Origin of the sequence: Nostoc cycadae WK-1 (assembly GCF_002897135.1) — a bacterium.
Lineage (GTDB): Bacteria > Cyanobacteriota > Cyanobacteriia > Cyanobacteriales > Nostocaceae > Nostoc_B.
Map to the genome: position 1 here is coordinate 244,401 of NZ_DF978428.1, position 57,671 is coordinate 302,071.

The window sequence follows — 57,671 nt, forward strand, 5'->3', positions numbered from 1 at the left end:
CTCTACCCCTTCATCCTATCCCAAACCCTTTAATTAGTAATTACTAGCTCTTAAATCGTCAATTACATCTTTACTAGCAGCGTTTTCGACATAGTGTTTTGCTTGTTCAATATTAACTTTGGCTCGATTACGCCAACCTACAGCAGAATGGTTATCTTCCTCTTTCTCTATATTCTTTTCTGCACTGCGTAAAAGTTTGTAAATACTGCGAAACTTATCTAAATGTTTCAATGAACTATCAATTGCTGGATAATTATTGATATCTTTACGATCTAGGACAGCAGCTTTGTCAAGTTCGGCGATCGCTGTATGAACTTTAGAATATGCAGCTTTCTCTTCTTGAAGAACATTAGATTCATCGGCTTTTTGCAGAAGTAATTCTGCTTGTCGGAGGTCGCTGCGAGCATGAATATAATATGGATGTTTACCAGGGATATCAGCCGAGGCTATACCATTACCTAAAGAAGCTGCAACTAATCCTAGCAACAAACTAACCGAAGTGATTCTATAAGTCATAACCTTGCTCACCTAAATTCAGAATGAACACTTATCCTCTGATTTAGACTGGTTTAATTCTGAAAAGTTTTGACAAATCTGTGTCAATGTTATGTCATTAATTCTTTTTAAATACGAGTGAAAAATGACATTCCGCCGAGTAAATTTTTAGCAACGGTCACATATTATTAACTACACTAAACCCGATCGCAGTGCAACTACAGCAGCTTGAACACGATCATCAACTGCTAATTTGTTCATAATCCCGCGTACATGGGTTTTGACGGTGTTGGGACTGAGATAAAGTCTTTCGGCGATTTCTGGGTTACTCAAACCGTCTACCATCAGTTTTAAAACTTCTAACTCTCTTGTGGATAAGTTAGCTGTGTTTCCGGGGGTTGTGGGGGGTTTGAGGTTGTCAATTACTCGTCTGGCGATTTGCGGATCTAAATAGGTCGCACCATCAACAGCAGCTGTGATCGCCTTTAATAATCTTTCTACACTCGCACCTTTGATACAATAAGCGTCTGCACCACTTGATAATGCAGCAATCACTTCAGTCTCGGTGGTGTGAGATGTCAGCATCACGACATGAGTTTCTGGTAATGCGGCTTTAATTTGCTGTGTGGCTGCAATTCCATCCAGACGCGGTAAACCAATATCCATAACTACCAAATCTGGCTTTAATTTTAAGGCGGCTTGCACGCCTAAATAACCATCTTCTGCTTGACCGACAATTTCTAACTGGGGTTGCGCCATTAATGACTGTTCTAGTCCCAGTTGCATCATTGGGTCATCTTCCACAATCAACACCCGCAAAACAGGTGTATCAGTCGGTAGATTCAAGGGATGGCTAGAATTGATAGACATTTTTTTATATAGTCAAGAGTCAAGGGTCAAGGGTCAAAAGTCAACAGTCCAATAACTTTTGACTTTTGACTTTTGACTCTTGACTAACTTCTCTATTCTTCCACGCGATAGCCAAACTCTGCCAAACTTAAGCGAGACTGTCGCCATTTTGGCTGGACTTTGACGAAAAGTTCCAGGTATACTTTGCCAGAGATGAGTTTTTGAATTTGTTCGCGGGCTGCACTACCAACGGCTTTGAGCATCGAGCCACCTTTACCAATTAAAATACCTTTTTGGGAATCACGCTCGACGTGAATGGTGGCGAGGACGCGGGTAATAGTTGCTGTTTCTTCTACTTTATCAATAGCGATCGCTACAGAATGTGGCACTTCTTCACGGGTTAATAACAAAATTTGTTCCCGAATTAATTCGCCCATAATAAACCGTTCTGGTTGGTCAGTTACCAAGTCAGGTGGATAATATAAAGGGCCAGTTTCTAAATTATCAATGAGTAATTCTTGCAGTTCAGGCAATCCTGTACCAGTCTTGGCGGAAATTTTGACTGTCGGCCATTGATTAGCTTCACCTAACTGCTGATAACTTTCATCGATAAACTGGGAATTCTCTGGTTGTTGATCGGTTTTATTCAGTCCCAAAATTACGGGTGTGTGGCTGTTAATCAGTAACTCAGCAATATAGCGATCGCCAGCACCACAAGCTGCTGTACTATCGACTACAAACAGCACCACATCTACTGATTCAATAGCCAGTTTGGCATTCCGTACTAATACTTCCCCCAATTGATGGTGGGGTTTATGAATTCCCGGTGTATCGACGAAAATTATCTGTGCTTCTGTTGTTGTTAAAATTCCGCGCAAACGGTTACGTGTCGTTTGTGCTACTGGTGATGTAATAGCAATTTTTTGACCTACTAATTGATTCATCAAAGTAGATTTACCGACATTTGGACGACCAATAATGCCGATAAACCCCGATTTGTATTCAGGAGGAGCTTGAGGAATTAATACTTCTCCTGAAAAAGAGAAGACGTGATTATCAATACTAGTCACCTTTTACTCCACCTTCATATTTTATAGATGAGATAAGTTAGTTCTGGGTTCAAACGCACAACAAACATATATTCACCCTGGAATTTTCGGGGTTTGTCATTGTTTCAGTTTAATCTACTACTAGAGATATTTGGCTACAAATATCTCAAAAATAGATGTTAAGAGCTAACAAACATCATGTTATCTCTCTTCTATACAGTTGTGTTACATTGAAGCAGAGACTGTTATTTTTATGACAATCTTCTTTTATTCTCAGTTGAAAACTAAATTTTTACCTTGCTGAAGATTTAAAACATCCTCTTATATTTTTTGATAATTTACCAAGAAGACATAAATTGCCAATCTTCAGAATCTGTCGCTGGAGGTTCTGCAAAATTTTCTATTTGCTCTAAATTTTCTGCTTGCATTAACTTGTCATATTCTCCAGAATCAACCCACTTCAACAATTCACAAGCTCGCATCACAGACCAAGGAAAGCGGTATTCCATAAAACTTAATATCTTCGTGATTTGATCCAAGTTATCAAGACTAATAGTCGAAAATTCTCGCGCTTGAGCTTGAAAATCAGCAATAGTCTCTGCATTTAAATATTCAGATGGTAAACCTGCTAATTTCATCAGTGCAGTGATGGCAATATTAATATCTTGACATGCTAATAAACCCACGCGATCGCCAGTGAATTTTGACATTATCATCCAATTAGCTAAAGCTATTTCTATTCCACCAGCCGCCAAGCCTCCCAAACCAAAAGTTGTACTGTTAATGACATTTTTTAACAGTGGCATAACATTTGCCATTTGCTGATAAGCAATATATTTACCTTTAATGCGGGCAATTTCACACCCAAAGGCAAACAATAATTCGTCGTGTGAATACCATTCCATCGCTTCCAAATTCGCACTGACCATTGGTTTTTCCACACCAACAGCATTGGTTTGAATATGTCCTGTACCACGAAATAAGTAAAGTTCTGGCTTTGGTGTTAGGTCAAGAATTTGGCAACTTTCTGTAAACGCATCATCTAATTTGGGAAAATTCTGCGGTGTTACACGAAATTCACCACCAATAATTTGCATTCTGAGTAAACGGTCAATGCCATACTCATTCACCTTTTTCAACAATAAAGGCAACCCTGGCATTTTATTCAAATTAGCTAAGGCTTTTTGATCAAAGGGATGCTGAAATTTAACTATGTTGACACCAGAAAATACTCTTCTTGTCATTATATTTTAATGAGTAATTCGTAATTCATAAAATTTATCCTTTTTGGATAAACTGCTTTAGAATCTCTCCTGGCTGTCTATCCCAGGTATCAATATGTTCATATATCAAATTATCTGAGTTAAATTTATATGTTGAATAACCATTAAAAAATATCTTGGCTTGCCAAGGTACACGCAATATACCTCTGACTGTCCATTTAGCTAAAATAGTATCTTCTGTTGATTGATAAACTTCATGTAAATCAAAGGCGATTTGGCTAAAAAATAATTGAGCGTGAAATCGCAATGTCCAAAAAATAATGCGATAGTTGAATTTATATTTAAATTTATTTACTGGGTCTTGAAAATAAATATCCTGTGTATATATGTTATATGAAATATCTTTTTCAAAGAGTGTAGGTAAATCTTGTTTGAGAATTTGAATTACCTGTTCTATCTGTAAGATATCAGCCACGCTCCCTGTCCTCTAAAAAAGATTTTTCCAGAATCTCTTGATTTTCTGCCAAAAAGATAAATAACGGCTATTACTGGGTTGCTGTAAATCAGCCAAAGTTGGAAACGCCGCAGGTTTAGAGTATGCACCATTTCGTAGAACTTGAGCAAGAGCATTGTTATTTTCTCGCAAACCTTCATAAAAAAACCAGACTTCGCCAGAAATTCCTAGTCGGCGGTTGTAGGCGATCGCCTGTACGAGATATTCTGGGCTGATGGAGTAACTACCAAGCTTGATCAAAATTCCTGGTGCTAATTTGGGCAGCGTTGCATCTGTAAATTGACAGCTGGTTATTTGGTTGGCGATCGCTTTATAACTATGAAAATCACGGCGATATATCTGCGGGTGAATTAGATCAACTATACCCAGCTTCAACCATGTAGCAGAGTCTTGCAGATACTCTCGCAATCCCCAATCATAAATGTTTGGTGCCATAGACACCAACAAGTTGGGGTTAACTCTTTTCACTTCACCATATAAACGTGCCAAAAAATCTGTCAGAATATCAGCACGCCACTGTAACCATTGTCTATCTTGATGGTTATGAGGTGGACTATAACCAAATTGCTGTTGATAGCGAGCAATAGTTAAGGGATCATAACCACCTGTTGATGGTAAAGCCGGAAAGCGATCGTCTCCTTGAATTCCATCCACATCATAATTTTTCACCACTTCCAAAACCAAGTTCAACATAAAATCTTGCACCTGGGGATGAAAAGCATTCATCCACTCAAAGCCATTTTTCTGCAATAAATTACCTTGATTGTCACGCGCCGCCCATTCTGGTTTTTGCTGTAACAGCATTCCCCCATTCAAGTTATAAGAACTCGCAAAGCCATATTCAAACCAAGGGATAACCTTCAACCCTACTCGTCGCGCCTCAGCTATCACCTCCGCTAAAGGGTCACGACCAACAGACATCGGGTCAATCTCCACCCCGAAAGTCTGCTGCATAGTTTTACTAGGGTACATAGTCACGGCTTTATTCCAAACCACAGGGAACACCACATTAAATCCCGTCTCCGCCAACAAATCCATTGCTTGTGCAATCCGTTGCTTTGACCGGAAAACTTTACTATCTGTAGTGGTCAGCCAGACACCGCGAATTTCTTTTGTTTTCATAGCTTTGAGAAAAGTATGAACTATAAATTTCATTCTTCATACTTCATACTTAATATGAAAATTCTCTGACATTACTACCACCTGCAAAACTGCCCTTTAATAGATGTTTGCTCTAGGCAGGTGGTACATAATTCTACAAAAGTTAGGTTATTTCTAGATCAAATCAAACAGATGTCGGAAATAAAAAATTCCTGGGAACACAAATATATAACGACTAATGGTGTCAAGCTACACTATGTCACCCAAGGAACAGGCCCTTTAATGTTGATGTTACATGGGTTTCCTGAATTTTGGTATTCTTGGCGGCATCAAATACCAGAATTTGCTGAAAATTTTCAAGTCGTGGCGCTGGATTTACGTGGCTATAACGATAGTGAAAAACCCAAAGAGCAATCAGCTTATGTTATGGATGAATTTATCAAAGATGTTGAGGGCGTAATTAAAGGTTTCGGTCACGAAAAGTGCATTTTATTGGGACATGATTGGGGCGGTGCGATCGCTTGGTGTTTTGCCTATGCCCACCCAGAAATGTTAGAGAAACTAATCGTACTTAACTTACCCCATCCCGCTAAATTCTCTCAAGGATTATCAACTCCTCAACAGTTACTACGTAGCTGGTATATGTTCTTATTTCAACTGCCAGTTATTCCAGAATTCTTGTTACAAGCCTTTGATTATCAACCAATTGCCCAGACTATTCAAGGCACAGCAGTTAATAAAAATGCGTTCACGGCATCTGACCTAGAAGCTTATAAAAAAGCTGCGGCTAAATCTGGTGCTTTAACAGCAATGCTCAACTACTACCGCAATATATTCTCCCACTTTTTACCCAGTAAGAATTGGGGAATTTTGAATGTACCGACACTATTGATTTGGGGTGAAAATGATACAGCCCTTGGCAAAGAGCTTACTTATGGAACGGATGCCTATGTTAGCAACTTGCAAATTCAGTATATTCCCAATTGCGGACATTGGGTACAGCAAGAACAGCCTCAGTTAGTTAATCGCTATATCAGTGAATTTACTGTAACTTGATCCACTTTTTTCGCAATTACTTAGTGTTAATTAGTCCGAGAAAAATTCTGGTTAAGAACTAATGACAAATCAAAATAAATACTTGAATTTCTTAAAAAGATTTAACAAGATAAAAATGGATCATTCTCTAGCGAGTTTTTCCCTACAAACAGCCCAAAACCAGCCTCAATACTCTTTTTTCGCTGTCTACCAAGATATTAATTATCACCTGCATTTTGTGAGTTAAATCAACATTGTCTAGAAATTTGGTGAGATAATAGAATCGTGAGGAAAAGAACGGATGTTACTTCAACAAAAAGGGGAAAAATTATGAAACTTAAGCTATTTGCAGCTGTAGCCTTAGCAGCAACTCCCCTCATTTTTGCAAGCTCTGTAAAAGCAGGGAATTCGCAAGATTTACAAAGACTTATATCTACTGGGGAATGTCAGCGGTGTAATCTAGTCGGAGTTGACCTCAGTGGCGCTCATTTAATTGGTGCAGATTTACGTGGTGCTAACCTTTCTCAAGCTAATCTTTCAGGCGCTAACTTAGAAGGAGCAGATTTCACCAACGCTAACCTGAAAGGAGCTAACCTAGCTTCAACTTTTGTTACCAACGTTAACTTCAAAAAAGCCAATCTTAACGGTGTTAATTTTAGCCGCGCTCAGATTATCGACTCAAATGTATATGGCGCATCAATGGATAATTTGAATATTACTGATGCGGAGATTTTCAACACTGGTATTGGTGTTGGTGGTGAAGAAGGCGCACAAATGCCAGATTGGGACTAGTTCCACAAGGCGGAAGTTAAAAAAAACAATCTTGTTTGAGTTTTGAGGCTCGTTATCAGGGTGTAGGGGTAGAGGGTGTATGTGAATAAAACCCTTGTACCCTTACACCCTCAAATAGACTTTATCTATTTTTAGATACAACTTGAGTGAGCCAAGTTGACCAAGCCTTTGCAAGGCTTAGTCAACTTTTAACAGAAAAGTATTAGACAAAAATTATTACTTCACTCCGTTAAACCACTCAACAATCCCCTCAGCTAAAACTTTGGCTAACTTTTGCTGTTCCTGGGGATTTGTGACCCATTCAAATTCATTCGGGTTACTCATAAAACCCAACTCCATCAATATTGATGGTGCAGCGGCCGGACGGGTGAGGGCGAGGTTATTCCAAAAGACACCGTAAGAAGGTCTATTGAGTTTTTTGACTAAATAGTTGTGCATGAATACCGCTAGATTATGAGCTTGGGGATGATACCAAAACATCCCAACTCCTTGGGTCTTTTCCGCATCGCCATCATCGGGTAAAGAGTTGTAATGAATGGAAAGTGCGATCGCCGGGTTTTCTTGACTGATAATTGCTTGACGCTCTGGTAAAGAAACATCTTTGTCAGAGTCTCTTGTCATCACAACTGTTGCTCCAAGTTCTAGCAAATTCTCGCGCAGCAACTTCGATACCGCCAAATTCACATCTTTTTCCAGATATCCCGTCGGCCCAGATGCACCAGATTCTTTACCTCCATGCCCCGGATCAAGTAGAATCTTGATACCAGATAAAGGCTTTCGTCTCCGATTTTCAATGGCAGGCGGATGGCGCAAAGCTAAAACCAGGGTCGTGCCTTCATATCTCAGCTGATATCCCCACTGTTGCGCTTTTTTGAGGTTAAAGGTGTATTGCACCTGTCCCGGAGTCAGCTGCTGCCAATCTAGGCGAGAAATTACCGGGTCATCATCCAAACGAATAATATCTGTTTGGGCAGTGGTATTGTAAAGTGTCAAAGTGAAAGTTTGATCACTTTGCTGCACACTTACAGGTACAGGAAACTGTAAGGGAAAAACCATCTCTGTTGCACCAGAAATCCGACGATATCCGACACTGCGAATAATTGTGCGTGGCGGAATTGCCCCTGGTAAGATACGAGTTTCCTTACTATTAATCCAAGCACCATAATCCAAACGCAACCACTCACCTTCTTTGCCTGTAACAGTAGCTTGTGTTCCTTTAGGTAGGGGGGTAAGCCGGGAATAATCAGTACTCGGCCCAGTGCGGGCCACACCTGCATCTACTATCACCTCGGCAACAGATAACTGTGCAGGCGAGAGAATTGCTATTTTGCCAGTTCCCAGTTGAGTAATTGTCTTACCATTCCGCGTCAGTTTAAACTGAGGTTGACCTAAATTTATCTCTTGATTAGCATCTGGGACAACAGCACCAGAAATGATGTTGTTACCGTAAATTAGGCTTGAAGATTGAGCATCAGGTTGTTGCACCGTAGTGCAACCCGCATACTTGCCAGCAATCGACTGGGCTGTAGGTTGGTTTCTGCCTGTCAAGGCTGCCAAATTACTTGGTAGTTGTACTTGTTGGGGTTGTGGTGCTAGGGCAACAGTTTGATTAGCGAGGTTTACGGACACGTTAGCATTGAGTGGAGCGATCGCACTGAAACAAATTAATTCCCCTGGTAGTCTGGCAATATCCACTGCTGGAGTCAGAGAACCTGGAGCAAATTCTAACCCCTGTGGAACAACAGGTATAGTCCCCAGCCTAGTTACTTTAATCTGAATGGTTTGATTTTTGTGACTTACTGTAAAAACATTTTCTCCCAACTGTAAAGGGAAACTAGGAGAAAAATGACCGGATGGACTGCGGTTAACTACCTTACCATTAATTAGTACTTGTCCATTAGTTGGTGCTGTACCCAGAAAAAATATTTTTTCCGTACTGGTTTGGTAGTTAGGTGGTGGAAAAACAACAATAAGAGATGAATCTGCCAATGCGACAGAGGAGGTAGCAATTAAACTAAAAACGACTAATCCGAAAATTCTTTTCACAGCAAATCACAGAAGATTTCATGACAGTGCCTGTGGCACAATTACGGGATGTATTTTGAGAAGGCGCAAGAGAGAAATACAAAATTACTATGACTAAATTTATCTTCGTCACTGGAGGTGTAGTTTCCAGTATCGGCAAAGGAATTGTAGCAGCAAGTCTGGGGCGTTTACTCAAATCACGCGATTATTCGGTGTCGATTTTAAAACTAGACCCCTATATTAATATTGACCCAGGTACAATGAGTCCCTTTCAGCATGGGGAAGTGTTTGTTACCCAAGATGGGGCTGAGACAGATTTAGATTTGGGTCATTACGAACGCTTCACCGATACCTTAATGTCACGCCTGAATAGTGTGACTACAGGCTCAATTTATCAAGCGGTGATCAATAGAGAACGACGCGGTGACTACAATGGTGGCACAGTCCAAGTCATTCCGCACATTACTAACGAAATTAAAGACAGAATTTTGTTAGTTGCCAAAGATACCAATCCTGATGTATTGATTACGGAAATTGGTGGTACGGTGGGAGATATTGAATCACTGCCGTTTATGGAAGCAATTCGCCAGTTACGTAAGCAAGTGGGACGGCAGAATGTTTTGTATATGCACGTCACTTTGTTGCCTTACATTGCTTCGGCTGGGGAAATGAAAACTAAGCCAACACAGCATTCTGTTAAGGAACTGAGATCTATTGGCATTCAACCAGATATTTTAGTTTGTCGGAGCGATCGCCCCATCCCCACAGGATTAAAACAGAAATTGTCTGAGTTCTGTGATGTACCAGAAAAGTGTGTAATTACTTCCCAAGATGCCCTGAGTATCTATGAAGTACCGCTGATTTTAGAACGGGAAGGGTTGGCAGAGCAAGCACTCGCCTTGCTGCAAATGGAACAACGCCCACCCAATTTAACGCAATGGCAAACAATGGTGGACAGGCTTTACAGTCCTAAGCGGACTTTGGAGATTGCCATTGTTGGTAAATATGTGCGCTTAAGTGATGCTTATTTATCAGTAGTGGAAGCATTACGTCATGCAGCAATTGCGACCCACGCTGATATGCGCTTGCGGTGGATAAATTCAGAAGTCTTGGAAACTGAAGCTGTCGAAAATTATCTCGAAGGCGTGGACGGTGTACTTGTACCCGGTGGTTTTGGGACACGGGGAGTAGATGGTAAAATTGCTGCTATCAAATATGCCCGTGATCGCCATATTCCCTTTTTGGGTTTATGCTTGGGAATGCAATGTGCTGTTATTGAATGGGCTAGAAACATCAGTGGTTTGTCAGATGCTAATAGTGCTGAATTTGACCCTGAGACGACCAATCCAGTCATTAACCTCTTGCCAGAACAGCAGGACGTAGTTGATTTAGGCGGAACAATGCGCTTGGGTGTATATCCTTGCCAAATTCTGCCCAATACTTTGGCCGCGAAGCTTTATCAAGATGAAATGATTTATGAACGGCATCGACATAGATATGAATTCAATAATACTTATCGTCAGCTATTGTTGGAATCTGGCTATGTCATCAGTGGTACTTCACCTGATGGCCGCTTAGTGGAAATTGTTGAATTTCCGCAACACCCGTTCTTTATCGCTTGCCAATTTCATCCAGAGTTTCAATCACGTCCTAGCAATCCCCATCCTTTATTTAAAGGATTTATGCAGGCTGCGATCGCTCTTAACTATCCCAATCCTAATCTACAAACACCTGTAGAAGTTTCTTAACTCATTCAAACTCAAACTGAGCTTGAAATTCACCCAAATCAACATTGACTTAGGACTGACATATTTTGTTATACAGGGTTAGCATCATTTTTCCACATTGGACTTAAGGAGATGTTGTGCCGTACTGGATGAAAATCTTTTACGAGAGGAAAGAATATGTGATTAATTTTGACCGTGTAAATGCTTTTTGCTATGAAAAAAACGGCAGAGTTACCTTTTGGTTGCCCGATAGTGCAATTCCAATTGTAATTAATCCTCAAAATAACTTAGAAGACTATCAAAAAGTTCTCAAATATCTCGAACAAGTGACTGATGTAGAACTAGACAGCGGTCACTGGGTGAAAATTATTGATGGCAAAAATGAATATGTCGTTAACCTCCATTGCATCAGTTCTTTTTGTCAAGAACCCAATGGGAGGATAACTTTTTGGTTGCCAGATGGCACTATCCCAATCATTATTAACTCCTCAAATAATCCAGATTCTTATCAAAAAGTCTTGCAGTTTGTCAAAAATACAACAGGATATTCTTTGTCGTAAGCTTACAGCAGGGAACAGGGAATAGGTAACAGGGTTGAAAACTAAAATAGTTATCTAGCATATTCTCTCTAGCCGATAAGTAAATATTGAGTTATCTACAAGTTAAGAAACTATTATGATATAAAATCAAAGATACCAGACTTCTTTAAGAAGTCTGGTATCTGAACTATCAAGGTAAGTTTTAATTAACTTTTGCTAATGTAATTTTCTTGATTTATTTCCATTGGTGTAACTTTCACACCATCCTCATGAGGAATTATTTTTTGAGTAAGTTCTCCGGCTCGCCAACTATCAGCAATATCTTTAATAAAACTGGCGATGGGAATAGCAATTAACAATCCTAAAACTCCGCCTAGTTTTGCACCGATGAGTAAAGAAATCACCACCCAAACAGGATTTAAACCAGTTAAATTTCCTAAAATTCTGGGTGCAACAATATTAGAGTTGATTTGGTCAAGAGCTACTGCTACACCTAAAACTTCCACGCCTAACCAGAAATTTTCTAAAGCAACTAATAAACTTACAATGGCAATTCCTATCCCTGTACCAAAGGGAAATAATGAGAAAAAGCCAATCGCAATCCCAAACAATAAAGCAAGGGGAATTCGGAGAGCGACAAATGCTAATGTCACCAACACAGCTAAAATAGCCCCCAATGTTGCCTGACCAATAAAATAATTTTGAAAATCTTCTCGGAGTAATTGCCTAACTTTTGTGCCGATATGTTCAGGAAACCATTGATAAATTCCATTCCACAAATTTTCACCATTTAAGATTAAGTAAATAGTCAAAACGGCGGCAATTAAAATATTAACGACAACACCGATAGTATCAAAGGCAAAACCGAGAATTCTGCCTGTGAAAGATTGAAATTGATTAGATAATCTCTCTAAAAGTTGGAGAGCTAAACCTCTTAAATTAACAGGAAGTTGTTGCGTTGCTGCCCAATTTTGAAAAGCTTCTAATTGTTGCAAGCCAGAATCTATCCAAGAAGGGAGAATATTAGCTAGTTCATTTAGCTGTTGCAAGATAACTGGCACTAAGGTGACACCAACACCCGCTAAAATCACCACAGCTAACAGCAAGACTCCAATAATCGCCAAGTTTCGGGGTACACCTCGTCTGTGAAAGAACTGGATGGGGTAGTTTAAGACAAATGCTAGTAGGATAGCGATCGCAACTACACTAACCAAGGGTTGAAAGTACTTGACAACCTGGATTAATAACCAACCGTTGAGAATGACTAGCGGAAACGCCAAGCCATAACTTAACCATCGTGGTAGTTTGTTTGCTGATTGCATGAGAATGACTTCACCACAATTCTTTAGTTTATTGTGGCATCAGATTAATTTCTTTCAAGGGGCTAGGGTTATAGGTTACAGGGTAAAGGTGACAGGTTACAAATAATTTTCTATCACCTGTCACTTGTCAGCACTTTGTTGATTGATAAAATCCAGCATAATTCTTTGGTGCATTGTTCCCAAAGGACGGATTTCGCCGGCTATTGCTGAGTAACAACTACCGCTGCTAATATCTTCTAGTGTTAAAAGTCCCATATCCCAGCCTTCATTCAGTTCCAGTTGATTTATATCCACCAACAAGGGAGCCTGGAAAACATAGCGGATGACTTTTTCGTCGGGATAACAGCCAAATTCGGCAAATGTCGGCAATTCATAACCAATTTCTTCGATAAGTTCGCGCTTGACTGCTACCTCTGGCGTTTCGCCTGGTTCGATGTGTCCGCCGAACAAACCCCAGCAACCAGCCGCCGCAATGGTGGGGATGTTGTCGCGCAGTTGCATGAGATACTTGTTGTCTTGGTAAAGAATGGCGATCGCTACTTCTGGTAGTTGGTTAGTCATAAAATTTAAACTTAAAAATTACTCTTCTGTTATATATACTTCACCAAAATCTTGCCCAGCGATCGGAATACTTTTATAGCTCACTTTACCCTTTAAAACTACTTGAGTTCCCTGCTGCAAATTTTTTTGATTGGTAATTACCCAGATTTTGCCAGTCGAATCATTAATTTGATATGCCCACTGCTTCATCAGCGGTACTTGTTTTTCTACCTTACCTTGGATATAAACCGTAGTTGGTTTGTCTGGTTTAGTAGGAATTTTTTCAATTGGTGTGACATTACTACCAAAGACAAAATTACCGCCTTTGAGTTCTGGAAGCCTCCAAGCAGAACAACTAGCAAGTACTGCTACTAGCAGACAATTGCAGATTATGCGGTAATAATTTGACGATTTGTGCATGAGTTTTATCGGGAATAGAAAATGGAGAACTAAAAAACTTGTCTACTGTTCTACTATTACCTGTTGACTTTTAACCCTTCCCTGTTCCCTGTCTTCTGTCACCTATCTCCTAATTTCATAGTTTTATCCGTAAGATTCGACAAGGGATCTGAGAAGATGAACAAGTATGGTCTTGTGGTAGGAGATATGCAACAGCAAATCAACAAACAAGAATTTTTCCCGCTGTTAACTTCACTACAGACAACTAAAATTTGGGATTAGAGGCGAATCTTCTGAGGATTCTCATGGAAACAACAACTGCCAAACTTCTTGATGGTAAAGCGTTAGCAGCAAAAATTCACCAACAACTACAAACACAAATTCACCAATTACAAGCCAAAGTAGGCCGTCCTCCCGGTTTAGCCGTGTTAATGGTCGGCGATAACCCCGCCTCAGCTGCTTATGTTCGCAATAAAGAAAAAGCCTGCGCTAAGGTAGGTATTGCCTCTTTTGGTAAGCATTTTCCTCAAGAAACTAGCCAACAAGAATTAGAGGCGGTTATTGCCGAACTTAACGAAGACGAAAGAGTTGATGGAATTTTGGTACAGCTACCCTTACCTGACCATTTAGATGCGGTGTCTTTGTTACATCAAATACATCCCGATAAAGATGCAGATGGACTACACCCAGTGAATTTAGGGCGACTGGTACGCGGTGAAAGCGGGTTACGTAGTTGCACTCCTGCGGGAGTAATGCACTTGCTGGCAGAATATAATATTCCTCTGCGGGGAAAAAATGCAGTGGTTATAGGACGCAGCATTTTAGTAGGGAAGCCAATGGCTTTGATGCTACTAGAAGCAGATGCTACTGTCACAGTTGCTCATTCGCGATCGCAAAATCTGGCTAACATCACCAAGAATGCCGATATTATCATCGCCGCAGTTGGTCGTCCAGGACTCATTAACGCTGACATGGTAAAACAGGGTGCGATCGTGGTAGATGTGGGGATGAACCGCGTCACTGATGCCAATGGCAATAGTCGCTTAGTCGGCGATGTCGATTTGCAATCAATTGCTGGTGTGGCAGAATATTTCACCCCCGTTCCCGGTGGTGTTGGCCCTATGACCGTTGCCATCTTGTTGCAAAACACATTTACCAGCTATTTACGCGCTACAAGCTAGTTAAAAGTTATGAGTTATGAATTTTTTACTCCCGATTCATCCTGCATAACTTTTCAGCGCCAAAGCCCCGTAAAATTGTGACGTATAAGACAAACAGCCAAAAGCCAAAAATTGAAGGAATTATAAGAATGGTAGCAGCTGATAACCTTCAGAAGATGCCAGAAACAGCAACCTTTAACCTTGTCGCCTATCTCAAAGAGCGCCAAAAGCTTTGTGATACTGCTCTGGATACATGTATGCCAGTCATATATCCAGAAACGATTTATGAATCAATGCGCTACTCTCTCTTAGCTGGAGGAAAGCGTGTACGTCCCATTCTCTGCCTTGCTACCTGTGAAATGATGGGCGGCACTGTCGAAATGGCTATGCCTACAGCTTGTGCTGTCGAAATGATTCACACAATGTCATTAATTCACGATGACCTGCCAGCAATGGACAATGATGATTATCGTCGTGGTAGATTGACGAATCACAAAGTCTATGGTGACGATATTGCCATTTTGGCTGGAGATGGGTTACTAGCCTTTGCTTTTGAACTGGTTGCCACTCAAACACCAGAAAATGTTCCCAGAGACAAAGTTTTACAGGTAATTGCCCGCTTAGGCAGAGCGCTAGGTGCAGCAGGTTTGGTAGGTGGGCAAGTAGTAGATTTGGAGTCAGAAGGTAAATCTGATATTTCTCTCGAAACCCTCAATTTTATTCACAACCATAAAACTGCTGCCCTGCTGGAAGCTTGTGTGGTTTGTGGCGGTATCTTGGCAGGCGCATCGACAGAAGATGTACAACGATTAACTCGCTACTCACAAAACATTGGTCTGGCATTCCAAATTATTGATGATATTTTGGATGTGACTGCGACTCAAGAACAACTAGGCAAAACAGCGGGTAAAGACCTCGTAGCAAAAAAAGTCACTTATCCTAGTCTGTGGGGAATTGAGCAATCACGCGCTAAAGCTCAACAGCTAATTGAGTCAGCTTGTGCAGAATTAGAGCCATTCGGCAACCTGGCACAACCACTCCAAGCAATAGCGCACTTTATTGTGAATCGTAATAATTAGGACATACCAATTTGGATTGTCAATTTTGGAGCCACTGTCTTGTGGTAAATCATTACTACAAGAGGGTGCGCCACCCTCAAGTGACTATTATGCAACAGTTAGATTCATAGTCTTGACTAACAGGCTACTCCAACAACCCCAAACAATATCAAGTTTGCCAATTTGGCATCAGTTCTTTTTGAGATTTGGAATTTTGGGTTGTGTCTAATTTTTACTTACAAAATAATTACTGCTAATTTTAACTAACTGAACCAAAACACCATGCAGGACATAACCGATATTTTAGACAACCGGGTGCTGGTGGTAGCGCTGGTAGCTTGTTTTATTGCTCAAGCATTGAAACTGGTTATTGAGGTAGTCAAAAATCAAAAACTGAATGTGCGTGTTTTAGTTACGACTGGAGGTATGCCCAGCGCTCATTCGGCTCTAGTCACAGCCCTAGCAGCTGGTATTGGACAAACTGTTGGCTGGGCATCGCCGGAATTTGCCTTAGCAACAGTATTTGCCATTATCGTGATGTATGATGCAGCCGGAGTTCGCCAAGCTGCGGGTAAACAGGCTCGAATACTCAATCAAATGATTGCTGAATTATTTGATGAAAAGCACGAGTTTAGCCAAGACCGCCTCAAGGAATTACTGGGACACACACCAGTACAAGTGATAGCTGGTTCAGCTTTGGGGATCACTATTTACTGGTTGGCAAGGGCAGCTTATTAGTCAAGAGTCAATGGTCATTGGTCAATTGTCGTTTGTTAAAGATACTGAGTAAGAATTTCTCTAATTCTTTTTCTGCCCCCTTTGCTTGCTTACCTCCCTTGTCTTCTAGCACTACTGTACTTTGACGGCTGAACGTAGTAACACTACTTTGCGACTATCGACGAGGATGGCGAAAAAGCCACGCTCGTTGAGTTTTTGCAATGTATTGTATGCCTGTTGTTGGTTGGTTGTATGAGTTGCTAACAAGTAAGGGCGCTGTCCATAAGAAGCAAAACCGACGTTACCTCCCACAACTTGTTGCACGCTATTAGCTAGTTCTGGACGGTTGTAGTAGTCTACTAGTACGGCGTAACCTTGTCCTAATGGTTGGGGATTATAACTAACAGTTGGTACTGTTGCTGGTTGTTGAGCCACTTCGGCAGGCTTTGTCGTAATGATGGCAGATAACCCGACAATATTATTGATGTATCTTGCCCAACGATTTGCATATTCAATAGTGTTAAAACCACCTATCCGCGTCACGGTGTCGGTGAGATATTGGCAGGTAGTAGTGGAAATTTCGTTTGGTAAAGCACTCCGCAATTGCCTTTGATATTCTGCTGTGGGAGTAATGACTAGTAATAAATATTCTCCAGGATTGGGCGGTTGGCAGACAGGAATTTTTTGTTGGGCGTTCACAGAAATTGTAGTATTGATTAAACCTGCGATCGCTATTACAAATGCACTAGATATAGTCTCAAATCTCTGCACAAAATTGGGACGCATAAGCTGGATTTCTTAAAAGATTTTATTTTAGTAATTTGTCAATAGTCTATTGTCAAATGTCAATGGTCAAGCAAAATAATCGAGTATTTTGATGAACAAAAACTATTGACGATTGACTATTGACGATTGACCTTTGACTAAGAAACACTAGTAAGAGATGCCAAAGGCTCTGGAATTGTTACTGAAGGTGCATTAAATTCCCCTGTAATTACGTACTCTAATCGTAGTTTCAGCCAGGTAATAAATTGGGGATTTGTAGATATAATCGCTGCTGCGGGTTTAGGACACTGAGCTTTAACTGCTTTCATTTCCGGCGCTTCTAAAAAGGCTGGTTGTTCAACTAACCAAAAATCGATTTGTTTTTCATTTTCATGATAGTGACGAGTGCGTTCTTTCAGCACTTCCTCTAGGGGTTCTTCTTGGACTAGAAAGCGCTGGCTGGCTAAAACGTAATAATATGTTTGCATTTTCATCCTTTGGTTAATAATGGGTTAAATCAGGATACAGAATTAACTCTGTACCCTAATTTAACTAACTCTTACGAAATTTTGAGAACCAAGAACTAAAGGGACAACTACTTCCTGTTGTTTCACTATTTGTTTGTTTGCCACCAGCTGTAAGTTTGTCTAAAAACAGCGTGTTGTCAAAATAGTGTTCTACGGAAATAATTTTTAAATCATCGGTGACACGAGCAACGCTCATACCGACAATTTCAATTGTCTCTCCAGTGGGTACATAGTCTTTGTATGCACCTCTAAAATGTCCCCAGTGCCGCCACTTGAATGTTACGTTTGGTGGCCCTGAAAACACTTCCAGCACTTCCCAAGGGAAACCTTGGGGAAATGTTGTGTGGAAGATTTTGGCTGATGATTCAAAACTTTCTTCTGACGCTTTGTAATGTTCAGAATCAGCCATAAACAAATTGTAAGTACCTTGGTTGCCTAACTCTGCGGCTGTGTAATCTTTTCCGCCATTGGTACTTACACGAAACTTGTCACTCACAACTGATAACCACTGCTGTGGGTTAGATTTGAATGATACCTCCATCTCGAAGGTTCTTACCAAATTCTGCACGATCGCTTCTAACGATCCTTCAACATGATGACATACACTTTCTTTAGCAAGATTTTCTTTGGAGCGCGAATAATCAGGAGGTGTTTGATAACGCCACTCAACATCTGTGCTGGCGGCGATAACTTTATCCCTATCCTGTACCCAAAGCGGTAGGTTGTGAGATTCTGTTGAGGTCATAAAAGTCTGAGTTGAGATTTGAATCAACAAAGTCTGAAAGCTGAAGCTCAAAAGCTGAAACATTCATTTCATACTTCATACTTCACACTTCATACTTTTTTCTGGATTTCGCAGTTACAACCCCTCTTGATAATAGTGCTGAGTGCTGAGTTAAAAGTGCTGAGTTAACAGACTACATCTAAAATTTGGCGGAATATTCACTCAGTGCAAAATTACGTAGTAATTTTTGCTTGACTCAGCACTCAGCACTCAGCACTCTAATGGCTTGTTTCATCTCTCGGACTGCTCTTTCTATGCCAACTAAAGCTGCCCGACTGATGATCGTATGACCGATGTTGAGTTCTTCCATTCCGGGAAGCGCGGCGACCGGAGAAACATTCCAGTAAGTGAGTCCATGACCAGCATTCACCCGCAGTCCGGCTTTAATTGCTTGTTCGCACCCTTGAGCTAATATTGCTAGTTCTCGCTGGCGAGTGGTTTCATTTTTGGCTTCAGCATACTGGCCAGTGTGCAATTCAATAAATTTTGCTTGTATCTTGACAGATGCTTCGATTTGTGAGGGTTCAGCATCGATAAATAGACTGACAGGAATAGCAGCGCTTTGCAATTTATCGACAATTTCTCCTATTCTAGCAATTTGCCCAACAATATCGAGTCCGCCTTCTGTGGTGACTTCTTCGCGTTTTTCTGGGACTAAAGTGACATAATCTGGTTTAATGTCAAGAGCGATCGCCAGCATTTCATCTGTAGCGGCCATTTCTAAATTAAGATGTGTTCTCACTGTTTGCCGTAACAAACGTACATCTCGGTCTTGAATATGCCGCCTGTCTTCTCGCAAATGTACTGTAATTCCATCTGCACCCCCTAATTCTGCCAGTACAGCCGCCGCCACGGGGTCTGGTTCCACTGTCCGTCGCGCTTGTCGGATGGTGGCGATATGGTCGATGTTAACTCCAAGTGTAGGCAACCCTAGTCTCCTGATTCACAGTCCTCCGAACTAGATTTTAGCGGAAATCGGGGTGGTAAAGTGAGGCAGGCGCGATCGCCTAAAATCTCTGTTCAATATTATGGACAAGCTATGAAATTACCCAACGGTGATCAAGCAAAGATACCGATGGAAAAGTTAATTGGGTACTGTCTTAACCCAGAACATCCTAGTGGAAAACATAAAGCCAGAGTTTTTACCTCGGTTTTAGGGATCACAGTTGAAAATGCTGAAATTTTATATGAAATGATAAAAACAGCAGCAATTGCAGGTGAGGTTATTCAGCAAAACAATACAGAATTTGGTCAACAGTTTAAGGTAGATTGGATAGTACCAGATACGGACAGAATCAAGCTGCGGACAATCTGGGAAATTACTGCTAAAAATCCCTATCCACGTTTAATCACAGCATTTCTTAAACTAAATGACTAAGCCTAAACTTTTAGATACTATTGCTACTCTTAACTCAATTCCAATTGAGCGATTAAGTCTAGTGGAATCGGATATGATTTCTATCGAAAGTTTACCAAATGGACAAGTGGGAACAATCGTAGAAGTGTATGAAGAAAAAGAAGATACTAAATATTTAGTTGAATTTGCTGATACTCAAGGTTGTGAGTATGCAATGGCTGTTTTAAAAATAAATGAAATTTTAGTTTTGCATTACGATTTGGCTACTGTTTAAAGTAAATAGCTTACAGTAAATCCCATAACCTTTATAAATCAAATAAGATTACTTATTACCGTTTATATTCGGCTGCATGGTGTTCGCACAGCCAAAGGTAATGTCCTTCTGGTGTTAATACTTTTTTGAGTCCACCCCAGTGTTGTTGGGGGTCTTTTTCTTCTAGCAGTTGACGCAAAGCACGTAAGGCTGCACCGTCGGCACGTTCGGGATCTAAATCTTCACCTCTGGCAATTTTATCTGCTAATTCTAAATCTGTGGCATCTTGAATTTCTGGTAATTTGTCTGCTAGTTCTTTAAATAATTCCAAATCATTCTTATAAATTGCTTCGTACTCTTTAGGGTCTACCACACCCAACCAAGGGCCAATTATAGGGGCGGCAAATCTTAAAACTTTAAATAATTTGCCAATATAAGGTGCAGTTGCTCTCAGCCATTTGGCAGGTTCATCGATTTCATATAAACCGCCTGCTTGGGTGGGATGCCAACAGCCTGGGGCTTGGCAATAAAGTTGTAAATCTATTTTTTGTCCGGCTAGGGCTTTTTGCCAAGATTTGCCACCACGGGGACGCAAAACAAAAATATTCGGACAATGAGAATCTATTTTTGCTTGTTCGCGGCGGAAGACATTAGTAAATTCTCGTTGGGAAAGTTCGCGCAGATTTTTGATTTCATTGAGAATAGTTGCTTGTTTATCAACAACCTTTGTTTCTAATTCATCGATGCGTTCTAAAACTGCATTTTGTGTATTGAAAGTTAAACCATACAAAAGTTCGGCAACTGATACATCTTCTATGGCTTCGGGACATTCAATTGTTGCTTTCTTTTTTTCCCAACGTTTGGATAATTGGTGATAGTCAAATTCGTGGGTGCAGGGTTCGCCATCATGACCAAGACAGGGGATAGTGCGTTGAATATCTAAGCCGGGAAACCTGGAGAGAGTTACTTCGATGCCATCTCGCAGTAAGACAAAGAAATTTAACGGGTTAGCACCGCGTACTGTTAGTTTAATATAGCGATCGCCTTTTGCAGCTTCCACCAAAGCTAAATGTTCTTGTTCATAAGTCAACAATGCACCGTTTCGCCAATGGGTGTTAGTTGTAAAGCGGTGTTGACGGGCAATAAACCAAGTCGGAATCCCCGCCGGAATGGTATTGAGTTTGAATTTCATGGAAATTTCATGGCAATTGGCTTTAGCTTTGATTTGCTGCCATTTGGGTTCATAATTCGGCGGGTCGAAAGGCAATCGTTCAACTACTAAACTGATATCTCGGTTTTCTAAAGTGCGGTAAGAAAGGTCAAAACGTTCCATCAGGCGGAGAAAATGGTCACGCATTGATGGGGCTAAATCTTGCCAGAGTTTATCCATTTCCTGGCGGGTGAAAATGCCAAACTTGTTAATTACTTCTTCGCTTTCCAGAACTTTGCTAATGTATTGAGTCACCCACTGCGGTGTAAGGATGACTGTATCGTTGAGTTCTTCATTGTCTTGGAAATAGAGAATTTCGCCTAATTCATGCAGCCATCGCGCCAGCACTTCTTGACTAATGTCGGCAACTCCAGACTCAGCCATGATTTTCCCCAACTGCTGCGGCGTGATGTATTTTTCTGGCTGGGAACGAATAGCATTGGCAGCATTTAACCAAGTCGTAGGCCAGAGTTCACCCATTAAGGGCAGTTTAGCAGCAGTTTCAGCAATTGCTTGGCGGAGTTCTTCAATGCCGAGGCTGGTTTTAGAACTAATTTTGCAGTGTTCGACAATTTGGGGGTACTTGTCGCGTAACTCTTTGAGGGGAAGGTCAGCGTCGCGTTCGTCGATGTGGGTGGCGATAAGTAAAATGGGTGATTCCGGTGCTAAGGCTTTGATAGTATCTAGCCAATAGTAGAGTTTACCTTGCTCAAATCCCAGTCGCGCATTCCAGGCGAGTAAGAACAGGGAACGGTTGGTGAGGAAGAATTGATTAGTAGCGCGATATATTCCCTGTCCGCCAAAGTCCCAGGTGTTCAGCTGCATGGTGACATCTGGTCTTGCGGGATGGGTTATGGCGAGGAATTTAATTTCAATACCGTGGGTGGTTGATTCTTGGGTGTCGAATTCTTCACCGCGCAACGCTCTTAATAAGGATGTTTTGCCCACGCCACCTTCACCGACGACTAGCAGTTTAGAAACCCATTGGCGTTGACTATCTTCTAACTTTTCTCGCAAATAGGTCAAAATTGCATGGGTTCCTTGCTCGACAATCTCAGGCGGAGGTGAGGTTAAGGGGTTGTTAGAGAGGTATAGCCTTGTCAAGTTGTCGAGTTGGCCGATTTCTGGCGGTAGGCTTCTCAATTGATTTTTATCGAGGGATAGCTCTGTCAAGTTGGCGAGTTGGCCGATTTCTGGCGGTAGGCAGCCCAGTTGATTATTCTCAAGGTATAACCCTGTCAAGTTGGCGAGTTGGCCGATTTCTGGCGGTAAGCTGCCCAGTTGATTGTTATCAAGGTATAACTCTGTCAAGTTGGCGAGTTGGCCGATTTCTGGCGGTAAGCTGCCCAGTTGATTGTTGTGGAGATATAGATCTGTCAAGTTGGCGAGCTGACCGATTTCTGGTGGTAGGCTGCCCAGTTGATTGCCACCAAGGGATAATGAAATTAAGTTGGAGATTTGACCGATTTCTGGTGGTAGGCTACTCAGTTGATTGTTATCGAGTCCTAGTAAAGTCAAGCCAGCCAGTTCGCAAATTTCTAATGGTAAGTTGCTTAGTTGATTGTTATGGATTAGTAGCCATGACAAATTGGAGAGTTGGCAGATTTCTGGTGGCAGGCTGCTCAGTTGATTGTTAGATAGGTCTAGCTCTGTTACCTTTTCCTTGGCAGCTTGTTCAATAATTTGCAACAGTTCTTCGTTTGTCACCTGCAAACCTCACCAACTCTGTAGCGATATTTACCAGAATAGTGTAGCAGTGTGGGAAGTGGGGAATAGGGAGGCTTGTTTGAGTTAATTTAAAATCTCAATGAGTATTCAAGACTTGTTAACCGAGTTCAAAGACTCATTCACGAGTATCTAAGACTCATTAAAGAAGTTCCAAGGCTCATTAATGAAGTGCCAATACTCATTAAAGGATTTCAAAGCCTCATTCACAAGTATCAAACACTCATTAATGAAGTTCCAAGGCTCATTCATGAATTTCCAAGACTCATTAAAGGAGTTCCGAGCTTCACTAATGAAGTTCAAATCCTCATTCACCAGTAAAGTTAGGTGTAGGTTGGATGGAGGAACGGAACCCAACATTATCGAGATTTTGTTCGGTTTCTTTATCGCTTAAACTAATCTACTATTCTCTATCTAACGCCGTACAACTTTCTATCAAACCTAACCCCCAACCCCTTCCCTACGAGGGAAGGGGAGCAAGATTCAAAGCCTCTCTCCGCTGTGGGGAGAGGTTTGGAGAGGGGTTATAAAAATAAGTTGCACATCGTGCTATCTACAATTTCATCAGCTTAAAATTACCAAAAAATTCGCCAAGCGATCGCTTTGTTTCCAAAAACGCTGCGGCTGCTTTCTTTGGATGCACAGCGAAAGCAGATGAATATCAACCCAGAAATCGACTTTCATTATGATGTGTTTGAAGTGCGATCGCACTCGCATTCTTTATAATAAGAATTAAACCCAAGTCAGAGGCGATATGCTTTTAAAACTGCAACAAATTATCGTCAAACCGGGACAACAAATGTTGCTGAAAGATATTAGTTGGCAGCAATTAGAAAATATTTTAGAAGAAATGGGAGATAAACGTGCCGCACGTATCTCTTATAGTAATGGTTGGTTAGAAATTATGGTTCCTCTCCCTGAGCATGAAAAAGATAAAGAGTTAATTGGTGATTTAGTCAAAATTTTATTAGACAAACTCCAGATTGATTTTGAACCATTTGGTTCTACAACACTTAAAAATGAGCAAATGCGGCAAGCAGTAGAACCAGATACCTCTTTTTATATTCAAAATCAAGCTGCTGTGATTGGTAAAAATAGAATTGATTTAAATATAGATCCACCACCAGATTTAGCAATTGAAGTTGATATTACCTCACGGACTCAATTTAATAACTATGAAATTTTAGGAGTTCCTGAACTTTGGCGATATACAAAACAAGGTTTAGAAATTTTTGTACTCCAAGATTGTAAATATATTCAATCTCAATCTAGCCCTAACTTTCCTAATATACCGATTATTGAATTAGTTAATGAGTATGTTCAGCAGTGTTTGACTAGCGGCAGAAGTCAAGCTATGCGTAATTTTAGAAAGTGGATGGAAAATAATTTGTCAAACAGATAATCTGTTCCCTATCTCCACAAATGAATTTAATTTTGTGCAATTACTTATCATTCCCGCACAGTTAAGGGTAGGCGGACAGTAAAAGTCGAGCCTACTCCTGGCTGACTTTTGACAAAAATCTCACCGCCCATCATCTGGCAAAAATGGCTGCTAATAGCTAAACCTAAGCCAGTACCACCATATTTCTTAGTAGTCGAGTTATCCCCTTGAGTGAAAGGTTGAAATAACTGTTGCTGTTGATGATGAGTCATTCCAATACCTGTATCAGCCACCATAAAAGAAATCATACCCAAGGGAGGGTCTGAAAGCGAATTGGGTTTTTCACTTTTAACAGTTAGTGTGACTTTGCCGTTAGTCGTAAATTTAGCAGCGTTACTCAATAAGTTTAAAAGTACTTGCCGCATTCTTGTCTGATCAGCATACATTGTTCCTAGCTGTTCGTCGTAGTCTATTTCTAAGATGTTGCCATTTTTCTCAATAGAAGGCTTAATAGTCAACACAAGATTATTAATCAGATTCCCAATTTCAAATGTCTCTGGATAAAGAGTCATTTTCCCCGCTTCAATTTTTGACAAGTCGAGGATGTCGTTAATTAATTCTAATAAGTGCCTACCAGCGGAATTAATGGTTTCTAAATCAGTAATAAAGTCTCCTGATAAATTTAAGTCTGTAGCGTCATCTTGCAGGAGTTGGCTAAGTCCAATGACAGCATTCAAGGGTGTACGTAATTCGTGACTGACGTTAGCTAAAAATACACTCTTGGCTTTGCTGGCGGCTTCGGCTAGTTCTTTGGCTTGTTCTAGTTGTTTGGTGCGTTCCGACACGCGCTCAATCAACCGATTGAGGGATTTTGCTAACAAGCCAATTTCATCTTCCGTGGTGACAGGGGCGCGTAAATCAAAATTAGATTTGCGGGCGACTTGTTCCGCAACTTGGGTGACAGTAATTACTGGTTCGGCGATCGCACGACTGGTGCGCCAGGCTATAATAGCGGCGATCGCTACTGACACCAGCATACTCACCATCACAATTAATCTCTCAACTCCTTTCGCCTGCTCTACGTCTATTTGTCTATCCTGTTCTTGATTTTCCGCAGTTTGCAAAATATTAGTTAACTTTTCGGAAAGATTATCTAACTGTATGGCAGTTTCACCACGCATTATTTTTAACAACTGCTCTCGAACTACAGCAATTTGTTGTGGTTGTAAAGGCTGCCGTTCGATTTCTTTTAAGACAGCTTCTATCTGGTCAACGTAGGATTTTAAATTAATCGTATAATCTTCTAATAAAGCCTGTAAATTAGCGCTTGTTGCTGCTAATTGCATAGGCTTTCTTTCGATAAAACTGTCAATTTTCTGCTCTAAATCTTGAGCCTTATTAACATTCTTTAAAAATTCTGTTTTTTTAGTTAGCAGTTGTTGAGAATCTTCTAATACTGCAACTAAATTAGAACTATGTAATTGCGCTCCAACTACTGCATTTTTATAGTTAGTTAGTAGTTGGCGTTGTTCTTGAGCTTGAGTAAATTGCCTAATTTCTCGTCCTCGATAATAGTTGGCAATCACCAAACCAGTAAGTGAGCCAAAAAAGCCAATACCTATAGCGACAAAGTAGCCATAGCCTATTTTCTGGTGTATCCGCCAAGAACTTGCCTTGAGTTTCCCACTGGAGGGAAATTCGATTGTTGGGAGTTCTTCGGTTGATGAATTTTCGGCTGGCACTTTTTTGCTTTCTGAATTACTGTCAATTGGGTTAGGCTTGTGAGTTTGCATTCCTCAAATCTCCTCGCCCTTCCGCAAAAATCGCCACATCAATTCCATCTTTAAAATTAAATTAACTGGTGATTAACACCTACACAATTTTTTGTAAGAAGCAGCGTAAATAATTATTCTTTAAATAATTGTCATGACTTTATTGGATTTGGGGGATTTTGATATGAATGTATACAAAAACACTAGATAATTATAAAACTCTGTGTTTATATATAATCAATACTTGTCTAGAGTAAAGCTTATTCTAGAATTTTATCCTTATCGTTACTGTTTATGAAACCTGGTTAATAGCAGTTATCTTTTAACTATTAGCTACACTACTACTTTATTTTACTGTTGCCGTGGATGATACAAATACTTAGATTCCAGACATATTAATTCATCTCGCATCTTAACATCAATTAGTAAGATTCTCCAACAAGTTTTTAATTCTCCCAGTTTTGAGTAATAAAAAACCTCTGTCTATTTACTACTTAAGCAATATCCAGACAGAGGAAATTTGATATATGAAGGGAGTATTCGCTGTTTTTTCCTCCCTAACCGACTAATACGGGAATTTTAATGCTACTAGAGTACTAGGCGATCGCAGTTGAACGCAACTTGTCAACAGCTTGCTTCAACAATTCTGCCTTATCGGTTTGTTCCCAAGGCAAATCTAAGTCATTCCGTCCCAAATGGCCGTAAGCCGCGACGTCCTGATAAAAACGTCCGCCTCTTTCACTTGGTAACTTACGTAAGTTGAAAGCATGAATAATTCCGGCTGGACGTAGTTCAAAGTTTTCTTTGACTAATTCCAACAAAATTTCATCATCCACTTTGCCAGTCCCAAAAGTTTCTAGGAGAATACTGACTGGTCTAGCTACACCGATCGCATAACTCAGTTGAACTTCACATTTTTCTGCCAACCCAGCAGCTACAATATTTTTGGCTACATAGCGAGCTGCATAAGCCGCAGAACGGTCTACTTTTGTGGGGTCTTTGCCAGAAAAAGCACCACCACCATGACGGGAATAACCGCCGTAGGTATCAACAATGATTTTTCTACCTGTTAAACCAGAGTCACCTTGCGGCCCACCAATTACGAATTTGCCTGTAGGATTGACTAAAAAGCGGGTTTCTTGATCAGGCTTGATATTAATATCGCTAAAAACAGGTTCGACCACTGCCTTCCAGAGGTCTTGTTTAATTTTAGCTTGCACTGCTGCCTCATCAGTGATTTCCCCAATGCTGGCTGTATGTTGGGTGGAAATCAGGATAGTATCAATGCCTACAGGTTTACCATCTTCGTAGACTACGGTTACTTGGGTTTTACCGTCGGGACGCAGGTATGACAACTCACCTGTTTTACGAACTGCTGCCAGTCGGCGAGCAATACGGTGTGCCAAACTGATAGGTAAAGGCATCAGTTCAGGGGTTTCGTTGCAAGCAAAGCCAAACATGATACCTTGGTCGCCTGCGCCGATTGTATCGAATAGTTCATCACTATCCTGTTGGCGAGTTTCTTGAGCGACGTTTACACCTTGGGCAATATCTGGCGATTGTTCATCTAAAGCAACGATGATGCTGGTACTGTTGGCAGAAAAGCCATTATCTGCATCAACGTAGCCAATTTCAGCAATTTTTTTGCGAGCCAGATTCACATAATTGACGTTAGCTTTGGTGGTGATTTCACCAGTAATTAGCACTAAGCCTGTGTTAACTACTACTTCCGCTGCTACACGACTGCTGGGATCTTGTGTCAATAAGGTATCCAGGATTGTATCTGAGATTTGATCGCAGATTTTATCTGGATGACCTTCAGTGACTGACTCGGAGGTAAATAAATAACGTCGAGACAAAGAGATTTCCTCCTGTAATAGTATAATCACTAACTAAATATTAACTATTTAGTTCAACTAATTATTTCTAGAATCATACCAGTCTTGACACATTCGGTAGTAAGTGTAGTGCGATATTTTAAAAACACATAATCCAGTTGCGATATTTGTAAAGGAAGTAATAGTTAAATAGTTAGGAGAGCCAACAGTCAATGGTTTTTCTTGGGACTACTCTCTATTCCCCTAAATAAAAAGGGGGTACCCCCGGAAGCACCCCCAAAAAATTTGACACAAACACTGCTGTTTAGTTTTAGACTTGAACTGCTAGTTTTGCTTCCTTTGATGTTAAACGCTCGTAGGTAGCACGCATTTTTAGACCTGTCAGTACTTGGAACAAACCAGTTCCATTATTGGAACCAGGATACTCACGGTGTTGGAGTAACAAGTGAGTCATTTCACCTTCGTACTTGGTGGAGGTGTTGCTGAGGTGGTTTTCGATGTAGATGATTTCTTCTAGGTTGTCAAATTGACCATCTACTTCTAGAACGGAGACGTAGCGGCCATAATAAACATCGGAACCATAGTACAGTTGCATACCTGGATAGGAACAGGTAAGCTTACGTCCACAAGGAGTCCAGTTAATAGTTGAACCTTCATCAAACAGGTAAACTGGAGTAAAGCCTTCTTTACCTTCGCGCTGCAACATCCGTACCCGCAAAACTTTACGCTCTGTGTCGTTTTTAATGAGGTTTGTGGGCAATACTTGGAGAACTACATCAGCGAATTCTCTTTGGGGTTCGATATATTTTGTAAAGTCAGGTTTGCGGGAGTTGATAGCAGCTAAGACATCTTCGTAGCGATGACCTCTTTCTGCCATATCGCGTTGAATTTTCCAGGCAATTTTTACTTCATCGCTGATGTCAAAATAAACGCTGAAATCTAGCAGCGATCGCACCCGTTCATCATATAAAGGATGTAGACCTTCAACCACGATAATATGATTTGGTTCTACTATTTCTGGCGGATCAATCAGGCCGGTTTCGTGGTTATAAATCGGCTTATTAATGGCTTGACCTTCTTTGAGCGCTTTAATTTGCTCATACATCAAGTCAAAATTATTTGCCCTGGGGTCAAGTGCAGTTATCCCAGTTTCCTTACGTTGTTTGCGATCTAGGCAATGATAGTCATCTAAACAGATAACTGTCATAAACTCTTCACCAAACAAGTCGATCAAACGACGCAAAAAAGTAGATTTGCCACACCCAGAGTCTCCGGCTACTCCAATTAGTACCACGCGTTCCGGCTTATTTGTCATAAATCTCCTCTAAATACTAAATGTGTCATTCAATAATTTTTCACACAGCAGATTTTTGAAGCCAGGAGTCTACCCCATTGGTTTTTCCTGTGTTCTTGCTACTCAGCCACATAACGATTATCAGACGGGCCGACAACCAAATTAACGGTTGTTACTCGTCTGAGATTGCTTTATTTTGCAGCTAGTAAGTATTTAATCCTAGTGGTATACTTAATTTTAACAGAAGGGGTTATCCTATACAAGATTTAATATCAGCAAGAATCTTGTGGTGCTACTGTCGGATTGATGATTTAATGGCAAGTTTTCTAGACACAGCACAAATTTTGTTTTTCACCTATCTTCCCCGTGATATAACCAGACTCTAAAGTCTTATTGGGCGTAATTTTGCTTAAAAAGGCGATATTTGCGTGTTGGTGCTGATTTATTGGTAGTTCTCAACACTTTCTACATTCATTGTGAAAATCTACCTAAAGAATGAGCAGATATTTGATGTTCATTATCATGAACTGAGCAGTCATTTTTGAAAAAGATTTCTAACACCAATATCAACCTTATGGCAAACTTTTTATCACTGTTGACAGCAATTTCACGGCAGGTGAACTTGATTGTCATGGTTGATATTAGCTTGAAATTTCCATCATAGTGATAGATGTATTAATTTTACAATGTATCATGAGCTAAGAATAAATCATTAATTGAAATACCAGATAATCCTGAGTCAAAGTTGCCTTCATTCAGCATTAGTTGTATGTGCTAATAGCATTTGCATCTAGTTTTTTTAAGCTTGTCAGCAGCGATTTATCTGCCAGAGTATTCACGAAAAAAAGATTAAATTGACGCATGGTTAACATTCTGCCAGCGACTTATCCTCTATTTTAGAGGATGAACAGGTGTGTTTATTGCAATACCTGCTTGTCTGAAGGTGAGTGTACTTAGCAAGGTATCATTTTGTGATGCCTCTTTCCCAACGCGCTAGTTTTGGTACCCAAAAATCCGATACACTAAAATCTGGCTAGTGATGGGAAATAGTTTTTTTGAAAAACGGTTAAGTAAATATCGGAGTGATAGAACGAATGTACAATCAAGGTGCTGTTGAGGGTGCTGCCAACACAGAATTAGGTAGCCGCATCTTCGTTTACGAAGTGGTGGGTCTGCGTCAGAACGGAGAGACTGATCAAACGAACTACCCAATTCGTAAAAGTGGCAGTGTGTTCATCAGAGTGCCTTACAACCGCATGAATCAAGAAATGCGACGTATCACTCGCCTAGGCGGCACAATTGTTAGCATTCAACCTGCAAGTGTTCTAGAGCAACTCAATGGTCAAGCCCCAGTTGTGAATATTGCACCTGTGGAGACCGCTAACAATAAGGGAAATGGTCAAGCCACACCTGTGAAAGTGAAAAGTGAAGCGAAAGGCTTTGCTAAATCACCAGCTGAAGAACAGCCAAAGAATAAGGATAACCAAGGCAACACCATGACTCAAGCGAAAGCCAAAAAAGCCCACGCTGACGTTCCTGTAAACACTTATCGTCCCAATGCTCCATTTATCGGTAAGTGTATATCTAATGATCCGTTAGTGGGAGAAGGCGGGATTGGTATTGTTCAGCATATTAAATTTGACCTTTCTGGTAGTGATTTAAAGTATATCGAAGGTCAAAGTATTGGGATTATTCCTCCTGGTTTGGACAAGAACGGCAAACCAGAAAAACTCAGACTATACTCTATTGCTTCTACTCGTCATGGTGATGATGTAGATGACAAAACAGTTTCGTTGTGCGTTCGCCAGTTGGAATATAAGCACCCAGAAAGTGGCGAAACAGTTTATGGTGTTTGCTCTACACACCTGTGTTTCCTCGAACCAGGCGCAGAAGTCAAAATCACCGGGCCAGTGGGTAAAGAAATGTTATTACCCGATGACCCTGAAGCTAACGTCATTATGATGGCAACTGGTACAGGTATTGCCCCTATGCGTGCTTATCTGTGGCGGATGTTTAAGGATGCAGAAAGAGCCGCTAACCCAGAATATCAATTTAAAGGATTCTCTTGGCTAATCTTTGGCGTACCAACCTCTCCCAATATTCTGTATAAAGCAGAATTGGAAGAAATGCAGCAAAAGTATCCTGATAACTTCCGCTTGACTTATGCTATCAGCCGCGAACAGCAGAATCCTCAAGGCGGTAGAATGTACATTCAAGACCGCGTAGCAGAACACGCTGATGAACTGTGGCAGTTGATTAAAAACGAAAAAACCCATACATACATCTGCGGTTTACGCGGTATGGAAGATGGGATTGATGCGGCTTTAACTGCTGCTGCTGGTAAGGAAGGCGTAACCTGGAGTGATTACCAGAAGGAACTCAAGAAAGCTGGACGCTGGCACGTAGAAACTTATTAAGTTGGTCATTAGTCAATGGTCATTAGTCATTAGTTAATAGATTAAGACAACTGACAAAAGACAACTAAAACAAGATAATCTGTAGGGTGGGCGATGCTCACCCTACAATTGTTTTGTATGTATACTTGCTGAGAACAGAGTTCTGGTAGTTAAAGTGTAACTACTCAGCACTCAGCACTCAGCACTCAGCACTAAGATGGGTGAAAAGTTTGTGGGTGTAAAGCTAGGAATACTAGGATTAGGTACAGTAGGTACGGGTACGGTGCAACTACTACAAGATGCTGTTGGCCGTCATCCACTGTTAGAAGAAGTAGAAATATATCGGGTGGGTGTACGATCGCCCGACAAACCCCGTGCTGTAGAATTACCACAGTCAGCAATAACTACCGATTTAGCGGCAATTGTGAATGATCCGGCGGTGGATATTGTAGTTGAGGTGATGGGGGGATTGGAACCGGCGCGATCGCTCATTCTCCAAGCTATTAAAAATGGTAAACACGTAGTTACAGCGAATAAAGCGGCGATCTCACGATTTGGGGCAGAAATTTTCAACGCCGCTAATGAAGCTGGTGTTTATGTAATGCTCGAAGCCGCTGTGGGCGGGGGAATTCCGGTAATTCAACCCTTAAAGCAAGCTTTAAGTGTCAACCGCATTCATACTGTTATTGGTATTGTTAACGGTACGACTAACTATATCCTCACCCGGATGCAAACTGAAGGTAGCGACTTTAGTGATGTTTTAGCTGATGCTCAACGCTTAGGCTATGCTGAAGCTGACCCCACAGCCGATGTCGATGGCTTAGATGCAGCCGATAAAATTGCGATTTTAGCATCCTTGGGTTTTGGGGGACGCATTAATTTACAAGATGTTTACTGTGAAGGAATTCGGCAAGTCAGCAAGACAGATATTAACTATGCCGAAAAATTGGGCTTTGTGATTAAATTATTAGCGATCGCTAAATACCAAAACAAAGCTAACTCTCAGTTATCTGTGAGAGTTCATCCCACCTTTGTACCCAAAGCTCACCCATTAGCCAGTATTAACGGTGTTTATAACGCCATTCTTGTAGAAGGCGAACCCATCGGCCAAGTAATGTTTTTTGGGCCAGGTGCAGGTGCAGGTGCAACAGCCAGTGCTGTCACCTCAGATATTTTAAATTTAGTAGCAGCCCTCAAGAGTAATTCTGCTGTACCAAATCCCCTACTTAGCTGTAGACACGAAGATTACTGTCAAGTTACCCCTATTGCTGAATTAGTCACCCGTTTTTACGCCCGTTTCCTCACCAAAGACCACCCTGGTGTGATTGGCAAATTAGGAACTTGCTTTGGTAATCATGGTGTGAGCTTAGAATCAGTTGTGCAAACGGGTTTTCAAGGCGCATTAGCAGAAATTGTGGTTGTTACCCACGATGTGAAAGAAGGCGACTTCCGCCAAGCTTTGGATGAAATTCGGAATCTAGAGGCGATTGATAGTATTGCCAGTATCTTAAGAGTGCTTTAAAAAGTATGAAGTAAATGTGTGTAGAGGATGTATAAAAATTAAGTTGTTAAACCCGCCTACGCGGGTTTTGTTTGTATAATTACGACTTTAGTCACCCATACTTCCTCATTTTTTAGGTTAATTTCTCAGAATAAACTTGATTGCTTCCAGGGAAACACGATGACCAATCTACCGCCTTCCGATCCTAAGTCATCTGACAAAACAGCCCTTGGCTTTGATGAATTTATTGCCATTTTGGTTGCCTTTGTGGCGATCGGGGGAATTCTGTTGTGGTCATTTTCTCGACGGGATAATAACTGGAACTTCAATATAGTTTTGTCGCCATCACCAAATTCAACAAACAAACCTCAACCAAGTCCCGCCATTACTTCTCCCACTCCACAGGTGCAACCAAAGGCAGATCCTCAACTTGAGGTTGTACCGTTACCACCCAAGGATGTAGTTCCTGAACCCAGCCCTCCTTCTCCTTTGATACTTCCAGCCGTTCCAGTAACTCCACTAAATTCATCACCTAAATCTGAACCTTTTTCTACATCTAGAAACTCAGACTTATCAATTCAATCATCGCCTTTACCTTTAGTTACCCCAACTGAACAAAAATCGATTATTCCACCCCCTATTGCCTTTAACGATGTACCCACTGATTTTTGGGCAACTCGGTTTATTAACGCTCTTTCGGCGCGTGGCATTATTAAGGGTTTTCCAGATTATACGTTTAGGCCAACTCAGCCTGTTAACCGCGCTGAATTCGCGGCTATTCTCCAGCAAGCTTTTGACACAGAACTGAGTAAAAATTCTGTCCCTTTTAAAGATGTATCAACCAAATATTGGGCAACACCAGCAATCGATCGCGCTGTAGGTGCAGGATTTTTAAAAGGTTTTCCTGACAAAACTTTTAAACCAAGTCAAAAGATTACCCGTGTGCAAGTTTTAGTAGCTCTTGTGAGTGGGTTGAATCTTAAACAATCAGCTAAACCATCACAGGTGTTAAGTATTTATCAAGATACTAAAAATATTCCTAAATATGCTGTGGACAAGGTAGCGATCGCCACAGCTAATGGCTTGGTAATTAGTGATGGTAATCCGCAATTTTTGGTTCCTAATCAAGCTGCTACCCGTGCGGAAGTAGCGGCAATGGTTCATCAGGCGTTAGTCAAATTGGGCAGGCTAGATAAAATTTTTTCTGAGAATATTGTGCGATCGCCTGGACAAAGTTCATTATCCACAGGTAAATTCACTAACGAATTATCATCACAGTAAGTCAGCCGCTAGATTAAAGTCTTTAAGAAGCGAGGGCAGTACAAACCACTGCCCTCACCTCTGTGTTTTAAATTAAATTGCAGCGAGAGTTGTTATTATGCGCCAGGAGCGTTTCTGCCAACCACTTGTGATTTAAGAGTTGTAATTTCGTTAGTTAGCTCTTTCCTGGTTGAAGCTTTGAGTAAATAGCGATAAATAAACCAAGCAGAGTAACCAATACCAATCAACTCAAAGGTAGGTGCTACCAAAGGAATGTCATTCAAAGAATCTAATATTGCCAAAAGTACCTTAACTGCGACAAGTGCTGTCAAAATTAAGCCAACACTAACCAAGGGCTGCTTGTATTTATTGAAAAAGCTACCAAGGTACTCAGGCAGGGTTCCTAAAAAGCCAGAAATCTGTTCTCCGTATTTTATCCATTCCTCTTGGGGTTGAGCAGGAGGCTGGAGTTTAGTAATGGTTCCTGTTTGGCTGTTGATATCTGCCACTGCTGCTTCTGTGGATTTTGTTTCTGCGAATTCCGGTTCTTGCATTTTAACTTCCATAAATTTGACAGTTGGGTTTTTTAATCCGGACAATTACAACCAAAAGGCTGTGATTAGACAAGGCACAAGTTTATCAGACTTGACTGGGTAACACATTGTATTCCCTATAACCATAAATGCCTCTAATCTCTACTGCATCAACTCCAAGGTAGACAGTCAGTAAAAAGACAGAAGCTAGAAAACGGTAGGATGCGTTAGCCCAATCTATCTGAGTTTTAGGTTTGTCCATCAACTGCAACCTCTAGGATGAGATTATCCTAAGCTGTATCAGTTGCTGATAATCGTACTCATTCAAGTACAAATCATGCAAAAATCAGATCACCTCTCATTTATACAAGGATAATCGCCGATTTTAACTGAATATTAAAGCTATCTTCAGCCGGATTCGTCAATGAATCTATTGCTCATTGATGTTAATACTTAATAAAAATTCTTCTCTATTCATGTATCTAGCTTTTATAGATATTTTGTGCTATGCGTTTGTCTTTACTTCTTTAACTCTCTGTGTTCCTCTGGGTCAATCTTGGCGCTATTTTGCGTTTAGAGAAGCTGACTACGCTGCCCACCATGCAAAATTGGCATCGTAAACAAACCCCAAGCCAAACCAGTCATTAACCCAAAGGGCGTAACTAAATAATTATTAAAATCCCACAAGCCAAAAATTTGTGCTGCTAATTCTAATGGGTAAGCCATCATCAAAACACTAGCTAAAGCAGCACCATTCCAACCATATTGGCTTAACCAATAAAAACCTTTACCACCAGTCACAGCATACAGTAGACGGGTCATTAACAGCCCTGTGACAGTACCATAACACCGCATACACACAGCCATGATAAATGGGGGTGCTAAATCTAAGCCCATATCTGGTTGCGGACATACATGATTCCCCATGAAATAAATGATGTTCGCAATACCCCCAAGTAACCATACACCAGACGCAGCAAGAAAGGGGGCGACTGGCGGGCCAAAAACCATCCCCGCCAGCAGAAAATCAGCAATGAAACTGACCCAATTAACTTGTAACTCTCTTGTGAAAGCGACTCTAGCCATTTCCTTTCTTTGCACGAAACCTTTCTTAACCTACCACTGCACGATAAGGACTTGTCAACTTATCAAGCTGTTGAATCAACAAACTGAGGAATAAACCCACATCTGTAACTACACCCACTGATTCAACCGAACCGCGATCGCTCAATTTAGTCACTACAGCCGGGTTAATATCCACACAAACCATTTTCACACCCGCTGGGGTCATATTCCCCACACCAATGGAGTGCAGCATGGATGACAGCATCAAAATCATCTCCGCACCTTCGAGATGTTTGGCATATTCTTCCTGGGCTTTAATCAAATCCATTTGGGTATCAGGTAAAGGCCCGTCATCTCGAATGGAACCAGCTAGGACAAACGGCACATTATTGCGGACACATTCATACATTACGCCGCTTTTGATTACCCCCGCCTCTACAGCTTTAGCTATACTGCCATGACGACGGATGCTATTAATTACCTTGAGGTGATGGCGATGTCCACCCCGCACGGCGACACCCCGTTTCATGTCTACACCGAGGGATGTTCCCATCAGATTTTGCTCGATGTCGTGGACTGCGATCGCATTTCCTCCCAGTAAGGCTTGTACATAACCTTCCCGAATTAGCTGTGAGAGGTGTTCGCCGCCACCAGTGTGAATTACCACAGGCCCTGCTGTGACAACTACTTTACCGCCAGCATCTCGGATTTTACGTAGTTCCCAAGCAACTTGTTCTACAACTAACTCCACGCGGCGTTCGCTGGAAACACCCGCCGACATAAAGCTGAATTCTTGGGAGTTGCGTTGTTCCCGCGATTCTGTTTTGCGGATGGTGCGGATACCAAGTACATCGACAACTACTTGTTCGCCAACTTCCAAATCACGGAGAATTTTACACCGTGCCACTATACCATTAGAGCCTTGAGTAATGGCGATCGCACCATCCATCCGCTGATTTTCTACCTTCACCCATTCCCCGTTTATCCGCACTTCCGTCGGATAAATTGTGCTGACGTAGAAATCATCAGGTGCAACACCCGCCAAAGTTACAGGTTCCAGTTTGGCATCCCGTTCATCTTGGGGTAAGTCTACCGCACCCAAATCAATTAACAAGGAGATGATTTCTTCCATCACCTCGTGAGATGGTGCTGATACCTTCACTTCAGCCGCCGAAGTACTTTGGCGCTGTTCTCCCAAGTTGAAATTCAACACTTGGAAACTTCCGCCTGTATCGACAATCAAATCTAAGGCGCGGTTAATTAAACCAGAGTCCAGCAAATGTCCTTCTAGACGAATAATCCGACTTTCTACAGACACATTTGCATGAACTTCTTCACGGACTGGTTCTGTTACACGCAAGGTGAGACACTTAGCTGCACCACCAGCCTTGAGAAATTCAGTTAACTGTGTTTCCAGGACTTGAAAACCAACTTCCGCCAAACGAGATTTTAAAGCATCGCTGGCTTTATTCATAATTACGATACTGTCAACATTCACCGCATTACAAGCGAAATTGACTGCATCAGCTTCGGCTATGGCTATGCGCTTTTCTGCGGCGACACGCATTTCAATTAAGCGGTTGGAGTAAGAATCAAACGCGCCGGGATAGTAAAGTAAATAGCCGTTAGCTAAAGGACAAAAGCAAGTATCTAAATGATAGAAACGCTCATCAATTAAACGCAGAGATAACACTTCAATATCCAGCCATTTGGCAAGATAGGGGTGAGAATCTAACTCAGAACGGAAACCATAACCCGCCCATAACCAACGCCCTTCTCTATCTAGAAGTGCATCACCTGCGCCTTCAAAGGGTAAATCTTTTGGCAGTTCATAGACTGTATAACCGTTTTCTTCAAACCATTGTTTAAAGTGTGGTTCTTCTCCCTGCCGTTCTTTATGTAAAAAACGACTCAGTACAACATTGTCACCGAGAACTAAACCCGCGTTGGCAGTAAAAACTAAATCAGGCCAACCTTTCTGGGGTGTGACTAAATTTACAATGGCGTGTTCTTTGAGAATTTGATATAAACCTTGCCACTGTTCGACGGCGCGATCGCGTGAGGATTTGTGAATATTCCCTTCCATCCAAGGATTAATCACATAGTCCACATCATAGTGGTCAGGAGGACACATTAAAAAGCGAATCCGGGAATTCATAAAAATCTTACTAGCGTTATAGATGCTACAGGCCTAATCTGGATATAATTTCAAATCCGCTACAAAACCTCTACCTTGAGATAGTTGAAGGATTTATAGAAGCTTCGCTCCTATTTTATGGGAAAGACAACTTTGTGACCGTGGGATTCCGTGATATTTTAGCGCCATTTAGTGCAAATGACTAAGATGACACATCTAAAAATTACAGTAGATGATCAACCTGATGCAAAAGATATTCATACTGTCATCAGCCATCTGGTGGAATACAACAATAGTCAAACACAGCCAGATGTCAACAAGCCTCTAGCTATTTGGGTACGGGATACTGATAGTACCATTGTTGCGGGGTTAATTGGCAAAACAAATTGGGAATGGCTGTATATTTCCCATCTGTGGGTATCTGAGACACTGCGCGGCCAAGGATATGGTAGCAAAATGATACTAGAGGCTGAGAAAGTAGCGAAACAACGCGGCTGTGGACACGCATATCTAGATACCTTTAGTTTTCAAGCCTTGGGTTTTTACCAACGTCTCGGCTATCAAATCTTTGGCGTTTTAGAAGACTTTCCCCCCGGACATCAGCGATATTTTTTATCGAAAAAGTTGTTGTAATATCATGTCCGGCTAATTAGTGATAATTCCCAAATCTATGCACAAAACCCAAAAACTCTTCCTCTGCGGTCTTAATGATAATTTGACCGGACACAATATTACAACTTCCTCCCACCGCCAACTGTAGATAAACCCAAGGGGCCGCGTGTTACACCTAATTGATTTTGTAACTTCAATTCTCGCCAAAGTTGAGAACCAGAAATTTCGCCTTGGAGTAGCTGACGGTAACGCTGTATTGTTTTAGTCACTTGTTCTGGTGTTTCATTGACAAATTCAATGCGGAAATGGCGTAAACCCAGTTCTATCAAACGCTGTACGTATTCTGCTCCGGTTTGGGCTGTGCCATTAAATACTGTGTTACGACAACCTGCATCAGCTTGCAGAACATGTTCACTACCCACACGGTCGCGTAACTTTACTTCATGTTTTTCGCAGGGTCTACCACAGTTGGTATAGTCTATGCCTTCTGAAAGAAAGGCGCAAAAAACACAATGTTCCATGTGAAACATAGGGATATGCTGATGAATTGTCACTTCAAACCATTGGGGTGGACAACTGCTAAGTAAGTCTTCAAGTTGAGCAATATTTAAGTCATAGGATGGAGTTAGCCTTTCTAAACCAAAGTGCTGCTGAAAGTAATCTGCGGTTAAAGCATTAGCAACGTTAAGTGAGAAATCACCTACGCATTTGTCTGCACCAAAAAATTGTAACTGATCATAATTCCGCACTAAATAGCCGTCAGCATTTGCAGTCTGTACTTGCTGTAAAATCCAGTTTTCTCCAGGTTTGGTAATGCGGGGAGGTGCAACCCAGATTTGAGGTAGGGGCGAACGGCCATTCGCCCTCACTAGTTGTACGGCTTGGCGGTAGGCGCGGGGGTCTTCAAATTCGCAGTAGAGAGTTTCTACACCAGTATTCAGGGCGGCTTGGAGTTGCTTGAGGTTGCGGACTAGAACTATGAGTGAAGGAGATGCGGGAGATGAAGAAGATTTAGCCGGAAGTAGGTCTTGCAAAGAAATATTAGAACGCAGTTCCCAGCGTTTGGGTTGAGTGCGTAACGCTTCTAACTGCGCGACGATTTCTCGACGCATCCGATTTAACTCACTCACGGGAACCATTACAGCACCATTGAGATGATTAGTTAAAGTTCCTAAACAAAAGGGAGTGTTCCCCAAACGACCGAACTGTTCTTGCAAACGGTCTGTATCTAAAGGTTTAGTGTGCGCTTCGGCTAGTGCGATCGCCGATTCTACTTGTACGATATTACCAAGTTCATCGCGGGCGATCGCCATCAACAATTCCCCAACTTCCCCATAAATTTCCAAAGCTATCGGACGTTGAAATTGGGGGTTCTCTCCAGCAAAACTCTGACGCAGCTGTTTATCTAATTCTGGGTCACTGGTTTTCCAAACTTTATCACCGATATGCACTCGCTGAAAATTCAAGTTATCTTTACCAAAAGTGAGTACAACTTCCTGACCTTTCTGCGTCACCGTATAAACTCGACCGCCTTCTTCCTTTCCCTCTGGATGACCGCAGTCAAAAACAATTCCATCTCCTGGTTTCACAGGTGCTTCTAACTTCATCGTCACCTGTTCGTTACGAATGCGGGTAACTTCGCCCAAATAAACCCCGCGTTTCTTCCCAAACCGTGCATGAACTAATTCTTGATTATTAATCCCATTAAACCAGCCAGTATATAATCCACGAGAAAACGCCATTTCTAAGTTGTATTGTTCTTGACCTTTCCCCCAACCCCTTTCCGAAGCGGAGAGGGGAGTTCTACTTCCCCCTTCCCTGCGCGGTAAGGGGGTTAGGGGGTTAGGTCTCTCTAACTCCGCCATCACCTTATCCAAAGCTTCTCGGTAAACACGAGTAACATTCGCAACATATTCCGGCGCTTTCAACCGCCCTTCAATTTTCAAACTAGTTACCCCAGCCTTCACCAAATCAGGTAATACTTCTAACCCTGCTAAATCTTGCGGACTCAATAAATATTTGCGTTCCGGTAAATCGACAATTTCACCATCAACGATTAAATCATAAGGCATCCGACAAGCTTGGGCGCACTCACCCCGGTTAGCCGAACGTCCACCCAAAGCTTCACTCGTCAAACACTGACCAGAATAAGCGACACACAAAGCACCGTGAACAAAAACTTCTAATGGTAAAGTTGTGGCTTGCTGAATTTTCTGAATCTCTTTAATAGAACATTCCCGCGCCAGTACTACCAACTGACAACCGAGAGATTTAGCAAATTCTACTCCAGCCGCGCTGGTGATAGTCATCTGAGTGGACGCATGGATAGGAAAATCTGGTGAAAGGTGACGAATGAGACGACAAATACCAACATCTTGCACAATTACCGCATCTACCCCAGCCGCAATAATGGTGCGGAGATATTGCTGTGCATCTGTTAATTCTTTAGGAAATATCAGTGTATTAACTGTGACATAGCCTTTGACACCCCGCAGGTGTAAAAACTGCATCAATTGTGGTAAATCAGCTTCTGTAAAATTTTGCGCCCGCATTCTGGCGTTAAATCTATCCAACCCAAAATAAATCGCATCAGCCCCATTTTCGACAGCAGCTTTAGCACATTCCCAGTTACCTGCGGGCGCAAGTAGTTCAGGACGTTGAAAACAGGTTTGTAGGTTTTGTGTGCGATCGCTTTTCATCAGGCTGAGATAGATTTAAATATCACCATAGCGATTCTATCAATAAAAACTTGCAGCGATAGATTCCCAGATTGTACGGTATTTGGAGGGTTAACCAGTTTTTATCCTGTGGCACAATCTCGCAGTAGCGATGATAAAGTCAAATATATGTGGAAGTGGGAATTATGACTCAAACCCTACCCAAATTAGCAACTTTTGAACAATTTATTGATTGGTATCCCTCGAATGGGGTGCAATATGAGCTACATCAAGGAGTTATTGTTGAAATGCCGCCCCCAACTGGTGAACACGAAAATGTTGTTGGATTTTTGGCAGCACAGATTACTTTTCAGTTTTTACAAATGGGACTTCCGTTTCGCATTCCCAAAACTGCCTTGATCAAAATTGAGGGCAATAACTCAACCTATTCTCCCGACATTTTAGTATTAAATCACGACCATCTTGTTAATGAACCACTGTGGAGCAAGCAATCGACTGTTATTCAAGCTGCGTCTATACCAATTACCATTGAAGTCGTTAGCACCAATTGGCGAGATGACTACTACGACAAATTCAGGGACTATGAAGAAATGGGAATTCCTGAGTATTGGATTGTAGACTATGCTGCACTCGGTGGCAAAAGATTTACTGGTAATCCTAAACAACAAACCATTACCATTTGTAATTTAGTTGATGGAGATTATCAAATGACTGTGTTTAGGGGAGATGATGCGATTACATCACCTTTATTTCCCCAACTAGAATTGACAGCACAACAAATTTTTGATTCGGCTTTGTAAGCTGGCGCATCATGCAGGCTAATTATATTGTCACGCAAATTGCTCAATTTCTAGTTACAGTCGCATCCTTGTGACTAGCAGAAGGACGGCGATTCGAGTATTTTTTCATTAGTTCTTTGACTTGGGTGGCTACTAATGGATGTGTATCTTGTTGTAATTTTGGTAATAGCTCTAAAAGCACACGATGAGAAACTGCATTTAAATATGCGATCGCTGCTTCTCGTACAAAGCCTGTAGGATGACGCAAGGCTAGTAAAATCTCTTTACTAGTTAAGCGAATGCGGCTAACTTGCGCCAGATGAAAACAGCAGGCTAAACACCAATCAGACAGGAAATTATCCAAACTCAGCATTTTCTGTAGTCGCTCACTGACTGGCATTGGTTCATATTCTACTAATTCAGCTTCTACTAAATAATGCAGTTTTTCTTGGTGCGATCGCTTGTCTAAAATATTCAACAACAGAGATTTTACAGGCAGAGTAACTGTATGCTCTAAAATTTCTAAACCTCTGGCGATGTTTGTTCCAGAGGGCGATCGCAAGTTAAAGGCTGCTGCTTGCATTTTTTCGGGTGAATACAGCAGCTTCAATAGTAAAAGTAACCGTTCTCGTCCATCTATTTCTAGTTCTAGCAGCGATCGTTGCAACAATTCGCAGACAACCGCTGCTCTTTGGGATGTGGAATAATTGTCCAGAGTTGGTGGTTTTTGCAAGTCAATGTAAGCAGAGTAAATTTCTCCTAAAAACTTTAACTCTTGCTCAATTAAACTTTCTACCCTAGTTTGATGGAAGCGGTCTACTCGATTGCTGGTTTCTGGTTGTTTCTGCACTTTGAGTAAACTACGCAAAATTTGATATCTAGTTGCACCCCAAGATTTTTCTAAGTGTAGCCAGAGGGCTTCAATCGCTTCTAAGGTAGGAATGTGCGCAATTGTTCGCCACGCATACATCCGCACTATTTCTGGCTTATAAGTATTGGTAGCCAACCGCAACAGCATATCTAAAGCTTCATTCTCCAGTTTGGCTAAGGCACGCATAGCCGTGCTGCGAGTTGATTTATAGTAAAGTGCAGCAATCAAGGCTGAATAGTAATCTTCTAAGCGAGTCGCTGCAATCATTTCCAAAACAGCACAGCGCACACGCAAAGATTCATCCTGCAATAAATTGGGGATATGAATTCGCAGAGCTTGAAGATAAACTGTTTCTCTTAAGGCTTTGACTCCATTGATGCGTTCTCGTTCTTGTTGATGAGTCAACATCCTTTGCAGAGTTTTGGTAGCTGCTACTTTTTGTATCGGCGTTCCCTGACGCAAAATCAAAGCGGCGGCGGTGGCGCGAATTAAGGAATGGTGTCGCGCGTGCAAATATTCTTCTAATTGACTCAAATTAGGATTTTCCTCAGCCAGCCAAACATAGCGCAACGCCAAAGCCAAAACTTCTGGATCAATTTTTTCTGGGAGTTGTTCAATTAACAGGCGCACATCCGAAATATAAGCAGGATTCGCCCCACCCATAAACATAACTTCCAAACTTTGGCGCTGTAATTCTGGCGGTAACTTCAACAGTAGGGGTGCTAAAACTTCGGCTGCTCCTTGGGGATCAATTTGGGCTAAAAGTTCAATACAAGAGTGTTTATCTGTGGTACTACCTTTTTCACCTAAAGCTTTGACTACCCCCTGTTTAAAGACACGCAAGCCGACGTTAGAAGCACTTAATTCGCCCCGTTCTGCGCTTAAAACTAACAAATCAACATAACGCGATCGCAATACCCAAACAACTCTTAAACAGGTAGCAGCCGCTAATACAGTTTCACCAACAAATACCCACTCTTGTAATACAGTGGGAACAACTCGGTTACAAACAAACAAAGTCGCCAAAATTAGTAATCCAGATCCACCTGTGGCGATCGCTTCGGCTGTTCCGCCAGATAATGCCTGCATGTGGCTGCGTAGCCGTTCGGGAATGGGTTGATAAAGTACTGGCCCACTGCTAACAACAAAGGTGTAGCGCAGTAATTCATCACAAAATTTTAAACTGACTAATCCCCAAAAAATGCCATAAGAATGCAAAGCGGGGAATAAATTTAATAAAGCGATCGCAGTTGGGACAACAAAGCCAACACTAATCGGTAACAGTGCGGCGGTGAAAAATACACCAATCCGTTCGATCAGGCGGCTGGAAACAAACCATTGAGTTCCTAACTCACATAGCCCGACAATCCCCCCGAATATACCTAAAAAACTAGCAAGGTCGCGATCGCCTAAATTAGATTTTAATTCCCGGAGATATTGAAAATCGACTAATAGTCCAATAACTTGTAAAAGACCAACAAACGCAAATAACTGCCATGTATAGCGGCGCAGTGGTGCTTGAATCCGTCGATATCGAGAAGCTTGTTCATGGGGAACTTGACGTTGTGGCGCATCAGGAAAGGCGGCTCGATATTGATTACTTAAATAAGCTAAAATTGCTGACCCTAAAACAATCAATAAACAAGCAATTAAAATGACTTTTTCTAGTTTGACAAATTGCAAAATCCACGGCAAACTAAAGCCACTAATGACATCTGCTACTAATAATCCACTACTAACTAATGGGTAAGTGCGTTTAATTTCCCGGATGTTAAATATTTGGTTAGCAACAATTGAAGTGTTGAGGTCGTTAACTACATAAAGTCCATCTACCCACAGTCGCAGGATGAATACCAAAATTACTGCTAGGTACGAAAGATGTAATCCCTCACGCAATAATACCAAGAATATCAGCGGCACAACCATACAAGGCGCGATCGCCACCACTACCCAACGCAAAGGAAAAATCTTTTGCAGCCAAGAATAAACAAAAACCAACCCTGCACCCGTTGCTGCACTAGCAATGTACATCCAAGGCAACGGACCAGCCCCATATTCATCTAAAAACAGTGCTACTGTACTATCCTCTGCCCAGCGTAATCCAATAGATACAGTTGTGTAAAAGGCAAACATAATCCATGTACGTTCACCTTCCTCTGGTCGCAGATTTACCCACTGTAGCAGTCGTGAGAGAACACCTTTATTGACAACCAACGAGTAATTTTTCAGTTCCATGCAGTTTAACTTTCTGATATCACCCTGCAACAGTTCGAGCAAACATCGCACTCAGCACTTAAAAAGCAAGAGTCCTGAGCAACTGAGTATTATGTTTCCCACTCAGCTCTCAGGACTATCAGTTTTTGATAAACTTCTGCGATTTATGGTCGCTATGCTATTTCTAGCTGTAAACTATGCGTTGTGTTCAGAAAAGTTAAAGCTTATTTCTTCGGCGAAATCAACATCATCATATTTCTTCCCTCTTTTTTCGGTGCTTGTTGCACTTCTCCAAAAGGTTCAAGATCTGTCGCCATACGCTTGAGTAAATCTTCTGCTAAGTCACTGTGTTGAATTTCTCGACCCCGAAACATAACAGTAGCTTTGACTTTATCACCATCTTTCAAGAAGCGCTCTGCTTGTTTCACACGCACGTTGTAATCGTGTTCTTCGATTTTGTAGCGCATCTTTACTTCCTTGACATCAGCCGTGTGCTGCTTTTTCCGGGCTTCCCGCGCCTTCTTCTCCTGTTCAAATTTGTATTTCCCGTAGTCCATAATTCGGCAAACTGGCGGGTCAGCCTTATCACTCAGCAGCACCAAATCTAGCTCTTTTTCTTCTGCTAGTTGTAATGCTTCCTGAGGAGTGATAATTCCTAGTTGGGAGCCATCAGTATCAATGACTCTAATTTTCGGGAAGCGGATTCTCTCGTTGATTTGGGGCAGATCGCGAGTTCTTTTTTTCTCAATCACAGGCATTATGATTTATGGAAGCTCTCTTTTTAGAATATAGTTTGGTTTTGCTCGGTATGCCTCAGAAGTACAATACTTAAAATAACTGAGGACTTAACAATCAGTCTTTGATTCTAGAGTAACTAATCTATAGTCTAGTTACTAACGGCTGTATTTGTCATTCTACTCATAATGACAAAAATTTCTCTGCAATAGTTAACTTAAATTACACAAGCAAAGGCAAAATTATTTATTGTAACAATTATTTTATTTACTGTTGACAAATACACGAAAATATATATTAGGGTTCGGGAGTAGGGGAATCAGAATATTTTCCTTAGTCAGTCGTGAGTTTTCCCATAACTGGCTGTCTAAAAATTTCAGACTTCAATAGACAGCTTTTATATTGGATGTATATAGTATGCACATCTTCCAGCATCGGAGGTAAGCTTGACCACAGCGGTACACTGGCAACAGCGAGTTGGCAATCAAAGAGACTGGGTTTGGCGGGGCTGGCAAACTCGTTATACTTACATCCGCCCTAGCGCCAATTACAATAACTCAACGCCCTTAATTTTGCTACATGGGTTTGGTGCTTCTATTGGACATTGGCGGCATAATTTAGAAGTTTTGGGTGAATATCATACAGTTTATGCTTTAGATATGCTGGGTTTTGGCGCTTCGGAAAAAGCTCCAGCAAATTACAGCATAGAATTATGGGTTGAGCAGGTATACGAATTCTGGCGAGCATTTATCCGCCAACCTGTTGTATTGGTAGGAAATTCTAATGGTTCATTGATTTCCTTAGCAGCAGCAGCGGCTCACCCTGATATGGTGCAAGGCATTGTCATGATGAGTTTACCTGACCCATCATTAGAACAAGAAGCGATACCTGCTGTTTTGCGACCAATTGTGAAAACTATCAAAAATATTGTTGCTTCCCCGTTAGTATTGCAGCCAGTATTTCAGTTTGTGCGTCAACCCAGCGTCTTACGGCGCTGGGCGAGTTTGGCTTATGCAAATCCCGAAGCTATTACCGATGAACTTATAGAAATTTTGGCTGGGCCTCCCCAAGACAGAGGTTCGGCGCGGGCTTTTAGTGCTTTATTTAAAGCGGCGATCGGTGTTAATTTTAGTCCTAGTGTCAAAGCTGTATTGCCCAAATTAACAATTCCTATGCTGTTAATTTGGGGACAAAAAGACCGCTTTGTTCCACCTGTATTGGCTACTCGATTTGCTCAATACAACAACAAATTAGAACTACTCAACCTAGAGAATGTAGGACATTGCCCTCATGATGAGTGTCCAGAACAAATTAACCAAGCAATTTTAGATTGGATGACTCGATGTTTTGGCGATCGCCAGTGTTGAAGAAGAATTCACAAGTTAGAATTCAGGAGTCAGAATCAATCATTAAGCAATTTTGACCCGCGACTAACTAATTGAAGACCACACTTCAAAAAGCTCCTTAACCACCAAATTGAAAATTTGGTGGGAGCCTTAAACTCCGTTATTCTGACGCTCGCGGACTCGCTCTAAGCGAAGCTATGTCGTTGGTAAAGCCTCTCGTTCGCGTTAGCGTTTCTGAAAGAGAAGAGAAGGCTTTACGCCACACTATCCGCCAGTCGTACAGAATTCATTCACGCAGATCTAGCCTATTTGGACTTGTGCTGTATCAACTTCTGTAGCACCATTGACAGCGCGGGCTACAGAAACCATCTTGTTGAGAATCTCCTGGCTAGGAACTTTACCTTTGAGAACTACAGTTCCACCAGTCTGAGCAACCCAAAGTGTGTCTATGTCATCAAGCTGCTGATCTTGATCAAATGCTAATGCTACCCGCTTGGCCAATCCACTTTGGTCATATTCGCCATTCAATCCGATCCGTTCTGGTGGCATAGATTGAGTTGCTGTAGGCGCAGCAGTAGCAGCTTGGGGTACTGCTTGCGGAGCCGGATTGACTTGTGCATTTTGTGGTTTTTCCAAACCGAATAATCTTTTTAACCAACCCATAAATGCTGCTCTCCTATGAACATTCCATAACATTTTGAAGATAATGGTTCTTTGTCATTATTTTCATCTGTCAAGGAAAAGATCTACACTTCAGAAGGTTTCTACTTTCAGTATGATTTGTCGAGAACTTCTATCTAGAAAGTGTAATGAGTGCAGGTATAAGTTTAAAATAGAAAATCACACTTATCAAAAAATTTAGTTTAACAGTACGTGTAAGGTAGCCATTAGCTAGTGTTTGCGTTAGTAATATGCTACCTGAGCCTGTGTTGGCAAAGATGAAACATACCCTTTCTGTTCTAGTAGAAGACGAAGCGGGTGTTCTTTCCCGCATTTCTAGTTTGTTTGCCCGCCGTGGCTATAACATAGAAAGCCTTGCTGTTGGCCAAGCGGAGCAGGGAGGAGTTTCCCGCATTACGATGGTTGTGGCTGGTGACGATCGCATAATCGAACAAATCACCAAACAACTATACAAGCTGGTTAATGTGCTTAAAGTTCAAGATATTACAGAAACTCCCTGTGTAGAGCGAGAGTTAATGCTTTTGAAAGTGAATGCTAATAGCACTCACCGTTCTGAAGTTATTGAACTGGCTCAGATTTTCCGAGCGCGGGTTGTCGATGTAGCGGAAGATTCTCTTACTTTGGAAGTAGTGGGAGACCCCGGAAAGATGGTAGCGATTGTACAGGTGCTACAAAAATTTGGTCTTAGGGAAATAGCCCGGACTGGTAAAATAGCCCTGACTCGTGAGTCTGGTGTGAATACTGAGTTGCTCAAATCTTTGGAAGCAAAGGTCTAGTCAAAGCAATCTCCTGGCTGTATTTTTGATAACTAATCCAGTGAAATCACTCCGAAATTGTCGCAGCTATTACCCCGAAGACTTTACGGGGTTTTTTCATGGTCTTTTCCTACCTGTTCACTGAATTTTATCGTAAACATAGAAGTGTTTATTTTAACAATTTAATCAAAATTTTACAGAGAAATGTATATTTAAATCAAGAGTTTAGAGTATTAATACTTAAAAATATTGAAAAATACTGCATAAAATTAACGCAATAAATATAAATTTACGGTAGTCATAGATGAAGATTTCACCAAGTTAGGTTTGTCAGGACTGTGATGACGAATGAGTTGAAAGCCGTTAAACTGTTTGCCTAGAGATTAGAGATTAGGTAAAGAGCTGAAGTTGTAAGATATCAGCTTTTCACATAAGGTTAGAGTTCAGTAATATACCTAGAAAACCGTAGCAGTTCCCCTACGGTTTTTTTATGATGCTAAATATTACGTAAAAAGACTTATGTTAGCTAATTTTAAATGTAACAAAAAAGTCTATTTATTAACTAAAATCAGCGCAATTTTTCATAAAACTAGATTTGGATTCTTAAATTTTCCAGTGATTTTACCGCACCAAAAATCAAGTAAATATGAATACAAAAGAATATATAGTTCGACACATTTAAATAAAGCGTATGTTTTTAAAGAGCTTTAGTAGCGTTGTAGTAGCAGTGACATTGTTAGTAGGTAATACAGCTATAGCTCAAACTACTAATAACCAATTAGCATTTCATATACAAGTAGGTGCTGATCATGATGGTAATCCAATTATTTTAGATGCAGGCTCGGTGCAAGGAAGTAAGTATACTATCTTGCAAAAACAGGGTAATGGTCTCACAAAAACTACTTTTCGTGCTTCATGTACTGAAGGTCGTTTATTTTCTGAAACATCTTCTATCTACAGTGCAGATGGTCAGTTAGTTACTGAAAAACAAACCAAGCAAGAAATTACCCCTCAACCTGGAACCCCTGAAGCTAATTCTATGGAGATTGTTTGTCAAACAGCCAGCAACGACGGTAATCAGTAAAAAATGTTGATTAGTGAAAATTCTGTGTTCTGCTTAGTCAGTTAATCCGTATACAAGTAAAATGCGTAGACATTGTTGGCGAAACTTTTGCGAGATTTCATCAGTCTGAGTTTTCAAATTCTGTAAAAAAAATATCAATGTCTTCTTCTAATCAAGGTATTCCTGGATTACCTGATCTGACACATCCAATAGAACTGATTCAGTTTGGCAACCAACTACTCAAGGCTTCTATTTTATTAGTATTTTTAGTTATAGCCTTGGGTGTAGCGATCGCACTTATAAGTTTTGCCTTGCGTCGCCATCAAGAAGACAACATGATTTTTCTTGGTGAGTGGGTTGTGCGTTACTCCCAACTTTTACGGGGATTACAGCACCTGACTCTGATATTAGTTCTGTTGGTAGTCGGATTTTTTCTTACTTCTACTTTAGGCAATCGCTATCATCATTGGGAACAGGCAAAGGTTGTACAAATTGCCCAAACAGTTGCTGGCGATAAATTAGAGCAGACAGCACCGCAAGTCCGCTATGTGATTCAAGAGCCGTTCACTTATAACAACCAAGTCAACGGCAAAATAGTTAAAGTCAACGATACACGTGAAGTTACTCGTTTTCTGTCCTTGGCAGGATCGCAGATTCAGGTCAAACTTGAGCAAAACACGGATGTTCAAGGTCGTAGTGCCGTTTATCGCATAGATTACAGTGCAGATTATAAAGTCGTCAATCGACTCCAAAATGTTCAAAGTTTTTTCTTTGAAGCACCACCACCCGATGGCTACTCACTGCTGTCTAACTACAAAGTCGAGCGTTCCGGAACTCGACTCGAACTTGTGAACCCTGGAGACTATGGGTTTCCCTTCAGTTTGCAACCAGGAGAAACAGCTAACTTTCGCGTTACTTATCAAGCTCAAGGAGGGCCGCGCTGGGTTTACAATGCTGCGGGACAAATCCTCAGCAACTTTCGTCTGACAGCAACCGCTAACTTTACTCCTGTTGAGTTTGCTAGTGGTATTGTACCGAAGGAAATTAAAGCTGATCGCCGTAGCACTCAGTATACTTGGATATTTAATGACAATGTTTCTGTAAAAAATCCTTTTGGAGTTTTTACCAACACCACACCTATCCGTAATACGGGGATCATGCCTCGGTTGTTATTATTATCACCAGTATTATTTCTCTGGTGGATATTGCTGTTGTATTTGTCAGTACCAATGAGTTTGCAAAATGTGGCGATCGCATCTGGTATGTTCTTTGCATGTATTTTGACTTTGACTTACCTGGCTCGCTTCATAAATCCTGAATTAGCCTGGACAATGATTTCCCTCATCTTTCTCACATTAAGTTGGGGATTAGGTGCCAATCGCAGCGCTTCTATTGCTGTAATTATCTGTTCTATTGCTGGAGCAGTGCTACCAGTGTGTGGATTATTAGTTCCATTTAGTGGTCTGACTTTAAGTGGAGCCAGTTTACTTTCGGCGGTTTGGTTAGCAGTCCGTCACTGGTATACCTGGTACAGTTTTTCTCCAGCAGACCGTGTTAAGTAACTACCACCATTTGCTATAACCATTCTTAGCAACGAACTGTATCCTCACATCTAGTCAATCGCATCTGAATTTCTTTCCTAAAATTTACTATCAAAGTACTTGACACTAACCCACCAAGGACTGCTATATTAACAGAGGTGAAGCGATGGGGCGTAGCCAAGTGGTAAGGCAGCGGGTTTTGGTCCCGCCATCCCTAGGTTCGAATCCTAGCGCCCCAGTATAAAAAAAGGTAGAAAACTCTACCTTTTTTTAATTTGTATATAACTCTCTCCTCATGACATCTCACTACAAAAATCCAGTCGCAGATACATATACTTGCTGGATAAGTTTTTAATAAGCTCAATATCAAGCAACATACAAATTATGCTAGTCGAACCATCAATTAGGACTATATTGACGGCTCAATGCTTTAAAAATACGGAGTTTATACTCATCACTCAGCGATTTTAGGACTTAATCAAAAATCCTCTCACACTCTTATTCATCTATGGGTAGATTTTTTTAGCCCGTGCGGAAGTACTAACTTTGCTATGATGCTAAATCCGTTATAAGTTAATCCACTAGATAAATTTTTTTCCGGCCACAATATTACACAGAGCTAGGAAGTTAAAAATTTCTTGCAGTTTAATTAAAAATTTCGTATAGCTAAAAAGGAATATTCGGTAGGGCGAACAAAATTAGCCTACGCAATGTTACTGTATTTGTATTGCGTTACCCTTTACTAAGCTGTATTTGTAAAACTGTAACCACAATGATAAGTGTATGAACTAAGTTTTTCATAATACCTGCATACTGAAAATTGTCTAACGGATTGGTTAGTTAGTCAATTCACTTAATTGCCAGGGCATAGCAACAGACAAGGTAACTTACAAGCATTCTAAGCATCTACGCCAAAATTCAGATCGCGGTTTTTGCTGCATCAAACCCCAGTCGTTTAATTTACAAACACTATGCTGAAGTCAGAAAAACACCCTTACCTGTCACAAGCTAAATCTGCTCAGTTCAACAACAATGATGACGATGAATTGCATGTAGGGCAGATTTTCGCCATTCTGCGTCGTCGATTATTGCTAATTTCTGGGATCACTGCTTTAGTAGCTACAGTAGCGGTGTTAAAGGCAGAAACCGATCCTCCTGTATATCTGGGTTCGTTTGATATTTTAACCAGACAGGTAACTGGAGAGACAAAGGTGATAGCTAGTGTACCTCAGACAATTTCTGATGAAGATGCCACCCCTAGGGTGGTAGCTTCCTCAAATAAAGGCGATGGCGGTGGTAATACAACTATTCAAGTACTACGTAGTCCGCGAGTACTCGATCCGATTGTGGAAAAGCTAAGGACTAAATATCCATATATTACTTATAATTCTCTAGCTTCTGGCTTAAGCATCGGTTCACAATCCCCAGATATTTTAACTGTCCAATATACACACCCAGACCCCAAATTAGTTAGTGATGTTTCTAAGCTACTAGCTGATGCTTATTTAGCGTATAGTTTACAAGAACGTCAGTTAGATGTTGATCAAGCGATTGAGTTCGTTGATAAACAAAGAAAACCAATAGAAGCACGGGTAAAATATTGGCAAAATCAACTCAGAAATTTACAAGTAGAAAATAACTTAATTGATCCAACTCAAAGAGCGCAAGAATTAGCTGGTCAATTAGCTGGATTGCGACAACAGCGGATAGAGAATCGGTTACAACTAGAGCAATTAGTCGCAAGATATCAGGATTTGCAAAGAGAATTAGCTCAAAGTCGTGGCGAACGAGCAGGTAATTCTTTGCTGAGTGAAAATGGGCGTTATCAAAGGATACTGGATCAAATCCAAGCGGTTGATATTGAAATCGCTCAAAAATCAGCCATATATAGTGAAGAAAATCCAGCAATGCAAACGCTTAGAGAAAGAAAAGCTTATTTACTTCCTTTGCTGGCTGGAGAGGAAATGCGTCTGCAAAAAGAATTGCAAAGCCAAATTCGTTCTGTTTCAGCACGCGATCAGTTTTTATATGACAAAATCAAAAATCTCAATAACGACGTAAGATATTTAGCTACTCTGAGTCGTGATTACAGCAATATTCAACAACAATTAGGAATTGCCAACGGTAGTCTGACTCAATTTACGACTAAACAACAAGCTCTAGAAATTGAAAAAGCCCAAAAACAACAACCTTGGCGGTTACTTGATCCGAAATTAGCTACAGTTAATAAACCAAGTGCGATTTCTAACAATGCCAAGCTGAACTTAGCAATTGGTGGTGTTTTAGGATTAGTTTTGGGGATAGGAGCAGCTTTAATTGTCGATAAACTCAGCAATATTTTCTACACTGTTCAAGAGTTGAAGAACAGTACAAAGCTACCATTACTAGGAATTGTACCTCTGAGAAAAGAATTAGAAGCAGCACCCCAATCCAATTTATCCAGAGGTTTGCAACAAACTAATCGAGCTTCTTTCTTTGAAATTTTCCGATCGCTTTACACCAATATTATGTTGTTGGGTTCGGACGATCCAATCCGGTCTTTGGTAATTAGTTCCGCCGGACAAGGAGATGGTAAATCTACTGTGGCGGTAAATTTAGCACAAGCCGCTGCCGCAATGGGGCAGCGAGTGTTGCTAGTAGATTCTAACCTCCGTTGTCCGACTTTACACCAGCGACTTGGCATTTTGAACGTTCAAGGTTTGACTGATGTAATTGCCCAAGATTTGGATTGGGAAAATGTCATTGAGCGATCGCCCATTGAAGACAATCTGTTTGTGATGACTGCGGGGCCAACACCTCCCGACTCAGTGCGGTTACTGGCTTCTAAGAAAATGCAAGATTTAATGGACGAACTGCAAAGCAGTTTCGATTTAGTGATTTATGACACGCCACCCCTACTAGGATTTGCGGACGCTTATCTTTTAGCATCCAACACCAATGGTATTGTGATGGTAGCTGGCTTAGGTCATTTAAAACGTACTGCCCTACAGCAAGTTTTGGAAGAAATTCAGATATCTGGTACACCCCTGTTAGGGATGATTGCCAACAAGTCAAAAGATTCAACACCTGTTTCTCATAACTACTATCAGCAATACTACAAAAACAGTGGTAGTGCTGAAATCGTGGAAGTAGAAACAGAAAATAGCGACGACCAAGCTAACTCTGTTTTTAGAGGCATCAGAAGACGCTAAATCATCTTCCAGAAGTCAGAATTTAAAATTCTGACTTCTCAAGTTTTAAGTTTCAGGGGATTTTAAAGCCTGATCCAAAACTTGCCGAGCCTGTTCTGCTTTAGTTCGCGCTTCTTGGTAACGCAGATTTGCTTGGGCAAAATTTTTCAGAACCTTAAAACCTTCTTTAAGACGAGTAATTTCCTCTTCGGTAACAGAGTTATCGGAGAAAAGCACGTCAACCGATTTACGAATTTCTAATGCTTCAGTGCGCGATTCTTGCACTTTTAACTTTAGTGTAGCTAAGTTACTTAACAATTGGACTGCTTGAGTAATGGCATCCTCACCGTTATTCGCAGTATCAACAGTTGATTCCTTAACTTCAATTAATTGTTGAGGGCCAAATCCTTCTTCTAATTCCGTGGGGAGTTTACCTGCATCCATCAGTTCCATCAACTGATCCATTGCTTTATCACGGGCTTTAGCTGAATCTTTGCCAGGAATAGTGAGGATGATTTCTGGACTTTGGGCGAGAGTATACTGAACCATATTTGCGGAGAGAAAATTTGCTGGTTAACCAAGCCAAGGCATATAATTTTAACATATAGACAGTATTATTTTTGCTGATTTTATTAATCAATTGAGAATTCATCAGCATCTCCCAAGGCTCCGAAAATAAAACTTTATACTAGATAAAGATAGAGTCAATTTAAATAGGAGGGGAGAGCAATGGCTCCCAATCCCACTATCATGCACGCTGTGGAACAACTTGGTTATCGAGTTACCATCGGTGATGTGGCGACCCAAGCAGGATTAAATATTGCAGAGGCTGGGCAAGGGTTACTTGCTTTAGCTGCCGATGCGGGTGGACATTTACAAGTAGCAGAAACAGGTGATATTGTTTACCTATTTCCGCCCAACTTTAGAGCAATTTTACGTAATAAATATTTCCAGTTACGTTTGCAAGAATGGTGGCAAAAGGTTTGGGGAATTCTTTTCTACTTAATTCGCATTTCTTTTGGGATATTTTTAGTTCTGTCGATCGCTTTAATTACTATTAGCATCGTTATTATTATTACTGCTGCTAGTTCCGATCGCGATAACGACAATCGAGGTAGTAGCCGCGGTGGCGGTTTCTTCTTTTTCCCAGATTTATTTTGGTATTTTAGTCCAAATTACTACAATACTTCCTACCAACAAAGACGACAAACTAGCCGTCAAGGTAGCGAGATGAATTTCTTCGAGGCGGTGTTTTCGTTTTTGTTTGGTGATGGTAATCCTAATGCCAAATTAGAAGAACGACGTTGGCAAGAAATAGCGACTTTAATTCGCCATCAGCGTGGTGCAGTGGTAGCAGAACAAATTGCGCCCTATTTAGATGAGCTTGGCCCAGGCTATAAACAAGAGTACGAAGATTATATGCTGCCTGTACTCATAAAATTCAACGGCCAACCAAAAGTTAGTTCTGAGGGACAAATCGTTTATTATTTTCCAGAATTACAAGTTAAAGCCAGTAATAAAGGTCGTCAGTCAGTACCAGTTTACTTAGAAGAATTACCTTGGCGTTTCAGCCGGGCTGATTCTGGACAAATTATGTTGAGTGCTGGTTTAGGAATGCTCAATTTTGTTGGGGCTTTAGTACTGGGAAATTTGTTAAGAGATGGCACAGTTGCGGCACAGTTGGGCGGACTAGTCGCTTTTGTTCAAGGTATTTATTGGCTGTTGTTGGCTTACGGTATAGGTTTTTTGGGTGTACCGTTAGTACGTTATTTTTGGATTCAGTGGCGTAATCAAAAAATTGTGGCACGTAACCGCGATCGCTTGTCTCGCGCCAAATTATTAACCAATCCAGGTGCAAATTTACAGCAAAAGATTGACTATGCCCAACAATTTGCCACAGAAAATATTATTGAAAACAAAGATTTAGTCTATTCCACAGAAAACGACTTATTAGACCAGGAAATCAAGAATTCTGCCCAAATTGAGGCTGAATGGCAAAAGCGCCTACAAAGTGGAGAATAATTGGTGAAGTATGAAGGATAAATTTCATTCTTCATACTTCACACTTCATACCTTGTTACTACTTCGCTTTAATCGGCGTGAGAGCTACACCTTGATAATAATGACCCAAAATTTGCAAATGGTTGATGCCGCGTCGAGCTAGGTTGTATGCGCCCCATTGACTCATTCCTAACCCATGACCAAATCCTAAGCCTTGCAGTACAAAACTCCCATCTGCACTTTTACTCACATTAAAACGAGTACTTTTCAGTTTGAGTGCGGTACGTACCGCCTCACCTTGTAAGACTTTTGTACCTTTATCTCCCACAATTTTTAAGGCTTTGACACTACGAAAGGGCGAGTATTGTTCGGGAATTATTTCCTTGACATTGCCTACACCAGAAATTCTGGCACTAATTTCCGCAGGTGAGAAGGTTTTCACCCAATTACACTCGCTAACATTTTGATCATAATCTTGAACAGCCCGCAGGTAAGGCAAAGTATTTCCCCAAACATCTTCCACATTTTCCGTATGTCCGCCTGAACAAGCATGGAAAACAGAGAGAATAATTTTGTTGTTATAAGTAAGAACCTGTCCAGTTGTACCATCCACCGCCGCATAAGTAGAAGGAGATTCACTCATAACTCCTTTATAAATTTGCCAGCGATCCGGGCTATCACCTAAATCGTAAATGGGATTATTGCGTTGTTTTTCCCGTTCGTAGAGAGCGTAAGTACGAGCTGCGATCGCTTGGGCTTTGAGAGCTTCCTGTGGCCAACTAGTATCCATTTCGCCACCCAGGACACTGTAGAGGTACTCTTCGGCATCAACCCAGTTAACCGCAGTTAAGCCTTTTTCTGTAGGGACAACTAAAGTTCTAC

The 57,671-nt window shown here is 41.2% G+C and carries 49 protein-coding genes and 1 tRNA gene (1 of these 50 only partly in view); 23 read left to right on the top strand and 27 right to left on the bottom strand.

Going from position 1 to position 57,671, the window contains the following annotated elements; genetic code table 11:
- Positions 1-33 precede the first annotated feature (33 nt).
- The 6 genes from NCWK1_RS13690 to NCWK1_RS13715 all read right to left on the bottom strand — a co-directional run bounded on the left by NCWK1_RS13690 (position 34) and on the right by NCWK1_RS13715 (position 5,252).
- Entirely contained in the window at positions 34-516 is a 483-nt protein-coding gene (locus NCWK1_RS13690; RefSeq protein ID WP_096583152.1) for a hypothetical protein, read from the bottom strand.
- 171 nt (positions 517-687) lie between these two features.
- On the bottom strand, positions 688-1,365 hold the full coding sequence (locus NCWK1_RS13695; RefSeq protein ID WP_103125095.1) for a response regulator: 678 nt from the start codon (positions 1,363-1,365) through the stop codon (positions 688-690).
- A gap of 92 nt (positions 1,366-1,457) precedes the next feature.
- Entirely contained in the window at positions 1,458-2,414 is a 957-nt protein-coding gene (era, locus tag NCWK1_RS13700) for a GTPase Era (RefSeq protein WP_103125096.1), read from the bottom strand.
- A gap of 317 nt (positions 2,415-2,731) precedes the next feature.
- Positions 2,732-3,637, bottom strand: coding sequence for a M48 family metallopeptidase (locus NCWK1_RS13705; RefSeq protein WP_103125097.1), 906 nt, complete (start codon positions 3,635-3,637; stop codon positions 2,732-2,734).
- A 34-nt stretch (positions 3,638-3,671) separates the two neighbouring features.
- Entirely contained in the window at positions 3,672-4,091 is a 420-nt protein-coding gene (locus NCWK1_RS13710) for a C6orf136 family protein (protein WP_103125098.1), read from the bottom strand.
- 12 nt (positions 4,092-4,103) lie between these two features.
- On the bottom strand, positions 4,104-5,252 hold the full coding sequence (locus NCWK1_RS13715) for a glycoside hydrolase family 10-like protein (RefSeq protein ID WP_103125144.1): 1,149 nt from the start codon (positions 5,250-5,252) through the stop codon (positions 4,104-4,106).
- 171 nt (positions 5,253-5,423) lie between these two features.
- Between NCWK1_RS13715 and NCWK1_RS13720 the strand changes: the two genes are divergently transcribed.
- Positions 5,424-6,287 (top strand): alpha/beta fold hydrolase, encoded by an 864-nt coding sequence (locus NCWK1_RS13720; RefSeq protein ID WP_103125099.1) that lies wholly within the window; start codon positions 5,424-5,426, stop codon positions 6,285-6,287.
- A 309-nt stretch (positions 6,288-6,596) separates the two neighbouring features.
- On the top strand, positions 6,597-7,058 hold the full coding sequence (locus tag NCWK1_RS13725) for a pentapeptide repeat-containing protein (protein WP_096583137.1): 462 nt from the start codon (positions 6,597-6,599) through the stop codon (positions 7,056-7,058).
- A gap of 216 nt (positions 7,059-7,274) precedes the next feature.
- Here NCWK1_RS13725 and NCWK1_RS13730 read toward each other — a convergent pair whose 3' ends face one another.
- On the bottom strand, positions 7,275-9,104 hold the full coding sequence (locus tag NCWK1_RS13730; RefSeq protein ID WP_103125100.1) for an N-acetylmuramoyl-L-alanine amidase: 1,830 nt from the start codon (positions 9,102-9,104) through the stop codon (positions 7,275-7,277).
- A gap of 89 nt (positions 9,105-9,193) precedes the next feature.
- Between NCWK1_RS13730 and NCWK1_RS13735 the strand changes: the two genes are divergently transcribed.
- Complete coding sequence (locus NCWK1_RS13735; RefSeq protein ID WP_096583133.1) at positions 9,194-10,831, top strand: CTP synthase; 1,638 nt, start codon at positions 9,194-9,196, stop codon at positions 10,829-10,831.
- A gap of 116 nt (positions 10,832-10,947) precedes the next feature.
- Positions 10,948-11,370 carry a hypothetical protein gene (locus tag NCWK1_RS13740; protein ID WP_096583131.1) on the top strand — a complete coding sequence of 141 codons (423 nt, stop codon included), beginning with the start codon at positions 10,948-10,950 and terminating at the stop codon, positions 11,368-11,370.
- A gap of 185 nt (positions 11,371-11,555) precedes the next feature.
- Here the strand turns inward: NCWK1_RS13740 and NCWK1_RS13745 are convergent, their stop codons facing one another.
- The 3 genes from NCWK1_RS13745 to NCWK1_RS13755 all read right to left on the bottom strand — a co-directional run bounded on the left by NCWK1_RS13745 (position 11,556) and on the right by NCWK1_RS13755 (position 13,631).
- Positions 11,556-12,671: an AI-2E family transporter gene (locus NCWK1_RS13745; RefSeq protein ID WP_103125101.1), complete on the bottom strand. Its 1,116-nt coding sequence runs from the start codon at positions 12,669-12,671 to the stop codon at positions 11,556-11,558.
- 120 nt (positions 12,672-12,791) lie between these two features.
- Positions 12,792-13,232, bottom strand: coding sequence for an NUDIX hydrolase (locus tag NCWK1_RS13750; RefSeq protein ID WP_096583121.1), 441 nt, complete (start codon positions 13,230-13,232; stop codon positions 12,792-12,794).
- An 18-nt stretch (positions 13,233-13,250) separates the two neighbouring features.
- Entirely contained in the window at positions 13,251-13,631 is a 381-nt protein-coding gene (locus NCWK1_RS13755) for a hypothetical protein (RefSeq protein WP_096583119.1), read from the bottom strand.
- 284 nt (positions 13,632-13,915) lie between these two features.
- Between NCWK1_RS13755 and folD the strand changes: the two genes are divergently transcribed.
- From folD to NCWK1_RS13770, 3 genes are all read left to right on the top strand, one after another.
- Positions 13,916-14,791, top strand: coding sequence for a bifunctional methylenetetrahydrofolate dehydrogenase/methenyltetrahydrofolate cyclohydrolase FolD (gene folD, locus NCWK1_RS13760; protein WP_103125102.1), 876 nt, complete (start codon positions 13,916-13,918; stop codon positions 14,789-14,791).
- Between the two features lie 128 nt (positions 14,792-14,919).
- Positions 14,920-15,849 carry a geranylgeranyl diphosphate synthase CrtE gene (gene crtE / locus NCWK1_RS13765; RefSeq protein ID WP_096583115.1) on the top strand — a complete coding sequence of 310 codons (930 nt, stop codon included), beginning with the start codon at positions 14,920-14,922 and terminating at the stop codon, positions 15,847-15,849.
- A gap of 261 nt (positions 15,850-16,110) precedes the next feature.
- Complete coding sequence (locus NCWK1_RS13770) at positions 16,111-16,566, top strand: divergent PAP2 family protein (RefSeq protein ID WP_096583113.1); 456 nt, start codon at positions 16,111-16,113, stop codon at positions 16,564-16,566.
- Between the two features lie 111 nt (positions 16,567-16,677).
- Here the strand turns inward: NCWK1_RS13770 and NCWK1_RS13775 are convergent, their stop codons facing one another.
- The 4 genes from NCWK1_RS13775 to NCWK1_RS13790 all read right to left on the bottom strand — a co-directional run bounded on the left by NCWK1_RS13775 (position 16,678) and on the right by NCWK1_RS13790 (position 19,549).
- Entirely contained in the window at positions 16,678-17,331 is a 654-nt protein-coding gene (locus NCWK1_RS13775) for a hypothetical protein (protein ID WP_096583111.1), read from the bottom strand.
- A gap of 137 nt (positions 17,332-17,468) precedes the next feature.
- Positions 17,469-17,798, bottom strand: coding sequence for an MgPME-cyclase complex family protein (locus tag NCWK1_RS13780; protein WP_096585606.1), 330 nt, complete (start codon positions 17,796-17,798; stop codon positions 17,469-17,471).
- Between the two features lie 64 nt (positions 17,799-17,862).
- Positions 17,863-18,582, bottom strand: a complete 720-nt coding sequence (locus NCWK1_RS13785; protein ID WP_103125145.1) for a SnoaL-like polyketide cyclase — start codon at positions 18,580-18,582, stop codon at positions 17,863-17,865.
- Between the two features lie 235 nt (positions 18,583-18,817).
- The gene (locus NCWK1_RS13790; protein WP_103125103.1) at positions 18,818-19,549 is read right to left on the bottom strand and encodes a pyridoxine 5'-phosphate synthase; all 732 of its coding nucleotides are present in this window, start codon (positions 19,547-19,549) and stop codon (positions 18,818-18,820) included.
- 111 nt (positions 19,550-19,660) lie between these two features.
- On the opposite strand from NCWK1_RS13790, the gene NCWK1_RS13795 reads away from it, so the two are divergent.
- Entirely contained in the window at positions 19,661-19,999 is a 339-nt protein-coding gene (locus NCWK1_RS13795; protein ID WP_103125146.1) for a DUF6883 domain-containing protein, read from the top strand.
- Positions 19,992-20,252, top strand: a complete 261-nt coding sequence (locus NCWK1_RS13800; RefSeq protein WP_103125104.1) for a DUF4926 domain-containing protein — start codon at positions 19,992-19,994, stop codon at positions 20,250-20,252. The genes NCWK1_RS13795 and NCWK1_RS13800 overlap by 8 nt, the downstream gene beginning before the upstream one ends.
- Positions 20,253-20,307: 55 nt before the next feature.
- Here NCWK1_RS13800 and NCWK1_RS13805 read toward each other — a convergent pair whose 3' ends face one another.
- Positions 20,308-23,148, bottom strand: a complete 2,841-nt coding sequence (locus NCWK1_RS13805; protein WP_222838786.1) for a COR domain-containing protein — start codon at positions 23,146-23,148, stop codon at positions 20,308-20,310.
- Between the two features lie 621 nt (positions 23,149-23,769).
- Here NCWK1_RS13805 and NCWK1_RS30405 point away from each other — a divergent pair.
- Positions 23,770-23,892 carry a hypothetical protein gene (locus tag NCWK1_RS30405; RefSeq protein ID WP_281259123.1) on the top strand — a complete coding sequence of 41 codons (123 nt, stop codon included), beginning with the start codon at positions 23,770-23,772 and terminating at the stop codon, positions 23,890-23,892.
- 28 nt (positions 23,893-23,920) lie between these two features.
- Entirely contained in the window at positions 23,921-24,568 is a 648-nt protein-coding gene (locus tag NCWK1_RS13810) for a Uma2 family endonuclease (protein WP_103125105.1), read from the top strand.
- Between the two features lie 47 nt (positions 24,569-24,615).
- Here NCWK1_RS13810 and NCWK1_RS13815 read toward each other — a convergent pair whose 3' ends face one another.
- The 3 genes from NCWK1_RS13815 to NCWK1_RS13825 form a co-directional block, all read right to left on the bottom strand.
- The gene (locus NCWK1_RS13815) at positions 24,616-26,340 is read right to left on the bottom strand and encodes a sensor histidine kinase (protein WP_096583099.1); all 1,725 of its coding nucleotides are present in this window, start codon (positions 26,338-26,340) and stop codon (positions 24,616-24,618) included.
- A 575-nt stretch (positions 26,341-26,915) separates the two neighbouring features.
- Positions 26,916-28,178 carry a methionine adenosyltransferase gene (gene metK / locus NCWK1_RS13820; protein ID WP_096583097.1) on the bottom strand — a complete coding sequence of 421 codons (1,263 nt, stop codon included), beginning with the start codon at positions 28,176-28,178 and terminating at the stop codon, positions 26,916-26,918.
- Positions 28,179-28,467: 289 nt separating this feature from the next.
- Entirely contained in the window at positions 28,468-29,472 is a 1,005-nt protein-coding gene (locus NCWK1_RS13825; protein WP_096583095.1) for a phosphoribulokinase, read from the bottom strand.
- A gap of 1,073 nt (positions 29,473-30,545) precedes the next feature.
- Here NCWK1_RS13825 and petH point away from each other — a divergent pair.
- The 3 genes from petH (at position 30,546) to NCWK1_RS13840 (ending at position 34,629) form a co-directional block, all read left to right on the top strand.
- Complete coding sequence (petH, locus tag NCWK1_RS13830; protein WP_096583093.1) at positions 30,546-31,868, top strand: ferredoxin--NADP reductase; 1,323 nt, start codon at positions 30,546-30,548, stop codon at positions 31,866-31,868.
- Between the two features lie 211 nt (positions 31,869-32,079).
- A complete protein-coding gene (locus NCWK1_RS13835) occupies positions 32,080-33,369 on the top strand; it encodes a homoserine dehydrogenase (protein WP_096585600.1) in 1,290 nt (429 codons plus the stop codon).
- Between the two features lie 159 nt (positions 33,370-33,528).
- Positions 33,529-34,629 carry an S-layer homology domain-containing protein gene (locus tag NCWK1_RS13840; RefSeq protein WP_103125106.1) on the top strand — a complete coding sequence of 367 codons (1,101 nt, stop codon included), beginning with the start codon at positions 33,529-33,531 and terminating at the stop codon, positions 34,627-34,629.
- A 95-nt stretch (positions 34,630-34,724) separates the two neighbouring features.
- Here NCWK1_RS13840 and NCWK1_RS13845 read toward each other — a convergent pair whose 3' ends face one another.
- From NCWK1_RS13845 to argZ, 3 genes are all read right to left on the bottom strand, one after another.
- The gene (locus NCWK1_RS13845; protein WP_096585596.1) at positions 34,725-35,162 is read right to left on the bottom strand and encodes a CAAD domain-containing protein; all 438 of its coding nucleotides are present in this window, start codon (positions 35,160-35,162) and stop codon (positions 34,725-34,727) included.
- A 552-nt stretch (positions 35,163-35,714) separates the two neighbouring features.
- A complete protein-coding gene (locus tag NCWK1_RS13850; protein WP_103125107.1) occupies positions 35,715-36,227 on the bottom strand; it encodes a DUF2085 domain-containing protein in 513 nt (170 codons plus the stop codon).
- 25 nt (positions 36,228-36,252) lie between these two features.
- Positions 36,253-38,364 (bottom strand): bifunctional arginine dihydrolase/ornithine cyclodeaminase, encoded by a 2,112-nt coding sequence (argZ, locus tag NCWK1_RS13855; RefSeq protein WP_096583087.1) that lies wholly within the window; start codon positions 38,362-38,364, stop codon positions 36,253-36,255.
- Positions 38,365-38,550: 186 nt separating this feature from the next.
- On the opposite strand from argZ, the gene NCWK1_RS13860 reads away from it, so the two are divergent.
- Positions 38,551-38,976 carry a GNAT family N-acetyltransferase gene (locus tag NCWK1_RS13860; RefSeq protein WP_096583085.1) on the top strand — a complete coding sequence of 142 codons (426 nt, stop codon included), beginning with the start codon at positions 38,551-38,553 and terminating at the stop codon, positions 38,974-38,976.
- Between the two features lie 98 nt (positions 38,977-39,074).
- Here NCWK1_RS13860 and NCWK1_RS13865 read toward each other — a convergent pair whose 3' ends face one another.
- Positions 39,075-41,654 carry a U32 family peptidase gene (locus tag NCWK1_RS13865; RefSeq protein WP_103125108.1) on the bottom strand — a complete coding sequence of 860 codons (2,580 nt, stop codon included), beginning with the start codon at positions 41,652-41,654 and terminating at the stop codon, positions 39,075-39,077.
- A gap of 164 nt (positions 41,655-41,818) precedes the next feature.
- Here NCWK1_RS13865 and NCWK1_RS13870 point away from each other — a divergent pair, with 164 nt between their 5' ends.
- On the top strand, positions 41,819-42,433 hold the full coding sequence (locus NCWK1_RS13870; RefSeq protein ID WP_103125109.1) for a Uma2 family endonuclease: 615 nt from the start codon (positions 41,819-41,821) through the stop codon (positions 42,431-42,433).
- A gap of 43 nt (positions 42,434-42,476) precedes the next feature.
- Here NCWK1_RS13870 and NCWK1_RS13875 read toward each other — a convergent pair whose 3' ends face one another.
- Together NCWK1_RS13875 and infC are read right to left on the bottom strand one after the other, a co-directional pair.
- Positions 42,477-45,518, bottom strand: coding sequence for an MFS transporter (locus NCWK1_RS13875; protein WP_103125110.1), 3,042 nt, complete (start codon positions 45,516-45,518; stop codon positions 42,477-42,479).
- 203 nt (positions 45,519-45,721) lie between these two features.
- Complete coding sequence (infC, locus tag NCWK1_RS13880) at positions 45,722-46,255, bottom strand: translation initiation factor IF-3 (protein WP_015111888.1); 534 nt, start codon at positions 46,253-46,255, stop codon at positions 45,722-45,724.
- A gap of 423 nt (positions 46,256-46,678) precedes the next feature.
- Here infC and NCWK1_RS13885 point away from each other — a divergent pair, with 423 nt between their 5' ends.
- Positions 46,679-47,599, top strand: a complete 921-nt coding sequence (locus tag NCWK1_RS13885; RefSeq protein WP_096583077.1) for an alpha/beta fold hydrolase — start codon at positions 46,679-46,681, stop codon at positions 47,597-47,599.
- 279 nt (positions 47,600-47,878) lie between these two features.
- Here NCWK1_RS13885 and NCWK1_RS13890 read toward each other — a convergent pair whose 3' ends face one another.
- Positions 47,879-48,241, bottom strand: a complete 363-nt coding sequence (locus NCWK1_RS13890) for a BON domain-containing protein (RefSeq protein ID WP_096583075.1) — start codon at positions 48,239-48,241, stop codon at positions 47,879-47,881.
- Positions 48,242-48,516: 275 nt separating this feature from the next.
- Between NCWK1_RS13890 and ilvN the strand changes: the two genes are divergently transcribed.
- From ilvN to NCWK1_RS13915, 5 genes are all read left to right on the top strand, one after another.
- The gene (gene ilvN, locus NCWK1_RS13895; RefSeq protein ID WP_096585593.1) at positions 48,517-49,035 is read left to right on the top strand and encodes an acetolactate synthase small subunit; all 519 of its coding nucleotides are present in this window, start codon (positions 48,517-48,519) and stop codon (positions 49,033-49,035) included.
- 670 nt (positions 49,036-49,705) lie between these two features.
- Positions 49,706-50,098 carry a hypothetical protein gene (locus NCWK1_RS13900; protein WP_103125111.1) on the top strand — a complete coding sequence of 131 codons (393 nt, stop codon included), beginning with the start codon at positions 49,706-49,708 and terminating at the stop codon, positions 50,096-50,098.
- Positions 50,099-50,235: 137 nt separating this feature from the next.
- A complete protein-coding gene (locus tag NCWK1_RS13905; RefSeq protein ID WP_103125112.1) occupies positions 50,236-51,639 on the top strand; it encodes a hypothetical protein in 1,404 nt (467 codons plus the stop codon).
- Between the two features lie 146 nt (positions 51,640-51,785).
- Positions 51,786-51,857, top strand: a tRNA-Gln gene (locus NCWK1_RS13910).
- A gap of 732 nt (positions 51,858-52,589) precedes the next feature.
- The gene (locus NCWK1_RS13915; protein ID WP_103125113.1) at positions 52,590-54,809 is read left to right on the top strand and encodes a GumC family protein; all 2,220 of its coding nucleotides are present in this window, start codon (positions 52,590-52,592) and stop codon (positions 54,807-54,809) included.
- A gap of 45 nt (positions 54,810-54,854) precedes the next feature.
- Here the strand turns inward: NCWK1_RS13915 and NCWK1_RS13920 are convergent, their stop codons facing one another.
- Positions 54,855-55,337, bottom strand: a complete 483-nt coding sequence (locus NCWK1_RS13920; RefSeq protein ID WP_096583067.1) for a hypothetical protein — start codon at positions 55,335-55,337, stop codon at positions 54,855-54,857.
- Positions 55,338-55,517: 180 nt separating this feature from the next.
- Between NCWK1_RS13920 and NCWK1_RS13925 the strand changes: the two genes are divergently transcribed.
- Positions 55,518-56,810: a hypothetical protein gene (locus NCWK1_RS13925; RefSeq protein ID WP_103125114.1), complete on the top strand. Its 1,293-nt coding sequence runs from the start codon at positions 55,518-55,520 to the stop codon at positions 56,808-56,810.
- Between the two features lie 58 nt (positions 56,811-56,868).
- On the opposite strand, the gene NCWK1_RS13930 is transcribed toward NCWK1_RS13925, so the two are convergent.
- Positions 56,869-57,671, bottom strand: the 3' portion of a protein-coding gene (locus tag NCWK1_RS13930; protein ID WP_103125115.1) for a SpoIID/LytB domain-containing protein. Its footprint extends 343 nt past the window's final position; the window shows 803 of its 1,146 coding nt (coding positions 344-1,146); its start codon lies beyond the right edge, outside the window; it ends in the stop codon at positions 56,869-56,871.

What these genes read in the sequence shown, in the direction of transcription:
- NCWK1_RS13690 (WP_096583152.1), bottom strand. Translation starts at nt 516, where the DNA reads ATGACTTATAGAATCACTTCGGTTAGTTTGTTGCTAGGATTAGTTGCA.
- NCWK1_RS13695 (WP_103125095.1), bottom strand. Translation starts at nt 1,365, where the DNA reads ATGTCTATCAATTCTAGCCATCCCTTGAATCTACCGACTGATACACCT.
- NCWK1_RS13705 (WP_103125097.1), bottom strand. Translation starts at nt 3,637, where the DNA reads ATGACAAGAAGAGTATTTTCTGGTGTCAACATAGTTAAATTTCAGCAT.
- NCWK1_RS13715 (WP_103125144.1), bottom strand. Translation starts at nt 5,252, where the DNA reads ATGAAAACAAAAGAAATTCGCGGTGTCTGGCTGACCACTACAGATAGT.
- NCWK1_RS13720 (WP_103125099.1), top strand. Translation starts at nt 5,424, where the DNA reads ATGTCGGAAATAAAAAATTCCTGGGAACACAAATATATAACGACTAAT.
- NCWK1_RS13725 (WP_096583137.1), top strand. Translation starts at nt 6,597, where the DNA reads ATGAAACTTAAGCTATTTGCAGCTGTAGCCTTAGCAGCAACTCCCCTC.
- NCWK1_RS13735 (WP_096583133.1), top strand. Translation starts at nt 9,194, where the DNA reads ATGACTAAATTTATCTTCGTCACTGGAGGTGTAGTTTCCAGTATCGGC.
- NCWK1_RS13745 (WP_103125101.1), bottom strand. Translation starts at nt 12,671, where the DNA reads ATGCAATCAGCAAACAAACTACCACGATGGTTAAGTTATGGCTTGGCG.
- NCWK1_RS13750 (WP_096583121.1), bottom strand. Translation starts at nt 13,232, where the DNA reads ATGACTAACCAACTACCAGAAGTAGCGATCGCCATTCTTTACCAAGAC.
- NCWK1_RS13755 (WP_096583119.1), bottom strand. Translation starts at nt 13,631, where the DNA reads ATGCACAAATCGTCAAATTATTACCGCATAATCTGCAATTGTCTGCTA.
- folD (WP_103125102.1), top strand. Translation starts at nt 13,916, where the DNA reads ATGGAAACAACAACTGCCAAACTTCTTGATGGTAAAGCGTTAGCAGCA.
- crtE (WP_096583115.1), top strand. Translation starts at nt 14,920, where the DNA reads ATGGTAGCAGCTGATAACCTTCAGAAGATGCCAGAAACAGCAACCTTT.
- NCWK1_RS13770 (WP_096583113.1), top strand. Translation starts at nt 16,111, where the DNA reads ATGCAGGACATAACCGATATTTTAGACAACCGGGTGCTGGTGGTAGCG.
- NCWK1_RS13775 (WP_096583111.1), bottom strand. Translation starts at nt 17,331, where the DNA reads ATGCGTCCCAATTTTGTGCAGAGATTTGAGACTATATCTAGTGCATTT.
- NCWK1_RS13780 (WP_096585606.1), bottom strand. Translation starts at nt 17,798, where the DNA reads ATGCAAACATATTATTACGTTTTAGCCAGCCAGCGCTTTCTAGTCCAA.
- NCWK1_RS13785 (WP_103125145.1), bottom strand. Translation starts at nt 18,582, where the DNA reads ATGACCTCAACAGAATCTCACAACCTACCGCTTTGGGTACAGGATAGG.
- NCWK1_RS13795 (WP_103125146.1), top strand. Translation starts at nt 19,661, where the DNA reads ATGAAATTACCCAACGGTGATCAAGCAAAGATACCGATGGAAAAGTTA.
- NCWK1_RS13800 (WP_103125104.1), top strand. Translation starts at nt 19,992, where the DNA reads ATGACTAAGCCTAAACTTTTAGATACTATTGCTACTCTTAACTCAATT.
- NCWK1_RS13810 (WP_103125105.1), top strand. Translation starts at nt 23,921, where the DNA reads ATGCTTTTAAAACTGCAACAAATTATCGTCAAACCGGGACAACAAATG.
- NCWK1_RS13815 (WP_096583099.1), bottom strand. Translation starts at nt 26,340, where the DNA reads ATGCAAACTCACAAGCCTAACCCAATTGACAGTAATTCAGAAAGCAAA.
- NCWK1_RS13825 (WP_096583095.1), bottom strand. Translation starts at nt 29,472, where the DNA reads ATGACAAATAAGCCGGAACGCGTGGTACTAATTGGAGTAGCCGGAGAC.
- petH (WP_096583093.1), top strand. Translation starts at nt 30,546, where the DNA reads ATGTACAATCAAGGTGCTGTTGAGGGTGCTGCCAACACAGAATTAGGT.
- NCWK1_RS13840 (WP_103125106.1), top strand. Translation starts at nt 33,529, where the DNA reads ATGACCAATCTACCGCCTTCCGATCCTAAGTCATCTGACAAAACAGCC.
- NCWK1_RS13845 (WP_096585596.1), bottom strand. Translation starts at nt 35,162, where the DNA reads ATGCAAGAACCGGAATTCGCAGAAACAAAATCCACAGAAGCAGCAGTG.
- NCWK1_RS13850 (WP_103125107.1), bottom strand. Translation starts at nt 36,227, where the DNA reads ATGGCTAGAGTCGCTTTCACAAGAGAGTTACAAGTTAATTGGGTCAGT.
- argZ (WP_096583087.1), bottom strand. Translation starts at nt 38,364, where the DNA reads ATGAATTCCCGGATTCGCTTTTTAATGTGTCCTCCTGACCACTATGAT.
- NCWK1_RS13860 (WP_096583085.1), top strand. Translation starts at nt 38,551, where the DNA reads ATGACACATCTAAAAATTACAGTAGATGATCAACCTGATGCAAAAGAT.
- NCWK1_RS13865 (WP_103125108.1), bottom strand. Translation starts at nt 41,654, where the DNA reads ATGAAAAGCGATCGCACACAAAACCTACAAACCTGTTTTCAACGTCCT.
- NCWK1_RS13870 (WP_103125109.1), top strand. Translation starts at nt 41,819, where the DNA reads ATGACTCAAACCCTACCCAAATTAGCAACTTTTGAACAATTTATTGAT.
- NCWK1_RS13875 (WP_103125110.1), bottom strand. Translation starts at nt 45,518, where the DNA reads ATGGAACTGAAAAATTACTCGTTGGTTGTCAATAAAGGTGTTCTCTCA.
- infC (WP_015111888.1), bottom strand. Translation starts at nt 46,255, where the DNA reads ATGCCTGTGATTGAGAAAAAAAGAACTCGCGATCTGCCCCAAATCAAC.
- NCWK1_RS13890 (WP_096583075.1), bottom strand. Translation starts at nt 48,241, where the DNA reads ATGGGTTGGTTAAAAAGATTATTCGGTTTGGAAAAACCACAAAATGCA.
- ilvN (WP_096585593.1), top strand. Translation starts at nt 48,517, where the DNA reads ATGAAACATACCCTTTCTGTTCTAGTAGAAGACGAAGCGGGTGTTCTT.
- NCWK1_RS13900 (WP_103125111.1), top strand. Translation starts at nt 49,706, where the DNA reads ATGTTTTTAAAGAGCTTTAGTAGCGTTGTAGTAGCAGTGACATTGTTA.
- NCWK1_RS13905 (WP_103125112.1), top strand. Translation starts at nt 50,236, where the DNA reads ATGTCTTCTTCTAATCAAGGTATTCCTGGATTACCTGATCTGACACAT.
- NCWK1_RS13915 (WP_103125113.1), top strand. Translation starts at nt 52,590, where the DNA reads ATGCTGAAGTCAGAAAAACACCCTTACCTGTCACAAGCTAAATCTGCT.
- NCWK1_RS13920 (WP_096583067.1), bottom strand. Translation starts at nt 55,337, where the DNA reads ATGGTTCAGTATACTCTCGCCCAAAGTCCAGAAATCATCCTCACTATT.
- NCWK1_RS13925 (WP_103125114.1), top strand. Translation starts at nt 55,518, where the DNA reads ATGGCTCCCAATCCCACTATCATGCACGCTGTGGAACAACTTGGTTAT.